The following is a 57,671-nucleotide window of genomic DNA, read 5'->3' on the forward strand; positions in this document are numbered from 1 at the left end:
GACCGACGAACAGATCCATGGGCATGGCTCCTTGACCAGTTAAGCTTGAGGAGCCTGCCCGCAGATTGAAATCCTGTCACCCCCGCAGCGGGAGCGCCACGGGAGCCCCAATCATCCGATCTTTTTTCATTCAGCCCTTGGCCTTCGCTACGACATGCGCCGTCTCGGCGACCGGCGTCAGAGCCTCGCCGTTCGAGAACCAGGAAATCAAATTGTCGACCACCAGGTCGGCCATGGCATTGCGCGTGTGCACGGAAGCCGAGCCGACATGCGGCAGGAGCACCGCATTGGGCAGGTCGATCAGCCCCTGCGGCACATGCGGCTCCTCGGCAAACACGTCGAGCCCCGCAGCGCGGATCGTGCCCTCGCGCAGCGCCTCGATCAGCGCTTCTTCGTCGACCGTGCTGCCGCGTCCGATATTGATGAACACGCCCTCCGGCCCCAACGCCTTGAAGATCTTTGCGTTGACGATCTTTTCTGTCGCCGCCCCGCCCGGCACCACCGAGATCAGCGTGTCGACCGATTCCGCCAGTTCCTCGAGGCTCGGATAGTAGGGATAGGCCAGTCCCTCGACCGGCCGGCGGTTGTGATAGGCGATCGTCAGCCCGAACGCCTCGAGCCGCTTGGCAATCGCCATGCCGATCCTGCCCATGCCGAAAATGCCGGCTCGGCGGCCGCGCAGCGTCATCGGCGTCAGAGGATAGTTGCCTTCCTTCTCCCAGCGGCCGGCGCGCAAATAGGCTTCGGCGCGCGGCAGTTCGCGCACGGTGTTGAGCAGCAGGCCAAGCGCGGTGTCAGCCACCTCCTCGGTCAGCACGTCGGGCGTATTGGTCACCATCACGCCCTTGCTGCCGGCATAGGCGGCATCGATCGCGTCGTAGCCGACGCCGAAGGACGCGATGATCTCCAGATTGGGCAGCGCGTCGATAAAGGCAGCGCCAAGCGGCTCCAAAAAACCCATGGCCGCCACGCCGCGCACGTCGCGCTTCATCTCGGGCGTCAGCAGGTCAGGCTGCACATGGTCGATACGCACCATGCGGAACGACTGGTCGATGCGCTGCACGGAGCGTTCGTGCAGACGACCCGGCACCAGGATCGTCACGGGAAGTTTTTCGGTCATGTCCTCTCCACAGGCTTGCCGGTCGATTGCCGGACATGCAGTTCCGGCCGGATCAGCTCCTGTGAAGGCCGGACCGGCTGGCCGTTCAGCTTGTCGAGCAGCGCGCTTGCAGCGCGGCGGCCCACCTCGCGCTGGCCGTTCCACACGGTCGTCAGCGCGGGCGTCGCGATAGCCGCCTCCTCGAGATCGTCATAGCCGGTCACCGAAATATCGACGCCGGGCACGAGCCCGGCGCGGGCAATGCCATTCATCAGGCCGATGGCGACCAGATCGTTCCAGCACACGGCGGCGGTCGGCTTGTCCTTCAGCGCCAGGAACTGGCTCGCAGCCTCGAACCCCGCCTGCTTGGTGCGCGGCCCGGGAATGCGCCACGTCGGGTTGACCTCCAGCCCCGCCGCCTCCATGGCCTTGCGATAACCGTGATAGCGGTCGCGGCCGGTCGACGTCTGGTCGGTGCCGCCGATCATGGCGATACGCTTGTGGCCGAGCGAGATCAGATGGTTGGTGGCAAGGCCGGTGCCATAGGCGTCGTCGCCGCGGAACACCGGCACATTCGCCCCCTCCACCGTACGCGCGATCAACACCGCCGGCAGGCCGTTATCCTCGGCCATGATGATGTCCTCGGCCGGCGTTCCGATGGCGGGCGACATGATCACCCCGTCGGCACCGAGCTGCAGCAGCGTGTCGATGAAGGTGCGCTGCTTTTCGAGGTCGTCATAGTGGTTGGAGAGGATGAAGGTCTGGCGGCTGCGGTCGAGCTCGCTTTCGATGGAGCGCAGGATCTCGGCAAAGAAGGGGTTCATGATGTCGTGGACGACGACCCCGACGATGCCCGACCGCGACGTACGCAGCGATGCCGCGCGGCGGTTGTAGATATAGCCTATGGCGCGCGCATGTTCCTTGATCTTGTCCCGCGTCGCGTCGGCGACCAGCGGACTGTCGCGCAGCGCAAGCGACACGGTTGCAGTGGAAACGCCGAGCGCATCGGCAATGGTCGAAAGCTTGATCTTCTGTGCCAGCACGTCCTCCCGGCCCACAGGGCGCATGGCATTGAGGTTTTTAAACTGTTTAAAAGCCTATATGCCACCGACCGCTGGCAAATCAAAGCTTTTTTGCCAGGTCCTCGTCCTCAGCCATTGGGAGGGTGCGGTTCTTCAGCCTAAGCCGGTGCTCGCGGTGCACGATATAGAGGCCGCTCGCCACGATGATGCCGGCGCCGGCAATCGTCCATTTGTCCGGCAGCTGCCCGAAGATCATGTAGCCGAAGCCGATCATCCAGACCATCTGCAGGTAGGGATAAGGTGCCAGCGCCGTCGTGGTCGCCTGCTTGTAGGCCTTGATGAGCAGCCAGTGGCCGAAGCCGCCGAAGAAGCCGAGCAGAAGCAGGATCATCCAGTGGAACGCATCGGTCGGCAGCGCTGCGGTATAGACGCCCACCGGCAGCATCAGCACGGCGGGCGCCAGCGCCGAATAGAAGATGAGGCTTTCGGCCGTCTCGGTCGCGCTCATATGCCGGGTCATGATGACATAGAGGCAGTAGCTGATGGTCGAGCACACCGCATAGACATGGCCCATCTGGAAGGCGGCGACGCCCGGCCGGGTGATGACCAGCACGCCGACAAAGCCGGCTAGAATCGCCATCCAGCGCCGCCAGCCGGCCCATTCGCCCAGCAGCGGCCCGGCAAGGGCGGTTATCACCATTGGAGCGAAGAAATAGATCGAGGTGGTCTCGGCCAGTTGCAGCGTTTTCAGCGCCGCGAAATTGAAGATGGTCGAGCCGAACAGGAAGATGCCGCGCAACACCTGCATGGGCAGGTTCTTGACCCGGAACATGCTCGGATTGGCCCAGCTGCGGAACAGCAGCAGCGCCAGCACCACATGGACCGCAAAGCGCACCCAGGAAATGAACGGCGCCGGCAGTCCCGACAGCACCAGATATTTGGCGCTGGAATCGAGGCAGGAGAACATGAATCCGGCGCTGAAGACGAGCAGGATCGCCGCGGTCGGGGTCGCCTGCTCGTGGGTGGCTGTAGTGGTACTCACAGAAGTGGGATCGCTCGCTTGGGTTGCTCGCCCGCTTGTGAGCGAGGCCGCTGGCGGGCGCAAGCCCAATTGGCTGGTCCAATAGCAATGCGGCGCGCATGTTGCGTTCGCGCCGCACGGTCAGCCATGCATGCGCGCGCCCTTGACGATCTTGTCGACGACTTTCTTGTCGGCGCGAAGCGCGATGCCGACGACCTTGGCCTCCGGCGGCGCGAACTCCGCGAAGACGGCCCGGTTGGCCGCATCGTGGCCGGTCGAGAACATTTCTTCGATGTAGAGCGAGGTCCTGACGCCGCGATCGAGCGAGCGCCGGTGAATGGCGGCCATCGTCTCGCCATCCGCGGCCAGCACGATGACCGGCTGGACGGACAACGGGTTGTAGGCATTGCCGGCAGCATCCACATAGGGTTCGCCGATGACATCCGGACACTGGGCGACGATGCCGCTTGCGAGGAATGCTGTTACGTTGAGTTTCTGCCAGACGGCGAGGTCTTCGCGCAGGACGATGGCAAGCTTGGTATCGAACATGGAAATCCCTGGTTGATGGCAATGAGCGGACTGAGCCGATGCAGAGCCATCTAGACACCGCCGCCGCAGAGCGTCTTGGACGTTTGTGCGCGGATGACCGCGAAAACCGCATCGTGCCTGCCCCGGCGCTGACCGGCATGGAACGCATCGAGGCAAGGTTCCATGGCGAAGCCTATGCCCTGCACCGCCACGACACCTACGCGATCGGCGTGACGCTGAACGGCGTGCAGGCCTTCCGCTACCGCGGACGCATGCGCTACAGCCGGCCCGGCCAGGTGATCGTGATCCATCCCGACGAACTGCATGACGGCGGCGCCGGAACCGAGGAAGGCCTGCGCTACCGGATGCTCTACCTCGAGCCGTCCCTGCTGCTCGATTGCCTCGGCGCCGGGGGAAGCTCGCTGCCCTTCGTGCGCAACCCGGTCCTCACCGACGAAGCGCTTTGCGCCACACTGCTTTCGGCGCTGGGCCCGCTCGACCAGACGCTGGACGAATTGTTTCTCGACGATTTTGTCACGCAACTGGCGCGCAGCCTCGCCGGGCACGCCGGCCAGCCACCAAAACCGCTCGGCAGGCCTGCCTTGAGGGCCGCGCACCTTGCCCGCGACTATCTTGAAGTCAATGCCGAGCGCCTGGTGCGCTCAGGCGAGCTGGAAGCGGTCACCGGTCTCGACCGCTATGCGCTGTCGCGCCATTTCCACGCCGTGTTCTCGACCAGCCCGCATCGTTTTCTGGTGATGCGCCGCCTGCAGCGAGCCCGCCGCCTGATCGAGACCGGCGAGCCACTGGCCGAAATTGCGGTGGCCACCGGCTTTACCGACCAGAGCCACCTCAACCGGCAGTTCAAGAAAGCCTATGGCATGACGCCCGGTCGCTGGGCCGCGCTCGTGCGGCCAAGCTCGCTTGCTGTCGCGCCAGGCTGAGCTGAATGCGAAGCCCTATTCGGCCGCTTCGGCGTGCGGCTCGATCTCGTGCTCTTCCTCGGCCTCGATTTCGTGGGCGTGAGAAAGATTGGCCTCGATACGCGACAGAAGCTTGCCAAGCAGCTTCTGTTCCTTCTTGTCGAAGCCGCGGAAGGCCTGCTTCTCGGTCTTGCGCACCGACTTCTCGATCGAGCGGATAGTCTCGCGACCGGTCTCGGTCAGGAACACATGGGCCTGGCGGGCATCGGCCTCCGAGGCGCGCTTCTCGAGGAAACCCTGCACCTGAAGGCGGTTGATGGTCTTGGTGACCGTGGGCGGCCGCACGCCGAGGCGAGCAGCGAGTTGGCCGGGCGTCTGCCCGTCCTCGGTGTTCAGCGCCAGCATGATCTGGTCCTGCCCGGCATAGAATCCGTATTCCAGCAACCGAGCGGCTAGTGCCGTCCGCGACAGCCTCGCCGCTGAATGCAGCCGGCTCATGGTCGCGCTTTTGTCTGCCTTGGCCATCCATCACCTCTTAAGGCCGCGCCGACCCCCTCGGCACAGAATAGTGCAGCCGGCCCAATTGGCAATAATAACAAGGGTGCCAGTCGTCGCGCGGCCTTTGCCGGCAATCACGGTTCCGCGCAATGGCGCTAATGCCAGAGAGACGTAACGGTTAGATGACAAAGTAATTTGCTTCGCTAGCGCTGCCGCTTGCTAGCCGGCGTCAATCGCAACGATCAGCAGCGCCTCGTAGGCACCCACCGCCTCGCGCAGCGCCGCCTGCGACAGCGGGCCAGCGCGCCGGGCGATTCCATCGTCCCCGTTGAACACGTCGCGTCTGTGCGGCCGATGGTTATAGGGCGCAACGCTGGCGAAGAGATGCTCGCTGAGGTCGTCGGGAAAGAACAGCTGCCCGGTCATCACCGATTTGTCGTCCGGAAACACCTTGAAGTGGATATGCGTCGTGCGGCCGCTGTACCAGCCGGGGTAGATCGTCCTGAACGTGACGATGCCGCGCCCGTCCGTGTGCTGGATGCCGCGCAGGAATTTCTGGCCGGACGTGTCGATGTTGCCGCCGTCGCCCTGCCCCGGATAGCCGGAATAGATGCCCTTGGCGTCGCAGTGCCAGATATCGACCCGCGCCCTGGCGAGCGGCCGACATTGCGCGTCAACCGCCTGCAGGCGCACCACCAGCGGCACGCCCTTGCGTCCCTCGGTGATGTCCTGACGCTCCAGTTCCGGATCGAAATAGAACGGGCCCTCGGTCACTTCGGGCGTGATCGAACAGACCCCGGCATCCGGCATCAGCAGCGATGTATCGGCAAGCGACTTGTCCTGCGCCAGCGCTTCCCGCGGCACGAATGCGCCGCCGACGGCGGTCACGGCAAGCAGGCCAAGCGCCTGGCGGCGGTTGATTTGCGGTCCGGATGGTCTTTTCACCGTCATGGCATTTCCCTGCAGAGCAAGCCACGCACCTTCTATTTAGGTGAGCGGGCGCTGCCGTCACAGTCAATTTTCGGTAATGCAGGCCCTATCGGCCGCGCCGATTGGCAGGTGCAAAAGCGGAAACGCCGTCCTATATGGAGCCCAACCATCCATTCGAGGACCACCATGAGCGAAGCACAGACGCAGATTCCCGTAACGGTGCTCACCGGCTATCTCGGCTCGGGCAAGACCACGCTGCTTAACCGCATCCTATCCGAAAACCACGGCAAGCGCTACGCCGTCATCGTCAACGAATTCGGCGAGATCGGCATCGACAATGATCTGATCGTGGAATCCGACGAGGAAATCTACGAGATGAACAATGGCTGCGTGTGCTGCACCGTGCGCGGCGACCTGATCCGCGTCGTGGAAGGCCTGATGCGCCGTCCCGGCCGCTTCGACGCCATCGTGGTGGAAACCACCGGCCTTGCCGACCCGGTGCCGGTGGCGCAGACCTTCTTCATGGACGACGACGTCCGCTCCAAGACCAAGCTCGACGCCGTCGTGGCGCTGGTCGACGCAAAGCACCTGCCGCTGCGCCTGAAGGACAGCCGTGAAGCCGAGGACCAGATCGCCTTCGCCGACGTGGTGCTGCTCAACAAGACCGACCTGGTGACGCCCGAGGAACTGCGCGACGTCGAAGCCACCATCCGCGCCATCAACCCCGCCGCCACCATCCACCGCACCACCCGTGCCGGCGTGCCGCTCGAAACCGTTCTCGACCGCGGCGCCTTCGACCTCAAGCGCGTGCTGGAGAACGACCCGGATTTCCTGGAAGCGCATGACCATGACCACGATCATGAGTGCGGCCCGGATTGCGGCCACGACCACCATCACCACGATCATGACCATGATCACCACCATCATCACGACCATGCCTCGCCGATCCATGACGTGACGGTGCAGTCGGTGTCGCTGCGCGGCGGCGTGATGGACCAGAAAAAGTTTTTCCCCTGGATCGAGAAGGTCACCCAGCTCGAGGGGCCGAATATCCTGCGCCTCAAGGGCATCATCGCCTTCAAGGACGATCCGGATCGCTACGTCATCCAGGGCGTGCACATGATCGTCGAGGGCGACCACCAACGCGCCTGGAAGGACGACGAGAAGCACGAGAGCCGTCTCGTCTTCATCGGCCGCAAGCTCGACGAAGAGCGTCTCCGCAGGAGCTTCGAGGCCTGCCAGGCGGCGTGATTGGTATCTGATCACATATCTTGGTGCCCCACGTTGCCCCCCTCTGCCCTGCCGGGCATCTCCCCCGCAAGGGGGGGGAGATTAGCCGGCCGCTTGCTCACCGTGCTTCTTGTGCGATGGAGATTAGCGAAAGCGGGGACGACATCTGATCTCCTCCCTTGCGGGGGAGATGCCCGGCAGGGCAGAGGGGGGCGCGAAAAAATGCTAAGTTTCACTTCAAGATTACTACGAGCCAGCCCATGCCCACCGTCGCCCCGCTTGACCTCGAAGGCCACTGCATCGCCACCGCCTTCCTCGGCGGGGTGCCGCATTTCGCGCTGGCCGACGGTGTAGTCCATCGGCTCGACCATGGCCATAAATGGACCGAGCTGCACGACGGTCTCTTGTCCACCGCCTACGACGCCGCCCGCTCGCGGCTGATAACCGGCGGCGAGGACGGCAAGGTCTGTGCGCTGGGCGCAGGCGATGCGGTCGAGGTCCTGGCCGAGATCGGCAAGAAGTGGGTCACCAGCGTTGCCGCCGGTCCGCAGGGCGCCATCGCTTACGCCACCGGCAAGACGGCCAGCGTCCGTTTCTCCGACGGCAAGGTGAAGGATTTCGTCCATCCCCGCTCGGTTGAGGGCATCGCGTTCGCGCCCAAGGGCATGCGCATCGGCGTCGCCCGCTACAATGGCGCGACGCTGCATTTTCCGGCCACCGAGGGCAAGCCGGTGGAGCTGGAATGGGCAGGCGCCCACACCGGCATCACCTTCTCGCCGGACGGCAACTATCTCGTCACCACCATGCAGGAAAACGCCCTGCACGGCTGGCGCCTCGCCGATGGCAAGCACATGCGCATGAGCGGCTACCCGCTCAAGGTCAAAAGCCTGTCGTGGAGCGTCAAGGGCAAGTGGCTGGCCAGTTCCGGCGCGCCGGCGGCCATCGTCTGGCCCTTCGTCGGCAAGGACGGCCCGATGGGCAAGGCGCCGCTGGAGCTCGGCACGCGCGGCAACGCCGCCGTCACCTGCGTGGCCTGCCACCCCAGCGAGGAGATCGTCGCCATCGGCTACAATGACGGCATGATCATCGCCGCCCGTTTCGCCGACCAGAAGGAAGTTCTGCTGCGCCGCCCCGGCAAGGGCGCCATCACCGCCATGGCCTGGGACGACGAGGAACGGCGCATCGCCTTCGGCTCCGAGACCGGCGACTGCGGCGTGATCGACATCGCTGGCTGAGCGGCCCGCGCCAGGAAATCTGCCCCAAACGCCCGCCATTGCCTGAATGCAGGCGGGACGCTACAAATCCTGCTCCACAAAATGGGTAGGAAATAATTGCAGACATCAGGGAACGCAGCCGCCACGCAGGGCGGCATAAGTCTTGCGCGCATCGCGACCATCCGCGCTACCGAGGCAACACATTTCCGCGAGGCACGACCGAAATCCGAGGCCGCCTTCGGCAACGGCGTCAAAGGCTTTCTCGACGGCGTGCCGATGCACTGGATGAACGACTGGCCCACCCCGTTCCCGATCATCGTCGAAAAAGCCAAGGGCACCACAATCACCGACATCGACGGCAACAAGCTTGCCGATTTCTGCCTCGGTGACACCGGCTCCATGTTCGGCCACTCCCCCGCGCCGGTGGCTAAGGCCATCCGCCGCCAGGCCAAGCGCGGCCTGACCTACATGCTGCCGAGCGAGGACGCGCTGCCGCTGGGCGAATTGCTCGCCTCGCGCTTCGGCCTACCGCACTGGCAGATCGCCACCACCGCCACCGACGCCAACCGCTTTGCGCTGCGCGTAGCGCGTGCAATCACCAAGCGGGCAAAAATCCTCGTCTTCAACGGCTGCTACCATGGGGCCGTGGACGAGACCATGGTGCGCCTGAGGGACGGTCAGCCGATCAATCGCCCGGGCCTCGCGGGCGAGTTCCGCGACCTCACCCAAAACACAAAGATCGTCGAGTTCAACGACCTGCCCGCACTCGAGGCAGCGCTTGCCGACGGCGATGTCGCCTGCGTCATCACCGAGCCGGTGCTGACCAACTGCTGCATGGTGCTGCCCGAGCCCGGCTTCCACGAAGCCCTGCGCACTATTACCCGCCGGCACGGCACGCTGCTTTTGATCGACGAGACGCACACCATCTCCACCGGCCCCGGGGGCTACACCCGCAAATACGATCTCGAGCCCGATCTCTTCGTGCTCGGCAAGCCGGTGGCCGGCGGCGTGCCAACCAGCGTCTGGGGCATGAGCGCCGAGGTGGGCGAACGCTACGACGCCTATAACCGCACCCGCGAGCCAGGCTATTCCGGCATGGGCACCACGCTCTCGGCTAATCCGCTGCAGTTCGCCGCCATGCGCGCCAACCTCGAAGAGGTGATGACCGAGGAGAACTACGCGCATATGGAAAAGCTCGCCGGCCGGCTGGCCGCCGGGCTGGAAGAGTCGATCGCGCGCCATAACTTGCCCTGGCATGTCCAGCGCGTCGGCGCCCGCGTCGAGTTCATCTGCGCCCCCGGCCCGCTGAAGAATGGCGGCGAGGCCGAAGCCGCGCATGCGTCCGAGCTGGAAGCGGCGGTCCATGTCGCGCTGGTCAATCGCGGCGTGCTGATCGCGCCCTTCCACAACATGATGCTGATCTCGCCGGAAACGACGAAGAAACAGGTCGACAAGCTGATCGCCGCCTTCGACGACATCGCAGCCGACCTGATGGCCTGACGGACAAGGCATCCCTGCGGCCCGGCTGCCAGTAGGGATGCGTTCGTGCATTCGCCGCATCCGATTTCAAATTCACCTAAGAGTACATCCCATGACCTCGCCCACCGGTTCCACCATCGAAGAAGCCAAGGCTTTCCTCGATGCCCATCCTGAAATCGAAGCCTTCGACATCGTTCTCACCGACCCCAACGGCGTCGGCCGCGGCAAGATCATCCGCCGCCACGAACTGATGGGCGTCTTCGAGAACGGCCGCCATCTGCCAATCTCCATCCTCGGCCTCGACATCACCGGCGAGGACGTGCACGAGACCGGCCTGATCTGGGATTCCGGCGACGGCGACCTGCGCGCCTGGCCCATTCCCGGCACGCTGAAGCCGCTCTACGGCACCAGCCCGGCGCGCGGGCAGCTGCTGATGTCGATGTTCCACCTCGACGGCGCGCCGATGACGTCCGACCCGCGCCTTGCGCTGGTTCGCCAGGTCGAGGCGCTCGCCGCCAAGGGCCTGCACCCGGCCGGCGCCTTCGAGCTGGAATTCTTCCTGCTCTCCAATGAGCGCGACGCCGAGGGCCGCGTGCAGCCGGCCAACGCCGTGCTGGACGGCCGCAAGAGCGGCAAGACCGAGGTCTATTCGGTCGACCATCTGCACGGCATGGAGCCGCTGTTCTCGGACATCTACGCCGCTGCCAAGGCGCAAGGGATTCCGGCCGAGACGGTCATCTCCGAATATGCGCCCGGCCAGTACGAGCTGACGCTGCACTACCGCAAGGACGTGCTGCAAGCTGCCGACGATCTCGTCATGCTGAAGCGCATCGTGCGCGCGCAGGCGCGCCGCCACGGCGTCACCGCCTGCTTCATGGCCAAGCCCATCGAGAAATACGCCGGCTCGGGCATGCATTTCCACGTCTCGCTGCAGGACGACGCCGGCAAAAACGTCTTCACCGAAACGACCGAAGGCCAGTGGTCGCCGACGCTGCTGCATGCGCTGGGCGGGCTCGCCGCCACCATGGCCGAATCCATGCTGGTGTTTGCGCCGCACGCCAATTCCTGGCGACGTTTCGTCTCGCAGTCCTACGCGCCGGTGGCGCCGACCTGGGGCGTCAACAACCGCTCGGTGGCGCTACGCGTTCCGGCGGGCGAAGCCAAGAACCGCCGCATCGAGCACCGCCCCTCGGGCGTCGACGCCAACCCCTATCTGGTGGCCGCGACCGTGCTGGCCGGCATCGCCAAGGGCCTCGACGAGAAGCTCGATCCGGGCCCGGAGACGACCGGCAATGGTTACGAGTCGGGTTCGGATGCTCGCGGAAAGATGCCGTCCGACTGGCGTAGCGCCATCGAGGCGGCCAAGGGCTCGGCTTTCCTCAAGCAGGCGCTGGGCGAGGACCTGCACCGCACCTTCACGGCGATCAAGGAATCCGAATATTTCCGTGTCGCCCGCACGGTGAGCGAACTCGACTACCACCTGTATCTCCACGAAGTATAAGCACGCGCCCGCCGGAACCTGCACGCCCCTCGCTCATTTTTCGAATGAGGGGCTAGCAGGAGGCGGCCATGCCGACTCAGCTGTCGTTTGACGAGCAGCCGGATTTCCCGACGATCGAAGCCGCGCGCGAAGCGGCCCGCACATGCCGGCGCTGCCAGCTCTGGCGCGACGCTACGCAAACCGTCTTCGGCGAAGGGCCGGAACATGCGGCCGTGGTCTTCGTCGGCGAGCAGCCGGGCGACCAGGAAGACCTTGCCGGCCGGCCTTTCGTCGGGCCGGCGGGTCATGTCTTCGACGATGTGCTCGAAGAGGCCGACATCGACCGCGCCAAAACCTATGTCACCAATGCCGTAAAGCACTTCAAGTTCGAACCGCGCGGCAAGCGGCGGCTGCACATGAAGCCCAATGCCGGCGAGATCCAGGCCTGCCGCTGGTGGCTGGATGCTGAGCTATCGCTGACCCGGCCGAAGCTCGTGGTGGCGCTGGGCGCCACGGCCGCGCAGGCACTGCTGGGCAAAGCGGTTGCGGTGACGAAGCTGCGCGGCAGCGTGGTCGAGCGGGATGACGGCCTGCGCGTCTTCGTGACCATCCACCCCTCCTTTATCCTTCGCATTCCGGAAGAGATCGACAAGCAGGCCGAGCGCAGGCGATTTCTGGCGGATATGCGCGCAGTTGGAAAACTGATGGCCGCCTGACGCGGTCAGGTCACCAAAATCGCCCTCAGATCATTCACATTCGTGCCCGTCGGACCCGGCACGAAAAGATCGCCGACGGAATGGAACGCCGTCCAGGCGTTATTGCCGGCCAGCATGGCGCGCGCATCGACGCCCGCCACACGCATGCGCGCCACGCTTTCGCCATCGGCAAAGGCGCCGGCATTGTCCTCCGAGCCGTCAATGCCGTCGGTGTCGGCCGCCAGCGCGTGGATGCCTTCAAATCCCTGAATGCCGAGCGCGAAGGCCAGCAGGAATTCGCTGTTGCGCCCGCCCTTGCCCTTCGCGCGCAGCGTCACCGTCGTCTCGCCGCCCGACAGGATCAGCACCGGCTTGCGGAACGGCCGGTCGCGCATCGCCACCTCGCGCGCGATCGCCGCATGCACCGCGCCCACCTCGCGCGCCTCGCCCTCGATGGAATCGGACAGGATGACCGCCTCGATACCTTGCCGTTTCGCCTCGGCCGCAGCAGCTTCGAGCGACACCGCAGCCGAAGCGATCAGCCGCACCTCGTTGCGGGCAAAGCGCGTATCGTTCGGAAGGGGCGCATCGGCTTCCGGCGAATTGAGATGCGCCATCACTGCCTCGGGCAGCTTCATGCCATAGGTCTCGATCGCCGCCAGCGCCTCGGCGCGGTCGCCCGCGTCGGGCACGGTCGGGCCGGAAGCAACGAGCGCGGGGTTGTCGCCGGGAATGTCAGAGACGATCAGCGAAACCACTCTGGCCGGATGGGCTGCCGCCGCCAGCCGCCCGCCCTTGATGGTCGAAACATGCTTGCGGATCAGGTTCATCACCGAGATCGGCGCGCCGGAGGCGAGCAACGCCTCGTTGACGGCAATCTCATCGGCCAGCGTCAGCTTACCGGCCGGCGACGGCAGCAGCGCCGAGCCGCCACCGGAGACGAGCGCCACCACCAGATCGTCGCTCGACAGGCCGTTGACCGTCTCAAGCAGCCGGCGCGCGGCGTCCAGCCCGGCGGCATCCGGCACGGGATGCGCCGCCTCGATCACCTCGATGCGCTCGGTCGGCGCGCCATAGCCGTAGCGTGTCACCACCAGCCCTTCCAGCGGCCCGTCCCATACCTTCTCGAGCGCCGCCGCCATCTGCGCCGAGCCCTTGCCGGCGCCGATCACGATGGTCCGCCCCTTGGGCTTCTCCGGCAGCTGCGCGCGGATGGTCAGTTCCGGGTCGGCGGCGGCAACGGCGGCGTCGAAGATGGAGGTGAGGAAGGATTTTGCATCGAAGGAGGTCACGAGCGGTTTCCCTTCGCAGCCGGATCAGGCCGCAGCCTCCAGCGGCGGCAGCGCCAGGGCCTCGGCAGAATGCCCGAGATAGGCAGCAAGCGCGGCCACGACCACATTGTGATCCTCCCGCTCCGGCAGGCCCGAAACGGCGATCACGCCGATGACGCCGGCCCCCTTGACCCTGACCGGAAAGCCGCCGCCGGCCAGCACATAGTCGGCTATGTCGAGCCCCTCGCCCACCTTGAAGGTGCGGTCGGGACGGTTCTGCTCGAGCACCAGCCGATAGGTGCTCTTGAGGTAGCGCTTGACCACATTGATCTTGCGCCGCGCCCAGTCCGGATTGGAGGCGTTCGAGCCGGGCATGGCGGCATAAAAGAGCGGCCGGTCGAAGGTGCGGATATCGACGATTATCGGCAGGTCTTCCCGAAGCGCCCGCTCGCGGATGGCCGAGCCGATCTCGAAGGCGACGGCCTCGTCGAAGCGGTCGAAAACGAGCTCCGCTTCCTGCGTCTTGATACGTTCGATGTCCCCGGCCATTTCGTCCTCTCTCCCGATGTCGCAGCTGGCTTTGTCCGGATCAGGTCAGCACATCGGCCAACGCCATGTCCAGCGCTGCTTCGACATGCAGCTGGGTCACGTCGAAGGCCGGGAGCGGATATTCTCCCGTGCCCACCAGCAGGGGCAGTTCCGTGCAGCCCAGGATGAACCCTTGCGCGCCGCGCGCCTCAAGGTCCGCGGTCGTCTCGAGCAGCGCGGCCCGCGACGCCTCCTCAACTTTGCCGAGCGTCAGTTCATCGATGATGATGCGATGCAGCCTCTCGCGCTGTTCGGCATTCGGCGTAAGGACTTCGAGGCCGTGATCCCTCAGCCGTCCGGAAAGGAAATCCTGTTCCATCGTATAGCGTGTGCCAAGCAGGCCGACGCGCGAAAGGCCCCTGGCCTTGATGCTTTGCGCTGTCGGGTCCGCAACATGCAGCAAGGGCACGGAGATGGCCGCTTTCACCTCGTCGGCGACACGGTGCGCCGACACGGCGGTCAGCATCACGAAGTCGGCGCCGCCCTTTTCCAGGCAGCGCGCCGCCTCGCCCACCCTTTCGGCGACGACGTCCCAACGGCCGAGAGCAGCCATGCGGTTTATCTCATCGAAGTCGAGAGTATACAGAAGCGACCGGGCATTGTGGTGCCCGCCGAGCCGTGCACCCGCCCCCTGGTTGAGCAGCCGATAGTATATGGCGCTCGATTCCCAGCTCATGCCGCCCACCATCCCGATAAGCTTGGATTGTCCGGTCATGGTTGGTTCCCTCTGGGCTTACGCTACTGCTGCTATGCCATATCGCCTTTCGCGGGTCGCCCCGCAATATAGACTTCGCGCACGGCGCGGTCGTCGCCCACGGTCTGCAGCAGGAACAGCTCTTCGGCCAGCGTCCCGATCGCTTCCATGCGGAGCTTCATGATCGGCGTGGCGCGGGAATCCAGCACAACGATGTCGGCATCGGTGCCGGCATCCAGCGTGCCGATCCGGTCTTCCAGCGACAGCGCCCGCGCATTGCCGAGCGTCATTTGCCAGAAGGAGGCGAAGGGGTTCAGCTTCTCGCCGTTCAGCGCGATCACCTTGTAGCCCTCGTCCATGGTGCGCAGCATGGAATAGTTGGTGCCGCCACCCACATCGGTCGCGGTCGCGATGCGCAGCGGTTTTTCCCGCGTGCGGTAGCGCTGGTAGTCGAACAGGCCAGAGCCTAGGAAGAGGTTGGAGGTAGGACAAAAAACCGCCACCGAGCCGGAGTCCGACAGGGCATCCGCCTCGCGCTCCGACAGATGGATGCAGTGGCCGAGCAGGGTCTTGGGACCCAGCAGGCCGTAATGCTCATAGACGTCGGTATAGTCGCGCGACCACGGATAGAGTTCCTGCGTGAACGCGATCTCGGCGTGGTTCTCCGAAAGATGCGTCTGGATGTGCAGGTCGGGGAACTCGGCCGCCAGGGCCTTGGCCGTCTCCATCTGCTCGGGCGAGGAGGTGATGGCGAAGCGCGGCGTGATCGCATAGTGCTGGCGACCCTTGCCGTGCCACTCGCGGATCAGCGCCTTGGTGTCGTCATAGCCCGATTGCGGCGTGTCGAGCACGCCTTCCGGCGCGTTGCGATCCATCATCACCTTGCCGGCGATGTTGAGCATGTTGCGCGCGTGGCTCTCCTCGAAGAAGGCCTCGGCCGACTGCTTGTGCACCGAGCAATAGGCGGCGACGGTGGTGGTGCCGTGGCGCACCATCTCGTCGAGGAACTGACGCGCCACGCGGCGGCCATATTGCGCGTCGCGGAACTTGGTCTCTTCCGGGAAGGTGTAAGTGTTCAGCCAGCCGAGAAGCTCGGCACCGTAGGAAGCGAGAACCTGCAGCTGCGGATAATGCACATGGGCGTCGACGAAGCCGGGTATGATGAGATGCGGCCGGTGGTCGATCTTTTGCGCCCCCTCGCCGGCCTGGCGTGCCACGTCCTCATAGGCGCCGGTGGCGACGATCCTGCCTTCGCGGATGAGCACGCCGCCGTCTTCCTGATAGGAATAGGCGCCGTGATCGTCGATAGCGTCGGGCCAGCGCCAAAAGCTCAGCGTGCGGCCGCGAAGGAGGGTTTCGGTCATTGCTGCGTCTTCTTTCCTGCCTCTTCGAACCAGGTCACCAGCAGCTGCCGCTCCTGCGGCGTGATCTCGGTGACGTTGCCGGGCGGCATGGCATGGCTGCGCCCGGCCTGGAGATATATCTCGCGGGCGTGAGCGGCAATCGCCTCGTCGGTATCGAGCTTCACGCCCTTGGGTGCCTGGTGGATACCTTCATAGACGGGCTCTGCCGCATGGCACATCGAGCAGCGGCTGAGCACGGTGTCGCGCGCGGCCGGAAAATGCGTCGAGGCGACCAGCGCCTGATCGGCGGCAGTAATCTTTGGCTCGTCGGTCAGCACCTTCGGCACCGTCGAAAGCCAGATGATGATGACGAAGAGGATGGCGGTGACCAGCCAGGTCCAGGTCGGGTTGCCCTTGTTGGCATGCCGGGTGTTGAAATAGTGCCGGATCAGCACGCCCATCATGAACACCAGCGAGGCGATGATCCAGTTGAACTCAGTGCCGAACGCCAGCGGATAGTGGTTCGACAGCATCAGGAACAGAACCGGCAGCGTCAGGTAGTTGTTGTGCAGCGAGCGCTGCTTGGCGATCTTGCCATATTTCGGGTCGGGCTTGCGGCCGGCGATGAGGTCGGCAACGACGATCTTCTGGTTCGGAATGATGACCATGAAGACGTTGGCCGACATGATCGTGGCGGTGATGGCGCCCAGATGCAGGAAGGCGGCGCGGCCGGTGAACAGATGCGTCAGCCCCCAGGCCATGAACACCAGGATGATGTAGAGCAGGATCATCAGGCCGGTATCGGCCTTACCGATCAGCCAGCGGCAGAGAAGATCGTAGACTATCCAGCCGCCGGCCAGGCAGGCGAGCGAGATCAGGATGGCGACCGGGGCCGAGACATCGAGCACGTTGCGGTCGACCAGGAACAGGTCCGCGCCCGCATAGTAGACGATGGCGAGCATGGCAAAGCCCGTCATCCAGGTGAAGTAGGACTCCCATTTGAACCAGGTCAGATGCTCGGGCATCTGCTCGGGCGCCACCAGATATTTCTGGATGTGGTAGAAGCCGCCGCCATGCACCTGCCATTCCTCGCCGAAGGCGCCCTTGGGCAGGCCTGGCCGCTGGCGCAGGCCAAGGTCCAGCGCGACGAAATAGAAGGACGAGCCGATCCAGGCGATCGCCGTGATGACATGCGTCCAGCGCATGCCGAAGCTCAACCAGTCCCACAAAACCGCGTAGTCGTTCATCGATAGTCCTCTCAACCGGCGCTCGACTTTACGTGCTCGCCAGCAAACGGAAAGAGCCCAGCCATACGATGACTTTCAAAAAAAAATAAAAAATACTAGGGTCACTCTATCGGTTTCAGCTTACGGACCACGGAAATCAGCCACGAATGGCCTATCTCGACAATCTTGCCGTCTTCGTCCGGGTCGTCGAACTCGGCAACCTGTCGGCGGCCGGGCGCGACATGCGCATCTCGCCGGCGGTCGCCTCCAACCGCATCAAGGAGTTGGAAAAGCATCTCGGCGTCAGGCTTTTCAACCGCACCACGCGCCAGTTGATGCCGACCGAACATGGCGGCGTGTTCTATAACGGCGCCAAGCAGGTGCTGGCGGCGATCACCGAGGCGGAAGCGGCAGTCAGCGCCCTTTCCGGCCAGCCGCGCGGCACGATCAAGGTCACCGCGCCGCTCGGCCTCGGCCGCCGGCTCATCGCCTCGGGCATCCCCGAATTCCACGACAAATATCCCGACATCGAGGTGCGACTTCGGCTTTCGGACCACAATGTCGATATCATGAAGGAAGGCATCGACGTTGCCTTCCGGCTGGGGCTACTGGAGGATTCGAGCCTCAGGATGCGCGGCATCATGGAGTGCGAGCGCGTCCTGGTCGCCGCCCCCGAATATCTCGAGCGGCGCGGCGAGCCCACGACGGCCCAGGAGCTGGTCGACAGGCGGCACGACTGCCTGCTGCTTCGCTTTCCCGGCATGCGCGAGTTCTTCTGGACGCTCTCGTCGCCCACGGGCCCGGCCAAGTTCGAAGTGCGCGGCCCGTTCGATTCCGACGACGGCGACGTCCTGACCAGCTGGGCGCTGGCCGGGCGCGGCGTCGTCAACAAGCCGCGCTTCGACGTCGAGCATTTCATCCGCGAGGGGCGGCTGAAGATCATCCTGCCCGAGACGCCGCCGATGCCGGTCCAGCTCGCCGCCGTCTACCCGCACAAGAACCTGCAGGACCCCAAGGTGCGCCTGCTGCTCGACTTCATGGCCGACCGCTGCCAGCGCCTGATCCGCGAGGCGCTGGCGGGGAAGTAGCTCCGCCCGGCAGCGTCACTTCACGATCGGACCGGGGTCTTCCGGACCGTTGACGGCATTGAGCCTCAACACGTTGTCGTTCAGGCATGCCTCGATGCGATGGTCCGACGGAATCCTTTTGAGCCACGGGTTGAGATCCGCCACCGGCTGCTGGATACCGCCGAAGTTGAACTGGCGATCCTGGGTCAGCTGCTGCGTCAGGTCTATGCCGGTGAAGTACTGATGAACCTTCTGCACCGCCAATAAGAGGCTGCCGCTGACGTTGTGCGAATTCAGCCGGATGTTCGAAGCCGTGATCGTGGTTTTGCCGATACCCATCGGGCTCGTGACCCTGTTGGGAATGGAGATCTCCGTCCGCGCTAAGAGATCGAAGTCGACCGAGAATTCAGGGTCCGCCCACCCGCCGATCACCGAAGGCGTCGTGACATGGAACTGGAAACGGTTGCCGGGCAGCGCGATGCGCACCGTGACCTTGTTGTCGCAGGCCGTCAGGACCTCGGCGCGGGCGCCGCAGTTTTGCGTCAGCCGCGACCGCGCGTCGGAGCGGATGGTGAAGCCGCCCATTCTCGGATTGACCGTCGACCGGATCATATCCTTGAAGGCGCCGTTGAGCCGATCGAGATTGGACGTCCACTGCTGGCAGATGCTGCTGCCGCTAAGGAAGTTGCCATTGCCTGCCAGCGGCACATTGTTCCTGGCGATCTCCAGCCCATTCACCTGCAGGCCGCCGAAAGTGTTCGGCCTGATGATCATCAACTGGCCGGCCTTGCCGATCCTGAAATCCTTGAAACTACTATTGTCCGCCAGGAGGGTGTAGCCCTGCGGATCGGCTGTGTTGACGGCCGCCTCGGGTTTCTGGCTGCCCTGAGCGCCATGTTCCTCAGCGCCGAAAGCCGCGAAGCTGAACGCGGTCGAAGCCGCGCAGAACAAGGCAGCAAGAATGTAACGGTGGGTACCCCGCATGGTGTCCTCCAACTCTGGGCCGGGGTCAATTCGAGCCAGGTGCCACGGTCTCCGGCGCAGGCCGCACCCCGGCACGACCTGTGCCGCTCCTCGACCTTGGCTCGAATTGCCGCCGGCAGAACGATCCTACCTCGCCGTGAAACGTTCTGGTTATGAGGCGTATCAGGATTGCGCGGCCAGCGTATCCTCTAAACAGAGGAGAAAAGATTCGGTCAGCCCATCGCTGGGCTCTGGCCTTCACTGAGGGGCGAACCATGCTCGACCAGCGCGGTCATGATCTCGGCCGCCGCAAGTGCAGCAATCACGGCCGGGCGCTTGTCCTTCACCGCATCACCGCCGATGGGCGAGACGAGCCGAGCAAAAACCTCTTCGGTGCCGCCGGCCGTCTTGAGGAACCAGCTCTTGAAGGTGGCCTTCTTGGTCTTCGAGCCGATCATGCCGACATAGGCTGCGTCGTCGCGCTTCAATGCCTCGGCGACGATCAGGAAGTCGAGCGCATGGTCGTGCGTCAGCACCACGAAGGCGGAGCCGGCGGGCGCCTCGCGCACCATCTCCTCCGGCACTGGCGTCAGGCGCGTCTCGACCGTGTCCGGCATACCGTCGAGCGCATCGGCGCGGGTGTCCACCACCGTCGCGTGCACCGGCAAAAGCGAAAACGCCGATGCAAGGGCATGGCCGACATGGCCGCCGCCGAAGACATAGATATGCGGGCTCGCCGCGTCCTCGACGCGTGCCTGCGCGATCATTTCCTCGCGCAGCGCCGCGTCCACGGGCCTGATCGACAGGCCGACGCGGCCGCCGCAGCACTGGCCGATTTCGGGTCCGAGCGGAATGTCGAGCTCGATGTGCTCGGCTCCAACATCACGGGGCGCCGCCAGCATCTGGCGTGCCCGGTCGATTGCCATGAATTCGAGGTGACCGCCGCCGATCGTGCCGAAGATGGCCTGCGGCGAAACCAGCATATGTGCCCCGGTCTCGCGGGGCGTCGAGCCTTTTGCCTCCGTCACCTCGACGAGTGCCGCTTGCGGCGCGTGATCGAGGAAAGAGCGGAGACGCTCAATGTTGCGTGTCACTTGTCCGCCGTTTCAGCCCTTAATCTTTCGATTGCCATCAGCACGCGCTCGGGCGTCGCGGGCGCGTCGAGTCGCGGGCAAACCTTGTGGTCGGCGACGCTCGCCACCGCATCAGACAAGGCTTGGAGCACCGAGATGCCAAGCGGCAGCGGCGGTTCGCCCACAGCCTTTGAGCGATGGATCGTCGGCTCATAGGCCTCCGACCAATCGGTCAATGCCACATTGAAGACCTTCGGCCGGTCGGAAGCGAGCGGAATCTTGTAGGTCGAGGGCGCATGGGTGCGCAGCCGGCCCTTCTCGTCCCATACCAGCTCCTCGGTGGTCAGCCAGCCCATGCCCTGGACGAAACCGCCCTCCACCTGGCCGATGTCGATGGCCCGGTTCAGCGAGCGGCCGACGTCGTGCAAAATGTCGGTGCGTTCGACCACATATTCGCCGGTCAGCGTGTCGACCGACACCTCCGAGCAGGCCGCGCCATAGGCGTAGTAGTAGAAGGCGTGGCCCCGGCCCTTGGCTCGGTCCCAATGGATCTTCGGCGTCTTGTAGTGACCGGCCGCCGAAAGCTGGACGCGGGCGATGTAGGCCTGCTTGACCAGATCGTTGAAGCTGATCTCCTGGTTGCCGACGCGCACCCGGTTGGGCAGGAACACAACCTGATCGGCTGGAATCTGATAGCGGTCGGCCGCGAAATCGGTGAGCCGCTTGCGGATCTGCCGCGCCGCATTCTGCGCGGCCATGCCGTTGAGATCGGCGCCGGAAGAGGCTGCCGTAGGTGATGTGTTCGGCACCTTGGCCGTGGTCGTCGCGGTAATCTTCACCCGGTCGAGATCGATCTGGAACTCTTCCGCCACCACCTGCGCCACCTTGAGATGCAGGCCCTGCCCCATCTCGGTGCCGCCGTGGTTCATGTGCACCGAGCCGTCGGAATAGACATGCACCAGAGCGCCGGCCTGGTTGGACTCGGTCTTGGTGAAGGAAATGCCGAACTTGACCGGCGTCAGCGCGATGCCACGTTTGATGAAGCGGTTCTTGGCGTTGAACTCGGCAATCGCGCGGCGGCGACCGGCATAGTCGGCGCTCTCTTCCAGCTCCGCCACGATGCGCTGGATGATGCAGTCCTCGACCTTCTGGTGATAGGGCGTGACGTTGCGCTCGCCGGCAACGCCCATCGCGTCGTAGAAATTCAGCTTGCGGATTTCGAGCGGGTCCTTGCCCACGGCAAAGGCCACCTCCTCGATGACGCGCTCGCAACCGACCATGCCCTGCGGGCCGCCGAAGCCGCGGAAGGCGGTGTTCGAGACGGTGTTGGTGTAGAGCGGCGCCGACTTGGCATGCACGGCCGGATAGAAATAGGCGTTGTCGCAGTGGAACAGCGCGCGGTCGCCCACCGGACCCGACAGGTCGGCCGAGAAACCGGCATTGAGCGCGAACATGTAGTCGACGCCGAGGATGTGGCCCTCTTCGTCGAAGCCGACCTCGTAGTCGATGACGAAGTCGTGCCGTTTGCCGGTGGCGGTCATGTCCTCGTCGCGGTCGAGCCGGATCTTCACCGCCCGCTTGAACTTCTTGGCCGCAATTGCCGCAATGGCCGCGCACTGGTTGGCCTGGGTTTCCTTGCCGCCGAAGCCGCCGCCCATGCGGCGCACTTCGATTGTCACCGCGTGGCTCGGCACGCCCAGCGCATGCGCCACCATATGCTGCGTTTCGCTCGGACCCTGGGTAGAGCTGTAGACGAGGATCTCGTCGTCCTCGCCCGGCACCGCCAGCGCAACCTGGCCTTCGAGATAGAAATGGTCCTGGCCGCCGAGCTTCATGCTGCCCTTGACGCGGCGCGGCGAAGCCGCGATCGCGGCAGCCGCATCGCCTCGCTTCAGCGTCAGCGGCGTGGTGACCTGCTTGTCCTTCTCGGGATCGAGGCCCCAGATGTGGACGATTGGGTCGAGCTCTTCATATTCGATCTTCGCCAGACGCGCGGCGCGGCGAGCCTGCTCGCGCGTTTCGGCAATCACGCAGAAGATCGGCTGGCCGTGGAACTGCACCTTGCCTTCGGCCAGCACCGGGTCGTCATGCATGCCGCTCGGCGAAATGTCGTTCTCGCCCGGCACGTCTTCATAGGTCAGCACGTCGACCACGCCGGGCGCGGCGCGCACCGACGACAGGTCGACGCTCTTCAGGATGCCATGCGCAACGGTCGACAGGCCGAGGCCGGCATGCAGCGTGCCGGCCGGCTCGGGCATGTCGTCGATATAGACGGCAGTGCCGGCCACATGCTTGTGCGCGGAGTCATGGCGCTGGTCGGAATGTACGCCACCGACGATCCGGGCGGCCTTGAGGTCGGAATGCTTGTTCATTGCCGTCTCCTCACGCTGCCTGGTGGCGCGAAACCTGGATCGGCTCGCTGCCGCCCTGGGTTTCGGCGAAGAAGCGGCGCAGCAGGTTGCGCGCCGCCAGCATGCGATATTCCGCGCTGGCGCGCATGTCCGTCAGCGGGGTGAAGTCCTGCGCATAGGCCTCCAGCGCCGCTTCCACGGTGACTTCCGTCCAAGGCTTGCCGGTCAGTACGGCCTCCACGGCTGCGGCGCGCTTGGGTGTCGCCGCCATGCCGCCATAGGCGATGCGGATCTGGGCAACCGTGCCGTCGGCGGCAAGCGTCAGATGGAAGGCGCCAAGTGCTGCGGTGATGTCCTCGTCGCGGCGCTTGGAAATCTTATAGACGGCAAAGCGGCTGTCCTTTGCCGGCACCGGCACATGCACCGCCTCGACGAACTCGCCCGGCTGGCGATCCTGCTTGCCATAGGCGATGAAGAACTCTTCCAGCGGAATGGTGCGGCGCTCAGCACCCTTGCGCAGGGTCAGCGTAGCGCCCAGGGCGATGAAGGGCGGCGGGGTATCGCCGATGGGCGAGCCGTTGGCGATGTTGCCGCCGATGGTGCCCATGTTGCGCACCTGCTCACCGCCAATGCGATTGATCAGTTCGCCCAGCGCCGGGATGCGTTGGCTGAGCAGGTCGAACGCCTCGGTGTAGGTGACGCCCGCACCAATGGTGATGACGCCGTCCTTCTCCGAAATGCGGCGCAGCCCTTCCAGATGGCCGATGAAGACCACCGGCGAGATGTCGCGCATATGCTTCGTCACCCACAGGCCGACGTCGGTCGAGCCGGCGACGATGGTCGCCTTGGGCTCGGCTTCGAGCACGGCGGCAAAATCGTCGACATCGGCCGGCACGACCAGCCGCGCCTTGCCCGACCCGACCTCGACACGCGCGCCGTCGCGCAGCTTGGTGAGCTTTTCGATCACAGCCGCGCGTTCCACCGCCAGCGGGTCGCTCGCCCCCTTGCCATAGTCCGAGATCGCGCGCGCCGCTCGCATGATCGCCTCATAGCCGGTGCAGCGGCAGAGATTGCCCTGCAGCGCCTTCTCGATCGTGGCGTCGGACGGGTTGGCGTCCTTCATCCAGAGGCCGTAGAGCGACATCACGAAGCCCGGCGTGCAGAAGCCGCATTGCGAGCCGTGGAAGTCGATCATCGCCTTCTGCACCGGGTGCAGATCGCCGCCCACCGGCTGCACATGTTCGATGGTCACCACATGGCAGCCGTCGAGCGAGCCGAGGAAGCGGATGCAGGCATTGACGCTCTCATAGACGAGCCCGCCCGCCGTCAGCTTGCCCACCAGCACCGTGCAGGCGCCGCAGTCGCCCTCCGCGCAGCCTTCCTTGGTGCCGCGCATGGAGCGGTCGAGCCGCAGCCAGTCGAGCAGCGTCGCGTCGGGCGCCACGTCGCGCACGGTCACCTCCCGGCCGTTGAGCAGGAAGCGGATTTCGTTGCGGATCGGGGCGGACGACATGCTGTTATCTTTCCATACGGACGGCGCTGGTTCGATGCTGTGCGGCGGCGTGCCGGGCCATCAACTGCCCCGATAGGTCGAATAACCGTAGGGCGAAAGTAAGAGCGGCACGTGATAGTGCTTGTGCTCGGCGATACCGAAACGCACCGGCACCTTGTCCAGGAAGGCAGGATCGGTCAGGCTGGCGCCATGCGTGCGCATGTAGTCGCCGGCTTCGAACACGATCTCGAATTCGCCGAGACGGAAACTGTCGCCTTCCATCAGCGGCGCGTCGCAGCGGCCGTCTATGTTGGTGTTCACCGTCTTGATCAGTATCCTGGTCTCGCCGTCGAGGCGATAGAGCGACAGCCTGAGGCCGTCTGCAGGACGGCCCGTGGCCGTATCGAGAACATGGGTTGTAAGGCGCCCGCCTTGAGCTGTCGACATATGGCCTCCCTACCTTCGATACATACGAACGCGCATGATCTGTTGTGTGTCAATTAAAGGCGATGCAAAACTCGGCGTGAAGTGGAACGCCACAAAAAGACTTTCAATTTTTTTAGGGGGAATATCCATGCACCCCTTTGATATTGTGAGAATATAAGGTCACCGCGACCAGGGGTAAAGGAACATGCGTTACGTAAGAGACATGCGTGGCTATGGCGCCAATCCGCCGGACCCGAAATGGCCGGGCGGAGCCCATGTCGCGGTGCAATTCGTGGTCAATTACGAGGAAGGCGGCGAAAACTGCATCCTGCACGGCGATGCGGCCTCCGAAGCCTTCCTGTCCGAGGTCGTGGGCGCAGCACCCTGGCCGGGAAAACGCCACTGGAACATGGAGTCGATCTACGAATACGGCGCCCGCGCCGGCTTCTGGCGGCTGCACCGCATGTTCACCGAAGCCGATGTGCCCGTCACCGTCTATGGCGTCGCTTCCGCGCTCGCCCGCTCGCCCGACCAGGTCGCGGCCATGCAGGAAGCGAACTGGGAAATCGCCTCGCACGGCCTGCGCTGGATCGACTATCGCGACCATGAGGAAGAGGTCGAACGCGGCGACCTCATCGAGGCGATCCGCCTGCACAAGGAAGTCGTGGGCGAACGGCCGGCCGGGCTCTATCTCGGTCGCACCTCTGTCTATTCGGTGCGCATCGCCGCTGCCGAAGGCGGGTTCGCCTGGATTTCCGACACCTATGACGACGATCTGCCCTACTGGCTCGACCATGACGGCCATGGCAATGCCATTCCGCCGCAGCTCGTCATCCCCTACACGCTCGACGCCAACGACATGCGCTTTGCCACCGCGCAGGGTTTTAATTCGGGCGACCAGTTCTTCGCCTATCTGAAGGACGCCTTCGACACGCTCTATGCCGAGGGCAAGGCCGGACGCGGCGGCATGATGAGCATCGGCCTGCACTGCCGCCTGATCGGCCGGCCGGGCCGCGCCGCCGCTCTGCAGCGCTTCATCGACTATGTGAAGAGCCACGACAAGGTGTGGCTGCCGCGCCGCATCGACATCGCCAATCACTGGCGCGAGCATCACCCCTACAAGCCGGCGGCACTGCGCCCCTCGCGCATGAGCGAGAAGGAATTCGTCGAAAAGTTCGGCGGCATCTTCGAACATTCGCCGTGGATCGCCGAGCGCGCCTACAGGCTGGAGCTGGGTGCCGCCCATGACAGCGCCGGCGGCCTGCACAACGCGCTCAGCCGTGCCTTCCGTTCGGCCACCGAGGCCGAGCGCCTCGGCGTTCTGACGGCCCACCCCGACCTTGCCGGCAAGCTGGCGCAGGCCAAGCGCCTGACGGCGGAGTCGACCAAGGAGCAGGCCTCGGCCGGTCTCGACGCGCTGACCGACGCCGAGCGCGAGACGTTCACGCAGTTGAACAGCGCCTATGTCGAAAAGTTCGGCTTCCCCTTCATCATCGCCGTCAAGGGTCGCACCAAGGACGAGATCCTTGCCGCCTTCCAGACGCGCATCGACAACGACCGCGAAACCGAGTTCGACACCGCCTGCGCCCAGGTTGAGCGCATCGCGCTGTTGAGGCTCAGGGACATCCTGCCGCTCTAAAGGAAATCAGAAATGGCCGGCCGCACCTATTACGCCCCCACCGGAGGTCTGCCGCCGCAGACGGACCTCATCACCGACCGCGCCGTCTTTACGGAAGCCTATGCGGTTATCCCGCGGCGCGAGTTCAGCGACATCGTCGCCAGCTACCTGCCCTTCTGGGACAAGACCCGGTGCTGGGTCATCGCACGCCCGCTCTCGGGCTTTGCCGAGACTTTTTCGCAATATGTCATGGAAGTGCAGCCGGGCGGCGGCAGCAACCAGCCCGAGCCCGATGCGGACGCCGAGGGCGTGCTGTTCGTGGTGGAAGGCGAGATCACGGTGACGGTGGATGGCGCAACACACCGCCTGACGCCGGGCGGCTATGCCTTCCTGCCGCCTGCCAGCGGCTGGACCCTGCGCAACGACGGCGCCGCCGCCGCGCGCTTCCACTGGATCCGCAAGGCCTATGAATATGTCGAGGGCATCGACGTTCCGGACCCGATTTTCGCCAACGAGAACGACATCGCCCCGACCGCGATGCCCGACACGGACGGCAAATGGGCGACGACCCGTTTCGTCGATCCGACCGACCTGCGCCACGACATGCATGTGACCATCGTCACCTTCAAGCCGGGCGGCATCATCCCCTTCCCTGAAACGCATGTGATGGAGCATGGGCTCTACGTGCTGGAAGGCCAGGCCGTGTACCGGCTCAACCAGGACTGGGTTGAGGTGCAGGCAGGCGACTATATGTGGCTGCGCGCCTTCTGCCCGCAGGCCTGCTATTCCGGCGGCCCGGGCGACTTCCGCTACCTGCTCTACAAGGACGTCAACCGGCACGCCAAGCTCGACCGGTTCTGACCGGTCGGTTGTCGAGGAAGGACGAGGCGCCATGACCCGGATCGTCGCCCAATCGCTCACCCGCGAAAACTTCGCCGAATTCGGCGAGGTCATCGAGGCCGAAGGCGCGCATCACTATCCGATCAACGCTGGAAAATGCGAGCGCTACCACGCGCTCGCCACCGCCGAGGCCGCGGGGCCGAACTGCCGCGTCATCCTCAACATCTTCAAGGGAACGCCCTATGCCTTCCCGCTGAAACTGACGATGGTCGAGCGCCATCCCTTCGGCAGCCAGGCCTTTGTCCCGCTCTCGCCGCGCCCGTTCCTGGTCGTCGTCTGCCACGACACTGCGGAAGGCCCGGGCACCCCGCACGCCTTCATCACCCGGCCCGGCCAGGGCGTGAACTATCCGCGCAACCTCTGGCACGGCGTGCTGACACCGATCGGCGAGCCGCAGGATTTTCTCGTGGTCGACCGCGCCGGCGACGGGGTCAATCTGGAAGAGTTCTTCTTCCCCGAGCCCTATGAGATCGTGCTTCCGGAAGGATCTCAGCCATGAGCAATGCCGCGCTGATCAACCGCCTCTTCGACGTCATCGAAGACGACATCGTGCCGAAGACGGCCGAGGGCGTGGCCCATGGCAACAAGCTGTTCGGCGCGGCGATCCTGCGCAAATCCGACCAGTCGCTGGTACTGGCCGAAACCAACAACGAGCTGGAAAACCCGCTCTGGCACGGCGAAGTCCACTGCCTGAAGCGCTTTTACGAGATGCCGAAGGCCGACCGGCCGGATACCAAGGACTGCATCTTCCTCTCCACCCACGAGCCTTGCTCGCTGTGCCTGTCGGCCATCACCTGGGCCGGCTTCGACAATTTCTACTACCTGTTCAGCCACGAGGATTCGCGCGACAGCTTTGCCATCCCGCACGACCTGAAGATCCTGAAAGAGGTCTTCACCCTCGATCCGGGCGGCTACAACGCCGAAAACGCCTACTGGAAAAGCTATTCGCTCCGCCGTCTCGTGCGCGAGTTGCCGCAAGCCGAGCGCGAGAAGCTGGACGCGCGCATCGACAGGATCGCGAAGCGCTACGACGAACTGTCCGGCGCCTACCAATCCGGCAAGGCCGACAACGACATTCCGTTGAATTGAGCGTCAGCGCTTGCTGGCGATCTCATAGATCGCGGAGCGGTCCCGCCTGCCGACCGCGATCACCAGCACGACAAGCTCACCGTCGATCACCTCATAGACGAGCCTATAACCGGAACTGCGCAGCTTGATCTTGTAGCGGTCCTTGGCGCCGCGCAGCTTGGCCGAGGGCACATGCGGGTTCTCGCATCGCTCTTCTAGCTTCTTGCGGAATTGCTCACGCGTGTTGGCGTCGAGCTTTTTCCACTCTTTCAGCGCCGATTCTAGGAACTCGAGCTCATAGCTCATCGAGCTTCACGCGGACGCGCTTTTCGCCCTTGCGTGCATCGGCGATCGCGTTGAGCTCTATATCCTCCAGCCGGTCCATCATCGCTTCGAAGGCCTTGGCCGGGACACAGTAGAAAGCCGGTTCGTTACGGTTGAGGATCGCCACCGGAAACCCTTCGCCGGCCGCGACGGTGCCCATTGGGTTTTTCTTCAGCTCCGAGACGCTTGCGGTCACTTCCGCGAGGATGGTGTGGGGCATGGCATGATCCTTTACAGGCACCATAATTAATACCTTTAACAGGTCTTTTCAATCAGCGCCAAGGTAACGGCAAATTCCGCCGATCAAGCCGCAAACAGCAATGCGAGCGACGTTCCTTCGCCTTGCCTAGCGGCAACCGGATGTGCCTCTATGCGTGCAATCTAGGAGAGAGGCATTCATGAAAACCGTCACCGAATTTCCGCGCAAGGTCGTCGAACATCCCGACATGGGGCTCGTCATGCCCGACGGCTGCCGGCTGTCGGCGCGCGTCTGGATGCCGGAGGATGCCGAGCGGAACCCGGTGCCGGTGATTCTCGAGCACCTGCCCTACCGCAAGCGCGACGGCACCACGGCGCGCGATTCGCTCACCCATCCCTACCTCGCCGGCCATGGCTATGCCTGCATCCGTGTCGACATGCGCGGCAATGGCGATTCCGAAGGGCTGATGGAGGACGAATATTCCGAGCAGGAATGGCAGGATGCCTGCGACGTCATCGCATGGGCGGCGGCGCAGCCCTGGTGCAACGGCAATGTCGGCATGATGGGCATTTCCTGGGGTGGCTTCAATTCGCTGCAGGTGGCGGCCAAGCAGCCGCCGGCGCTGAAGGCCATCATCACGCTCTGCTCCACGACCGACCGCTACGCCGACGACATCCACTACAAGGGCGGCTGCCTGCTGAACGAGAATTTCGGCTGGGCCTCGACCATGCTGTCCTACTCCTCGCGCTCGCCCGATCCGGCGCTGGTCGGCGACAAATGGCGCGAGATGTGGCTGCACCGGCTCGAAAGCCAGCCCTTCCTGGCCCGGACGTGGTTCGGCCACCAGCGCCGCGACGCCTATTGGAAGCGCGGCTCGGTCTGCGAGGACTATTCCGCCATCCAGGCGGCCGTGCTCTCCATCGGCGGCTGGCACGACGGCTACCGCAACACCATCTCGCACCTCGTCTCCAACATCTCCGCGCCGGTGAAGGGCATCGTCGGTCCGTGGATCCACAAATACCCGCATTTCGCGGCCCCCAAGCCGGCGATCGGCTTCCTGCAGGTGGCGCTGCGCTGGTGGGATCGCTGGCTGAAGGGCGTCGAGAACGGCGCCGAGAACGATCCGGCCTACCGCGCCTGGGTGATGGACAGCGTGCGCCCGAGCCGCTGGCATGACGAGCGGCCGGGCCGCTGGATCTCCGAATCTCAATGGCCCTCGCCTCGCATCGAAACCCGCGAGATCGAGCTCCTGGCGATCACCGCAGCGCCCGCGCTCGTCGCCTCGCCGCAGGATTGCGGCCTCACCGGTGGCGAATACTTCCCCTTCACCTATGGCCCCGAACTCCCCGGCGACCAGCGCGGCGACGACGCCCGCTCGGTCTGTTTCGACCAGCCGGTGCAGGCCGAAGCCATCGACATCGTCGGCGCGCCGGAAGTGCTGGTGCGCTTTGCGTCGGACAAGCCGCAAGCCAATATCGCTGTGCGCCTGTGCGACGTGCATCCCGACGGCGCATCCGAGCTGATCTCCTACGGCGTGCTCAACCTCACCCACCGCAACAGCCACGAATTCCCGGAGAAGCTGACGCCCGGCGAGGTCGTCGCGGCGCGCGTCGTGCTCGACCAGTGCGCCTACCGCCTGCCGGCCGGCCACCGCCTGCGCGTTGCCGTGTCCACCGCCTACTGGCCGGCCATCTGGCCCTCGCCCGAGCCGGTGCGGCTCGAACTCTCCGAGGCAAAGCTGTCCCTGCCGGTGCGGCCGCTCGCCAAGGGCGACGAGGCCAGCTTCCCGGAACCGGAAGCGGCAGCGCCCTGGGCGATCGAGACGCTGCGTGACTCCAGCTCGGAACGCCATATCGATCGCGACGAGAAAACCGGCACGGTCACGCTCTCCATCACCGACGATTTCGGCGAGGTTCGCGACCTCGACCACGGCCTCGTCAGCGGCAGCATCGTGCGCGAAAAATGGACCATCCATCCCGACGATCCGCTGTCGGCGCGCGGCGAGACCCACTGGACCGACGTCATGTCGCGAAATGAATTTTCGCTGCGTACCGAGACCCGCTCGCGCATGCATTCCGACGCCAAAAACTTCTACTTCGAGGCCAGGATCGAGGCTTACGAGGGAAGCAAATTGGTGTTCGAGCGCGATTACCGGGAGGAAATTCCACGCGACCACATTTGACCTACCGGCTTCGATATCCTAAAAGCGACACATCATCATTTGCGTCGCGACATGTCGCAATCTGCCTTACGTGAGGGCAAGCGGACCTCCACTATCCCCTCCGGGACGGTGGAGGAGCATCGCCCGTCTGGACGACATGCAAGGAGGAGAAGTCTTGTCGGCTGAACTCGAATATCTGGGCCGGCGCGTCGCCGCCGGCAAGCTCAACCGCCGTGATTTTCTCGGCCGTGCCGCGGCACTTGGTATCGGTGCCGCATTTGCCAATACGCTTCTGACGAGCGCCGTGCGCGCTGCCGGCCCGGTCAAGGGCGGCGCGCTCAAGGCCGGCCTGCAGGGCGGCGAATCGACCGACGGCCTCGACCCGGCCGCCATCAACAACCAGGTCACCGGCGCGTTTGCGCGCTGCTGGGGCGAAAAGCTCATCGACATCGATGAGAACGGCAAGATCGTCCACCGGCTGGCCGAAGAATATGGTTCTTCGCCGGACGCCAAGACCTGGACCTTCAAGATCCGCAAGGGCGTGACCTTCCACAACGGCAAGGAGCTCGACGCCAGCGACGTGATGGCCACCCTCGAGCGCCATGCCGGCCCCGAGACCAAGTCGGGCGCGCTCGGCGTGCTGCGCGGCATCGACCAGATGAAGGTCGACGGCAACGACTTCGTCATCACGCTGAAGGAGGCCAATGCCGACCTGCCCTTCCTGATGTCGGACTACCACCTCATCATCCAGCCCAATGGCGGCAAGGACAATCCGCAGGCCGGCATCGGCACCGGGCCCTACAAGATCGCCTCGCACGAGCCGGGCGTCCGCGAACTCGGCACCCGCCACGAAGGCTACTGGGATGCCGACAATGGCGGCTTCGCCGATCAGGTCGAGATCGTGGTCATCAACGATTCGACAGCCCGCATGGCGGCACTTCGCGGCGGCCAGGTGCACATGATGAACCGCGTCGAGCCCAAGATCGTCGGCTTGGTCAAGCGCATCCCCGGCATCACCATCCAGAACGTGGCCGGCGGCGCGCACTACGTGTTCGCCATGCAGTGCAACACCGCGCCCTTCGATAACAACGATCTCCGGCTGGCGCTGAAATATGCGGTCGACCGCCAGGAGATGGTCGACAAGATCGTCGGCGGCTACGGCACGGTCGGCAACGACATCCCGGTCAACAAGTCCTACCCGCTGTTCTCGGACGATATCGAGCAGCGCGTGTTCGATCCGGAAAAAGCCGCCTTCCACTACAAGAAGTCGGGTCACAGCGGCCCCATCCAGCTCATCACCTCCGAGGTCGCCTTCCCGGGTGCCGTCGACGCCGCCCAGCTGTTCCAGCAGAGCTGCGCCAAGGCCGGCATCCAGCTCGACGTGCAGCGCGCACCGGGCGACGGCTACTGGGCCGAGGTGTGGAACAAGAAGCCGTTCTCAGCTTCCTACTGGGTCGGCCGCCCGACGCAGGACCAGCAATATTCCACCGCCTATCTGTCGACCGCTGACTGGAACGAGACCCGCTTCAAGCGCGAGGATTTCGACAAGCTGGTGGCGGCGGCCCGCGCCGAGCTCGACGAGCCCAAGCGCAAGGCCATGTATCGCGACATCGCGCTCATGGTGCGCGACGAAGGCGGCGCCATCATCCCGATGTACAACGACTGGATCGACGCGGTCTCCGAAAAGGTCGGCGGCTACGTGCCTTATCCGTCGGGTGAGCTCATGGGCGGCCTTGCGCTGGCCAAGTGCTGGCTCACCGCCTGAGACACGCCAAATACCGGCTTTTCAAAGGGTGCCGGCGTGCCGGCATCCTTTAGTCCACAGCCGCGCTGCATTTACGCCACGTAATGTCGCAATTCGCCTTGCCGAAGACGAAATCTTCCGCGCAATATCCGCCTAACAAGCAAAACAAGACTGTTTAAAGTCATCTAACCAGAGTGAGGAACAATATATGTCCAATGAATTGGAATTCCTGAGCCATCGTGTCGCCACCGGAAAGCTCAGCCGCCGCGATTTTCTGGGTCGCGCGGCCGCCCTCGGCGTCACCGCGGCCTTCGCCAACACGCTTCTGGGCAGTGCCGCTCGCGCGGCCGGCCCGCAGAAGGGCGGCACGCTGAAGGCCGGCATGCAGGGCGGTGAATCCACCAACAGCCTCGATCCGGCTTCCTGGCAGAGCCAGGTGCCCTACAAGTTCGGCCGCCAGTGGGGCGAGCAGCTGGTGCAGATGTCGCCCGACGGCGAAGTGAAGCCCTGCCTCGCCGAAGAATGGCACGCTTCCGACGACGCCAAGGTGTGGACCTTCAAGATCCGCAAGGGCGTGCAGTTCCACAACGGCAAGGAGATGACCCCCGACGACGTTCTCGCCACCATGGAGCGCCACTCCGACGAGAACTCGAAGTCGGGCGCGCTCGGCATCATGGGCGGCATCGACAAGATCAAGGTCGACGGCCAGAACGTGGTCTTCACGCTCAAGGACCCCAATGCCGACCTGCCCTACCTGCTGGACGACTACCACCTGATGATCCAGCCGAACGGCGGCAAGGACAATCCGGTGGCCGGCATCGGCACCGGCCCCTACAAGGTGGCGGTCAACGAGCCGGGCGTGCGCCATGTCGGCGAAAAGTTTGCCAACTACTGGCGCGATGACCGCGGCTTTGCCGACAGCATCGAGATCATCGTCATCAACGACGCCACGGCGCGCACCTCCGCGCTGCAGGGCGGCCAGGTCGACATGATCAACCGCGTCGAGCCGAAGATCGTCGATCTCATCAAGCGCGTGCCGGGCGTCACCATCCAGAACGTCGCGGGCAAGGGCCACTACGTCTTCATCGCCCATTGCAACACCGCGCCGTTCGACAACAACGATCTGCGCCTCGCGCTGAAATACGCGCTCGACCGCGACGAGATGGTGCAGAAGATCCTGCACGGCTACGGCTCGGTCGGCAACGACACGCCGATCAACAAGGCCTATCCGCTCTTCGCGGAGATCGAACAGCGCAAGTTCGATCCGGAAAAGGCCGCCTTCCACTACAAGAAGTCCGGTCACAGCGGCTCGGTCCTGCTGCGCACCTCCGACGTCGCCTTCCCGGGCGCCATCGATGCCGCCCAGCTCTATCAGCAGAGCGCTGCCAAGGCCGGCATCACCATCGAGGTCAAGCGCGAGCCAGGCGACGGCTACTGGTCGGAAGTCTGGAACAAGCAGCCCTTCTCGGCTTCCTACTGGGGCGGTCGCCCGACGCAGGACCAGATGTACTCCACCGCCTACTATTCGAAGGCCGACTGGAACGACACCCGCTTCTTCCGCGAAGACTTCGACAAGATGCTGTTCCAGGCCCGCGCCGAACTCGACAAGGACAAGCGCGTCGCGCTCTACAAGTCGATGGGCGAGATGGTTCGCGACGAGGGCGGCGTCATCACGCCGATGTTCAACGACTTCATCGACGCGACCGGCCCCAAGGTCGGCGGCTGGTTCGCCGACGGCAACCAGGAAATGATGGGCGGCTACGCCCTGTCGAAGTGCTGGGTCCAGGCGTGAGTCCGGCCCTGCACAGATGGCTTCGCTCTTGAAACTGGTGGCCCAGCGCATTGCGCTGGGCCTGCTCCTGCTGCTCGCCGTCTCGGTTCTGATCTTCGTTGGCACGCAGATCCTGCCGGGCGACGTGGCGCAGTCCATCCTTGGTCAATCCGCAACGCCCCAGGCGCTTGCCAACCTGCGCGAACAGCTGGGGCTGAACGACCCCGCCTATGTGCGCTACTTCCATTGGCTCTGGGGCATGCTGCATGGCGACATGGGCACCGCCCTGTCGAACGGCCAGGACATTGCCACCTCGCTCAGCGGACGGCTCAAGAACACGCTGTTCCTCGCCTTCTGGGCGGCAATCGTCTCGGTGCCGCTGGCGATCATCCTCGGCCTCATCGCCGTGCGCCACAAGAACGGCTTCGTCGACAAGCTCATCTCCGGCCTCACGCTGGCCTCCATCTCGCTGCCCGAATTCTTCATCGGCTACCTGCTGATCTATTTCGTGGCGGTGCAGATGCAGTGGTTCCCCAGCGTGTCGACCGTCTATGACAGCATGTCGTTTCTGGAGCGCATGAAGGCGATCGCGCTGCCGGCCGCCACGCTGACGCTTGTGGTGCTGGCGCATATGATGCGCATGACGCGTGCGGCCATCCTCAACGTCATGCAGTCGGCCTATATCGAGACGGCCGAGCTCAAGGGCCTGACGCCCTTCGAGATCATCCGCCGTCACGCCTTCCCAAATGCGATCGCGCCGATCGTCAATGTCGTGATGCTGAACCTCGCCTATCTCGTGGTCGGCGTGGTCGTGGTCGAGGTCATCTTCGTCTACCCCGGCATGGGGCAGTATCTGGTGGACCATGTCGCCAAGCGCGACGTGCCGGTGGTGCAGGCCTGCGGCCTGATCTTTGCCGCCGTCTATATCGGCCTCAACATCATCGCCGACATCACGGCCATCGTGTCCAATCCGCGCCTCAGGCATCCGAAGTAAGGGGGACGGGTACATGCTGACCTTGAAAAACATCCCGTTGAGCGCCTGGCTCGGCCTCATCGTCACCGGCCTGTTCGTCTTCGCCGCGGTCTTCGCGCCGTTGGTGGCGCCGTTCCCGAATGCCGAGATCGTCGGCGACGTGTGGGAGCCGATGTCGGCCGCGCACTGGCTGGGCACCGACAATCTCGGCCGTGACCTCCTCTCGCGCATGATCTTCGGCGCCCGCACGACGATCCTGATCGCAGCGCTCGCCACGGCCCTGTCGTTCACGCTGGGCTCGATCCTCGGCTTCACCGCCGCGGTCATCGGCGGCTGGTTCGACCAGACCATGTCGCGCGGCGTCGATCTCCTGATGGCAATCCCCACGCTCATCTTCGCGCTGGTGGTGCTGTCGGTGCTTCCCGGCAACATCGTGACGCTCATCCTTGTGATGGGCATCCTCGATTCCACCCGCGTCTACCGCCTCGCCCGCGCCGTGGCGGTCGACATCAACGTCATGGACTATGTCGAGGCCGCCAAGCTGCGCGGCGAAGGCCGCGGCTGGATCATCTTCCGCGAGATCCTGCCCAACGCGCTGTCGCCGCTGGTGGCGGAGCTTGGCCTGCGCTTCATCTTCGCCGTGCTTTTCCTTTCGGCTCTGTCCTTCCTCGGCCTCGGCGTCCAGCCGCCGGAAGCCGACTGGGGCGGCATGGTCAAGGAAAACAAGGAAGGCATCGTGTTCGGCATCCCGGCGGCGCTCATCCCTGCTGCAGCAATCGCGGTCCTGGCCATCTCGGTCAACCTCGTGGCCGACTGGATCCTCAACCGCACCACCGATCTGAAGGGAGGCCGCGGCAATGGATAGGCTCGCATCGCAATCCACCGGCGCATCCGAAAAGCTGCTCGACATCCGCAACCTCAAGATCGAGGCCACCGTCTATCCGCCGGGCGAAGCGCCGCGCAACATCGTCATCGTCGACGGCGTTTCGGTGTCGCTCGAGCGCGGCAAGGTCCTCGGCCTCATCGGCGAATCCGGCGCCGGCAAGTCGACGATCGGGCTGTCTTCCATGGGCTATGGCCGCGGCGGCGTGCGGATCACCGGCGGCGAGGTCATCCTCAATGGCCGCGACATCCTGAAAGGCGGCAAGGGCGGCCTCAGGGCACTGCGCGGCCGCGAGGTCTGCTATGTCGCCCAGTCGGCGGCGGCCGCCTTCAATCCGGCCCACCGGCTGATGAAGCAGGTGGTGGAGGCCTCGCTCAAGCACGGCGTCTCCAGTCGCGCCGAGGCTGAGAAGCGCGCGGTGAACCTCTTCCGCAAGCTCAGCCTTCCGGACCCGGAAAACATCGGCAAGCGCTTCCCGCACCAGGTCTCCGGCGGCCAGCTGCAGCGCGTCATGACCGCCATGGCGCTCTGCTCCGAGCCCGACCTGATCGTCTTCGACGAGCCGACCACCGCGCTCGACGTCACCACCCAGATCGACGTTCTGGCGGCGATCAAGGAGGCGATCCGCGACACTGGCGTGGCAGCCCTCTACATCACCCACGACCTCGCCGTGGTGGCGCAGGTTGCCGACGAGATCGCCGTGCTGCGGCATGGCAAGCTGGTCGAATGGGGTGATACGCGCCAGATCATCACCCAGCCCACGCAGGAATACACCAGCCAGCTGGTCTCGGTGCATGAGATCGCGCATGAGGAGCATGCGCCGGGCAAGGCGGCGGCGTTGTCGGTGAAAAACGTCACCGCGGCCTATGGCGGCGGCACGATCAAGGTGCTGAAGAACGTCTCGGTCGAGATTCCCGCCGGGCAGACGCTTGCCGTGGTGGGCGAATCCGGCTCGGGCAAATCCACGCTCGGCCGCGCCATTACCGGCCTGCTGCCGCCGCTCGAAGGCAGCATCACCTTCGGCGGACGCACCCTGCCCGGACGGCTGGCCGACCGCAGCAAGGAAGACCTGCGCCAGTTGCAGATGATCTACCAGATGGCCGACGTGGCGATGAACCCGCGGCAGACGGTGGGCACCATCATCGGCCGACCGCTGGAGTTCTATTTCGGCCTGCGCGGGCGCGAGCGCGACAAGCGCGTGGCCGAACTGCTCGACAAGATCGAGATGGGCAAGGGCTTTGTCGACCGCTACCCGGCCGAGCTCTCGGGCGGCCAGAAGCAGCGCGTCTGCATCGCCCGGGCGCTGGCGGCCAAGCCTAGCCTCATCATCTGCGACGAGGTCACCTCGGCACTCGACCCGCTGGTGGCGCATGGCATCCTTCAGCTGCTGCTCGAGCTGCAGAAGGAAGAGCAGGTCGCCTATCTCTTCATCACCCACGACCTCGCCACGGTGAAGGCCATCGCCGATTCCATCGCGGTGATGTATCGCGGCGAGATCGTGCGCTACGGGCCGAAGAGCAAGGTTCTAACGCCGCCCTTCGACGCCTATACCGACCTGCTGCTCTCCTCCGTTCCGGAGATGGAAGTCGGCTGGCTGGAGAAGGCCATCGCCGGGCGCCGCATGGAAAGCGCGGGGAACTGACCCGGGCGGACACTTCGTCGCGCGTCGATCTCCAACGCGCGGCAGACTACCTAACCACTTGAATCTACGTATCATCCTTCCCGAGAATCGGTTCCGGTTCTCGGGATTTCTTTTAAGCCGGAGGGGCCCATGGCGCTGAAAAACAGATTGTTGCTCATCATTCTCGACGGCGTTCCCTATCGCAACTGGCGCCGGCTGTTCGGCAATCTCGAAGGCTGGGTGCAGTCGGGCGATGCGCGCGTGTGGAAGATGCGCTCGGTGCTGCCCTCCACCTCGGCCTGCTGCTATGCCTCCATCCACACCGGCGTGTCGCCGCAGGTGCACGGCATCCTTTCCAACGAGAACCGTTTCAGGGTCGAGCAGCCCGACCTGTTCTCGGAAATATCGAAGGCCGGCGGCAAGACCGGCGCGGTGACCCATTCCTACTGGTCGGAATTCTTCAACCGCTATCCCTTCGACCTCGTCGAAGACATGGAATATGACGAGCCCCGCGGTCCGATCACCCACGGCCGCTTCCACACCATGACCGGCTACAACCACAAGAACCAGATGACGCCGAGCGATGTCGACCTCTTCGCCACGCTCACCATGCTGACCAAGCGCCACGGCATCGACTACGGCATCCTGCACACCTGCACGCTGGATTCCATGGGCCATCGCTACGGCCACGACTGCATCGAGATGGACCATGCCTGCTACGCCATGGACGGTATGCTGGCGGCCTTCCTGCCGAAATGGCTGGAGGCCGGCTACGAAGTGATCGTCACCGCCGACCACGGCCAGACCGACCGCGGTCACCATGGCGGCCACGAAGACGACCAGCAGGATTTTGCGCTCTATTATTTCGGCCGTGGCGAAGGCCCCGAGAGTGGGGCTTTACTCGACCAGTTGCAGCTCGCACCGACGGTGCTTAGCCGGCTCGGCGTGGAAATTCCGGTGTCGATGAAGGCCAGGCCGTTCTTGGGATAGGCTGCACGGCGCACGGCCGGCCCTTTTCGTCATCCTCGGGCAGGTTTCTACCGAGATCGACATCTGTTGACTGTGGACATTTGACAGGGTGAAGTTCGCACCCTCACAGCGCGCCGCGCCGGGCGCAGATGATATCTACGTTTACGCTGTAGCCCTCTAGAATGAGGACCGGAACGATATCGGTCGCGATTGAGTTGAGACCTTTTGCTATGCAGTTGACACGCCTTGAGCTTTATAAACGGGTCTGCGACAGACCGCTCAGCAAAGTTGCACCGGAGCTTGGAATTTCCGGCACTGTGCTGGCCGCCATCTGCAAACGATACCAAATTCCTTATCCCGGATCGGGGTACTGGACTCGCAAGTCCCTCGGGCTTCCGGCAGAGCTGCCTACGTTGCCAGAGGCGTCCGATGAGACCATCGAGATCATGCCGTCAGTCGCTAAGCCGCGAAAAAAGCGAACGCTGGAAGAAGGCTCCGTGCGCAAGCCAAAGCCCGATGCGAAACTCCGCCGTCCGGCACGTCACCCGCTGCTTTTTGGTGTCGAAGAACATTTGCGAAAAACGCGAGACGTCAAAAACGGCGAATTCCTCAGACCCTACAAGAGGATCCTGCCAGACCTGGTATCATCAGAAACAGCGTTGCTGCGCGCACTCTCAACCGCTAACGACCTATACTTGGCGCTCGACGAACAAGGGTATCGGGTTCACATCGCTCAGGCTGCCGATAATCTGCATCGCATCCATGTCAGGGAACAAGAGGTGGAGCGAAAGGATCGCAGATACGGCCGCGACCACTCAGGAAGCATCTGGGCTCCGGACCGACCGACTGTCTTTTATATCGACAAGGTGCCAATAGGCCTCGCTCTCACGGAAATGACCGAGAGAGTGACGATGCGATACCTCAATGGTGATTACCATCGTGAGGACAGCAGCCTAATACGATCAGCCAAATCTTGGCAGCTGACGCACTCCTGGACAACAGAGCAGGACATGCCCTGCGGGCGTTTTCGAATCGTTGCCTACTCACCCAAAAAAGGCGTCGATTGGTCTGTCAGCTGGCAGGAAACGGAGCAGCAGTTGCTTGGCACACTGATCCCAAGAATCGTCGAGACGTTAAGGGCGTCCAAGAACAATCTGCGACGCCTCATGGACGCCGAGGATGCGGCGGAGGCGAAGAGAAAAAGGGAGCGGGAGGAAGAGTGGGCGCGCTATGAAAGGCGGGAGGATGCCCGAAAGACGGCTCAGGCTCTCACCGATAGCCGTCAACAACTTGCGGAAATTATCGAGAGGTGGGGAAGAGCGATGACCGTAGAGCGCTTCTTTGCGGATGCGGAAGAGCGCCTGAAGAATACGAATGACGAGCGTCGGCAGCGCCTAGAGGAGCGTCTAACACTTGCCAGGGCAATGATGGAAAGCGTAGATCCGCTGGACTTCATAGAAGGCTGGGTAGCCCCGGAGGAGAGACACCGTCCAAAGTTCCTCTAGGCAGTTTCGGTTGCCGGAATTGCGCGCGTGCTAACCCAGAGACATAAAAATGAAGAGCACCAGAAAAATCAACATCACGCCACCAGGAAAGGCAGACCGACCGGCTCGCACAGAACATTCGGTACGTGCTCGGAGGAAGTGTTTCGATTGTTCTGGCAGGTGGCCCAAGTGGGCTAGACGATTTCGTCTTACGCACCACCGGCATTTAGGCGTGCTCGCCCCGCTCAGGGCGCGCTACAGGCATCCCAAGCTCACATGAACAATCGCAGCGCACGCCGTCGCGGGTTCGGAACATTCTGAGGCAGCAACGGGCCGTTAGCTGCCTGTCCGGTCCCGGGTGACGATAAGCGACTTGCCGTCATTCTTTCGACTGGGCTAGCTTTACGGCCGCCAGTGCGGCGACGAAGGTTGCGGAACAGCTATCGAATTCCGAATACCGGCTTAGGCGACAATCGCTGGATAATCTTCTGGTGGTGCTATCAAGCCTGCCAGACCTTTCTCAATCAGCTTTGCTCTTGCCGCCCTTGCGAATGCACTGTTCGGCATGGTCAGGGCCGTGATGGCTTTCCGCTGATCTTCGACCGGAATCGCATCGGCTGCTTCTTCAAAACTGTTCGCTGCTTCGATCGACTTCAATAGCGTTTCCACGCGATCGTTCACGTCCCGCATGACGTCCTGCCGAGCTTCCAGGATATCAGGCAGATTTAGGGCATAGTGCCGGATGCTTGCTTTGACGCGCTTCTTCCCCGTTCCGACACATGTGATGGACGGCCTCATTCGTCCATCGGACCCGACGTCGATCAAAGATACGTCTTTCCGACATACCGGATCCAGCAAGAGCGGCACCTCATTCTTTGTGCAGCGATCATCCCAGATAGCGATCGGGCTGCCATCCACGAGAGGAAACCAACTGGATTTTCCGACAACTTCGCCTGTTTCCTCATCCGTGCTCGGGCGATTGGATCGCTCTGCCGAGTAGCGAAAATTGTCCCAGTCGAACGCTAGCCAGGGGTAACCTTCGTCTTTGACGGTCTCGGACCGCTGAGCTTCCGACTTGGGTCGAAAGTGATCGACATCATAAGGAGACTGAGGCCCCTTTGCTTCTGAATACCAGCATTTGCCGTATGACATAGCTCTCAGATGGCGCTTAAAAGCGCGCCAGATGTGCGACTTCTTCTTGATGAAGGCTACACGTTGATCTGCAGGCAGCATTTCCAGTTGAACTTGCGCTCGCTCTGCAACCTTCAGTAATTTTTTGGGGATCAGATTCGGATCTCGCTTCACGAATATCAATGCGGGCGCTCCGGTTGCTCCGAGAGCGACTGGACTAGTGCTTGCATTGCACGGCGGCGTTTTTCGATCTGCTCTTGAGTCATTGGAGGACGATCCGCATATTTGTAGTCGTGCACGGCCTTGAGGAAATCATCGTAAAGTGGGTCCCGGCTCTCGTGCAGAAATCCCAGCCGGTCGAGTTTGTCGTTCAGTTCGATCAGCATACGCTCCTGCTTCTCGGAACGTTCTTCGATCCTCGCCAGCGTGTTCCGTTCATCGATCTGTTTCTGCGTTTCCGGGTCCAAGGTTGTTGGGAGGCCGAATATCTCTGTCAGTGTAGATGTGAAGCCCAAGCCCCGTGGATCGGCGTAGGGCTCCGCGACTTTGATCTGCCCATCGTCCGCCGTCTGCATGACACGCACTTCTTTCTTCGTGAGCGCCGCAATCGTTAGGGGGTTGTGAGTCGTCATGATGATCTGGCACTTGTCCTCATCCGCCGCGACTTCAGTCCATTCTTGGATCAGGTCGAGATAGGAGAGCTGCCAGGCGGGGTTGAGGTGAGTGTCAGGCTCGTCGAGTAGGAATAGCGCTTCCTTGCCTCGCGAGACACGGATCAGGCCGAGAACCATAAGTAGCTGCCGCTCACCATCTGACAGGTCTGAGAAGCCGATGTCCCCGCTCTCATCGTCCTTGCGAGTGACCCAGACCAGAATCTCCCGGAAAAGGTCGGAAATATCGGCAGCTTCCAGCGCCGCGAACAAATCTTGATCGTCACCAAACGGTTGAGCAAACCGCGCCAAAGCTTTCTGATCGCGTAAGAAACAGGCCAATTGCGCTTCGGTTTTGGCCTTGCTGCGATAGTCGTCGACAACCTTGCCAGTCACGGCAAGCGGATAGAACGCCAGCGACTGAAGGGCCCTTGCACAATCCCCGGCGGGTCCTTTTGCCCCCCAGAGGTCCCGCGCCTGCTCTTCCAGTTCCTCGTATGGACGCCGCCCTCTCGAGCTGGGAACTGTCGAAGACAGCTGCCTTTTCCAGTTGGAATGATTGAACCAAGAAGGTTCTTTGAAATGAGCCAGTGCCGAATGAAATCCGGTAATGCCAAGCTTCTCGCTTAGTAGCTCCGAAACGTCTTTCTTTCTGCCCGGCTTGGCGAAGTGGGCGAGAAGGGCAAAGACACCGTGAATAGGGCGGCAGTAGAACAGCCGCCGCGCGGATCGCGCCCTCTCATATGCGCTAACATCCCGGTCCTGATTGATCACCCCGTAGTATCTTGCCTGATGATCATCGAAGAGCTTTTCCAGTCGACGGCTGGTCCCCGAATAATAGCCAAAAACCAGGTCGGGAAAGAGAGATTCCTTATTGAGGTTGAACTGCCGGGAGCTCATTGGCTCCCCATCCACCACAAAAAGTGTGGTTCCTTCCCTGTTGTGGATTCGGACCTTGTGGTACCTGATCACATAGTCAATTTCGAACGTGAATTTGACGCTCCCGGATGGCACGTCAACCTGCCTGAAAATCTGGACAATGGCTTCGATCAGGTTCGACTTGCCGGAACCATTTTCGCCAATGACAACCGAGGTCAGGCAGCCTTCGTGAAAGTCCACCTCGACAGCGCGCAAATTGCGGAAACCATCGATGAAAACACGATCTATTCGCATCAGGCAGCCTTCAGCCGTTTGGTGTCGTCAACGATGTGGCCGTTGTCGATTTCCCAAGCGAGCTGCTTATAGAAATCGGCAACCGGCAGATCCGCGAACTTGAACAACGCCTGCGGATCACCGATCTTCTTCGCCTTGAGCAAATTTGCCAGGTACGGCTTTTTCCAAACATCATCATCGCGTCGGCTTTTGCTCATGACCGATTTCCTTGCCCATGCAGACTCTTGTATTTTAACTGTTACAGGGGAGACTTCGTTTCCGGAGTCCACGAATACAGGTCTGACTACCTGCTTGCGCGGGCGGCCACGCTTGCCTATCGGCAAACTGCTCTCGGCTTCTTTCCCTGCCGCGATCCGCGTTAGGAGCTTGGCCGCAGGTTCGTCGTTTGGGTCTTGTGGGACGAGGTTACCTCGGAAGGCTTTGGCGAGGATGCCAGCGTCAAGTTTGGGAAGCAGGCGTGCGGCAGTTGCGTGATCGGCTGCCATGCGGTCAAGCCAGCCAAAGGCGGACTCAATGCGGTGAACGACTTCGGCCTGCTCTTCGATGGTGGGCAGGAAGAAACTGAAGGACTTCAGCTGCTTCAGTGATATCCTTGGTCGGGTAGCGCCGTGTACGGAATCTTTCAAAATCTCATACGTCTGCGGCGCAGCTAAACGGTACATCAAATACGAGGGCAAGCACCGATCCACTTTCGGGCGAACACAGAAGCAGTCTGCCTTGTTTATGGCGGCAGTGGGAAGGTCGCCTGGGAACCTGCACACTCGGATTTCTTCGGCGATGAAAGACGAAAAGAGTACGTCATCCGCCTGCAGGGTATGCCGCTTCAAACCTTCGTACTTCTTCCCTGAAATGTAAGTTTCCTTGTCCCGGATGAAGGTGAGGCTATCAATGTTTTCCAGCCTGACAACGCGTACACCCTTATCGACGTAGTCTGCGGATTTCAGGTTCGAACCGAAGGGACCGTCAAAGGTTGCGTCGGCGACCTCTTCAACAGTGACTTCTTTCCATTCGCCATTTTTGCGATCGGCCCGCCAATCTTTCGTCAATTCACGGTCCGCTGCCAGCGCCAAAAGGCGCTTCTTGTAGCGGGCGATGAGGTTAGGGATGCGGTCGAGTTCTTTGCGGGCGCGGGCGGTGCGTGTGGTCAGGCTGTCCACCTTCATCACAATCCGCCGCTGTTCAGCCAGCGGAGCGAGCGGGATATGGTGTTCTTTCAACCAGTCTGCTGGAACCCTTTGCTGGCCAACGGCACCCGACATGACGGTCTGGGCGTCGTCCCGAAATGACTGCTGGCGGACGTACCGCCACAGGTACTCGGGCTCAATCGCACCGTAGCTGCGGAAGACATGGAATTCGGTCGAACCAATGCCGGTGGCGTTAGTAAGATAACGAGCGACTGCCGACTTGCCGTTCTCCATAGACGGCGTGATCTTTGCGAAGATAACGTCCCCGTCACGGAAATGCGTGAAGCCCTTCGAGACTTCGCTATAAGGCCGGTCAACTGGAGCGGCGATTGTGCCGGATACCTCGTCGACAGCGGCCATTGGGACGAACGATACCAGATCATCGCCATTTAGATCGACGCTCTTGCGCGGGTTTACCTCAGCCAGATCGCTGATCGGCACTTGGACCCAGGTTTCGGGAAGCTCACTCATTCCGAGGATACCTCGCTGGCAACGCGCGCCTGTTTCATATCGTTGTATGTCCGCTTGTCACCCTTCAATTTCCACTCGAACAGGCCGTTGCTGTTGCGATCGAGTACGATCGCGGCAGCGGCACTGGGGCTGGAGAAGGCGTAGGGCTGGGTAAAGACGTAGCGCCCTTTGCTGGCAACCTGAAGTATGCCATTATTGATCAGATTCTCCTTAAGCGCGAGATAGCTTTGCTGGACGTAGCCAGTGTCCTTCAGCGCCTCTGACCCTTCGAGCACAACGAATTCGCCATCCTCTTCCACCGCTTGCGCGCTCACGCCGGATCGGTGGCGGATCTCAAATGTCACCTCACCTGCCGTGCGCTGAGCCACTGGGGTGGCAGTTTGCGTCACTGCGCGCGGTTGTGGCTTGAGGAGGTCCAGCCCGACCACCGGCAGGATGATTTTCAGGTTGGCCAGGAACTGTTCCATGTTCGCTTGGTCTGCTTCCGGCAGGCGGCGGCGATTGCCGGCGGGCGCGGTGCCGTTGTCTAGTGTGACGCGGTTTGCCGCGTGAGCCAGCTCGATCAGCCGCGCTTCCAGATATTCGACATGACCCTTGGATAGATCATCGTCGCTGGTTGTGACCGCAATCGCAGTCTCCCAGAAATCACGCTGTTGGGCGCTCTGCTTGATCCGCTCGCGCACGCTGTTGGCCGAGCCGATGTAGGCGCGAATGCCGCCAACCGCTTCCGCGTCAGGGCCAGCAAGAATATAGACGCCAGTGCGATCCAGCTCATTGCGCGCCGTGAGCGCGGCGAATGTGCTGGCTGTGGCGACGAAAGTCAGCCCGGTCCAACCGTGGATTGTGGCCTTACGCAGGCCATTGGGAGTCCCATCGACAAGAAACAGCTGGATCGTGCGACCGAAGGCTTCGGCTGTCATGTCTTCGGCTTCCTGCGGATCAGTAAGGGCCTTCCACGTTCGTTCAACTCAGAAACTTTAGGGAGTCCGGCGGGATCAGTCCAATCCGATCCCTCATAGGTCGGCGCTTCGCCGCAGAAAGGGACGCCCTTGGCTTCCTGAAGCTTGGTCTTTCGCATCCAAAGAAATATCCCTGCCACAAGTGCGGCTAAAAGAATTGCTCCGGCTTGCGTGTTGTCCGACAGCAGGATTTCGGGAAGCCAACCGAACCGGTTCGGGACTGCGGCAAAAGTGGCAGTCCCTAGTACGGCAAGCCAGAAGACGGAAAGTGATTGAGCCGGCCAGTCGTTCACGCCCGAGACGGACCAGGCGATTCCGTCGCGACCGACGGACGCCGTCTTGTGCAGTCGACGTTCGAACTCATCCTCCAACATGTCGATGTGATGCTCCCAATTCTCCTGCCAGAATTTCGAGCCCTTCGCTGAGAGCCTCCCAGCCAATGTGGTTACACATCCAAGTGCCGCCAGTGGCATTGGAACGAGAGGGGAAAGGCCGTCACACGCCGATCGCCGTGAAGACAGCGCCGTGGAGAATCCAGAAGTAGGTTGCCCGCTTCCAATATAGTTCAATCTCAAACTTCCGAATTTCATGCGCACGTTCGAGAGCGGCTATTCTCACAGACGTCTTCCCCTGTCTCGCCTGCCTTTCCGGTAGCGTCGTCCTCGACCCGAAACTCAATGGGCGCCAGTTCAGTCGTAAGCCAATAGGCCCCAGATCGGGACCCTCATGCTTCGACCTCGTCGATCGTAGCGAGCTCCTCTTCGACCGCCTCGATCTCCTGTAGCGCCGCTCGCAGGTGGCCAAGTATGGCCGCTGCGATATCCTCTGGTTCAGTCAGCCCTTCTTCGACTTCTTCCTCATTGTCACGCAGCCAAGAGATGTCAAGGTTGTCGTTGCGCCTGGCGATGTCTTCGCGGGTGAACTTGCGGAACCGTTCTGTCTCGCCCCGATCCTTGCGCTCTGCACCGCCCAGCGGATCATCACCAAAGGCTTCGATGAAGTCAGCGAAATCGTCCGCAGTCAGCGTGCGCGTCTTGCCGAAGCTCGGCATCTGCGCGCGCATGTCGTAAAACCAGACCTCGGTCGTGGCATTCTCGGCCGTTTCGGAAATCTTCGTGAAGAACATCACATTCGTTTTCACGCCCTGGGCGTAGAAAATACCTGTGGGCAGGCGCAGGATCGTGTGCAGCTTACACTGGTTCATGAGCCAGGTGCGCAGCTCACGGCCCATATTGTCTTCGAACAGCACGTTGTCCGGCACAACGACCGCTGCGCGACCACCATCTTCGAGCGCCCGAACGATGTGCTCCATGAAGGGAAGAGGACCCTTTGCCGCCCCCGCAGTGACCGAGAAGTCGCCGCGCGCAACCCGCTCGGGAAACTTGTTGAACGGCGGATTGGTAAGAATGAGATTGGCCTTACCGAGGTCCTCGCCCTCATTCGTCAGCGCGTCCGCCAGTTCGATCGGCTGCTCTATGCCGTGCAGCAGCAGATTCATTGTATTGAGCCTGTGAGTGCCGATTATGAGTTCTGCCCCCTTGTACGCGTTGTTGCGCTGGAAGAAGGCCGCACTGGACGAAAGCTCCATTAGGTCGTCCGTCTGGCGACAGATTTCGCGATGGGCTGCAATCAGGAATCCGCCGGTTCCGGCGGCGGGGTCCTGAACCGTCTCGCCTGGTTCAGGTTTAACGAGCTTTATGATCGTCTCGATTAGCGGCCTGGGTGTGAAATACTGGCCTGCCTTCGACTTGCGTTCAGATGTCGTGCGCTCCAGCAAGCCTTCGTAAAGATCGCCGAGGCCGTCCTCTTCAGCCTCGTACCAATTGACCGCATCAATGGCCGTAATAAGCGAGGTGAGAGCCGTTGCTTTGGTCAGCGAAGTCTTCGCATCGGTGAAGACCTGATTGACCAGCTCGAACTTGACCTTCGAGCGATCTCCAAGGGAGACAAGCAGCTGGCGGTAGTAAATGAGCCGGGGCTCACCTTCCTTCTTTTTCAGCGCACTCCAACGATAGTCGGGGGGTATGCGCTCTTCGAGGAGCTTGCCGTCTCGCTTCACCTCGGAGAGCATTTTTAGAAGGAGCAGATAGGTGAGCTCCGTCACATATTCATAGTAGCTGACGCCGCCGCCTTGCAGGCTCTTGCTGGCGTTCCATAGCTTTTGAACGGTTTCCCGCGCCCTTGGTCCGTTCACTACCCGGCCTCTTTCCATATTTGTTCGTTGATGTCGCGAACGACCTGTTCGAGCTTACCATTAAAGGCACGGTCGATTCGTGACCAGCCGCCCTGCGCGGCGAACGGCTCGGCATCGAACGCAGCCCTATCGACGACAATCTCGAGCTCCAGCTGCGATCCAATCCGGTTAATCCACTTGTGCTGGACTTCGGTCCAATCACGCTGATGGAGGATGGTTTGAACTGCGTGGCGGACCCTGTCTCTATAAGGCACGAGCGGATCGCCGATCGCTGCCTGCCGGATAAATCCTATGATGGAGGCGGCAATCTCCTCATTCTTGGCATCAGCCCAGGCGCGGCGGATCTTACTGTCGGTGAAGCCTGCCGCATCCAGTTCCAGGCGCAGTTTCCGAAGCTCCGAACGGGTGAGCTCTTGCGGACGTTGGACGACGAGCTTCAAGGCCGCGATCTTGTTCACATTCTCACGTACGAAGCGGGAAAATGCATTCAGGAAATCTTCCGGCTTTTCGGCGCTACCATACCCGTGTGTGACACTGACGACCTCATCGGCGTGCTCTGAAATCGGGACGTATCGAGGCGTTCCATCATCATTAGCCCAGTCGAGGATCGGACCCAAATTCGGATGTTTCGCGGCCCACGATGCCAGATCGATCGCTTCGCCATTGATGAAGCGCTCTAGGCAGCTTTCGGGCGTTTCTCCGGCCTCCTTCTCGAAATTCGCGCGCGCCTCTATGGTAAGCTTCTTCAGTCTTCGGCGGAGACGGACGACGATTTGCTCGCGAATACGGTTCTTGTGGTCAGCGCCGCCAGGACCGACCAGCTCTCCGAAGAGCCTCGTCAAAGTGAACTTGGGGTCGGCAACGACCGGCCTCATGTCGGTCAGATCGGCCAGATGGGGATAGAGATCGACCGCGTCGAAAATCCGGAAGTTCTCTTTACCGATTTCGGGGCAAAGGCGCGTCGCGCGTCCAAGCATTTGCTCATAGAGGATGCGACTGTTCACGCGCCGCATGAAAACGAGATTGGTGATTTTCGGAACGTCGATGCCAGTAGTGAGGAGGTCGACTGTCACCGCTACCTTGGGCATAGGGTCATTGCGGAACGAGAGGATTAGGCGGTCGATCTTGTCCACATCGCCCGTAAGCCGCTGAATGGTCTCGTCCTTCATGGGACCATAGGTGTGACGGAAAGCCTCCCTCAGCTCTTTCACGAAAATGTCCGCGTGCGCCTTCGACACTGCAAAGATCAGCGTCTTGTCTGGGGCGGATGGGTCTATGTATTTGACGAGCTCTTCCGCAACCGCCTTGTTGAAAGGCACTGTCACCACACTCTTGTTGAATTGCTCAACTTCGAAATCAATCTCGTCCGGCAGGGTTACCGTTTCAACTTGGCCGCTGGTCGGGTGGATGAAATCGACCGAGTCTTCGCGACCAAAATGGATGCCCTCTTGCGAGAGCTTGGTCGCGATCCGAATGGGCGGTTCATGGTCATTAAGGAAACCGTCGACCACCGCTTCCCGATAGGAGTAGGTGAAGATCGGCGGTCCGAATATTTCGGTGGTGTGGAGCGCCGGCGTCGCCGTAAGTCCGATTTTCATCGCGTCGAAATGCTCCAGTACTCGGCGATACTTCGAGACATAATCGTCCTGGTCGCGGAAGCTCAAGTCGCTCTCCGACAATTCGCGATCCAGCAGGTAGCCTCTGTGACATTCGTCGACGACCATCAGATCATATTGGTCAATTGGCGGTTCCTCGGCTGCGCTTTCCGCATACAGGACCCGGCGGACCAGACCTTGGATTGTGCAAATATGTATGCGAGTGTCATCGTCCGGGTTCACATCTTCCAAGCCCTTGAGGCCGAAGATGTCAGTGAAGGCTTTACCGCTTACGACTTTCGTCGTCGTGAACTCATCCTTTGTCTGCCGGCCTAGTGCGCTGCGATCCACCACAAAACATACGCGCCGGAAGCGCTTGGCCGAGACCAACCTGTAGAGCATGGCAATTGCGAGCTTGGTTTTGCCTGTGCCGGTGGCCATGGCGACGAGCATCGCTCGCTTGTTTTCTGCAAGCCCACGCTCAACCGCCTCGATTGCGGCTTTCTGATAATTGCGGAGGGCAAATCCAAAATCGAATGGCTGGGTCGCCAACTCACGCGCAGCGGCGGCTTTATCAACAGCCAGCCGTTGGAGAATGCCCTGCGGGGAGGGCCATCCGGTCAGGACTTCTGCCATGTTTTTCGGGTCGCGCAAGTCGCGCCGCCAGATTCCCGATAGTGCCTCGACTTGTTTTAGGTAGGGCCGACCATTGGTCGAGAACGCAAACGGGGCCTTGTATTCCAGCCAGGGACCACCTTCAGCGAGCTCTGCTTCCTGCATGTGAATGTCGGATGCATAGCGCTCTGCTTGCCTCAGGACCGCCATCACATTACGGTTTCGGCGCTTCGCTTCGATCGTGCCTATAAGCGTCAGTCCGCAGAACAGCGCATAATCGGCAGGACCCGTCTTGGTAGGCCATTCGGCAATTGCCCGGTTGCGACCTTTGAGCGGCCTGCCTCCCTTGGCGTATCGTAGGTCCCCGCTGTCCGCCTCCCACCCGGCATTGCGAAGCTGTTGATCGATCAGTATCCGTGTATCTGCCTCATCGAGATCGATCAGCTCCGCTGCGTGTAGCGCGTTCGCGGTGACGATTTCGGTATGGGGCGCATTGTCCGATTTGGCGAAATGGGCCGCCGCATCGAGTTGCTTCTGCAATTCCTGCGGGGCGAGATTAGCTTCTTCCGCTAGCTGTTCCAGGACAGCACGCTCGTGCTTTGACTCTTCGGTAATCTCGGCAGCTGTTCGCCGAGCAAGCTCCGCCTGATCCGGTGCGCCGAGAAGCCTCTCTGTTTCGGTCTGCGATACTTCAAGCTGGCGCCTCCGATGCTCGAGTTTGTCCAGAACGTCTCGCGAGATATCGTCAGGCGATTGAGGTGGCGAGAAGGGGGCAGACTTCAGATTGGGCTCGTAGAAGGTCCGCACGAACCAAATTGACAACTGACGCGCGATCTTCAGCCCTGCCAGTGCAGATGCGTGATCGCCTCTGATCTCATGCACTGCCTGATTGCCGCCAAGCCGGAGGGTGTGGAAAAGGTCCGAGACCTCTCGCGGGATGCCGCATTCAAGCTTCAGTCGCCTAAGGACTTCGACCTGTGCATCTTGCGCGGAAACTTCGATGCCAAAGTGCGCCGCTGTCAATTGCGCCAGATGTTCAGAAAATTGGCGAAGCTCAATTTGAGCGGTGTTGGGGTCTTCAGTGAAGTATGCTTCGCATAGTACCCCTAGCCGAAATAGCAGAGGCTCTCTCTCTTCCAGAAAATGAAAATTTGAAGCCCCGCCCGACATTTTGGAAGAGTAGCCTGTGCCGCTTACTTACGCTAGCCAATTTGGTTCAGCCACGTCGGCCTACCGTAGACCGCGGCGGAGGATTCGGGCATTCGCTCGGCTTGTTGCCGAGCGAATGGTAGACAACCAAATCCGGACGTTACCGGATATTGCTCAGCTAGTTACAGACCACTCTAATCCCAAATTCCATCATGTGAACCTACGGCCGGGCTTCTCGATCAGCGAAAGCAGGGCTGAATGGCTTAGATTGGGCGCAAAGCCGTCTCGCCGGCCTGCTGTTTAAGCCGGACCTCTGGAAAGCCGATCAAGGTCGCAGCGCCACTCCGCCTTGACCTCGATCGGCTCTCGCCGACGGCTCCCCTGCAACGAAGCCATCCGACGAAACTGCTCGATGCTGCAGTGTCTCTGTCGTCGCACAGTGTAGGGGCGGCAAAACTGCACCGCCTAATCGCCTGGGAAAGCCGCGCCCGGCGTCAGCTGGCGGCCGATCCGAAACAGGTCGTCGCGCGCCGCGCGGATCTGCGGCCAAGGAAAGGCCGCGCAGTCTTCCCACGCCTCGCCCTCGCACAGCACCGCATCGAGCTTGCCGGCGACACCAGCGAGCGAGACGGCCGGCGTCGTCGCCAGCGCCTCGAGCAGCGCCTCGACCTGCGCGAACGCCGCACGCTCGGCCCGCAGCCCTTCGAAGTAACCGATCTCGGTCGCGGCGGCCTCGAAAGAGGCTTGCCGCGCCGCAAGCTCGGCCGCCGCCCGCGCGCGGACCGCCACCATGTCCGTCCGCGTCCCGATGAGGCGGTCGAGCGCTTCGACCGAACAGATCACCGTCTCTGCGCCGCCGGGCACCCTGACCACCGTGTCGACAAAGTCGACGCGCTCGGCAAGCGCGCACTCTAGCGCCTGTTGCCGCCTGCAAACCTGCTGTGTCCGCGCATGCGCCGCCGCCCAGTCCCGCCACAGCCTCAGCGCCGGGTCGGGGGTCGCATCCGACGCACCTGCGCGTGCCGACACCGCGCCGCCGAACGCCCACCCACCCGCGCCAACAACCCAGCCCGCAAGCGCCATCCGCCGCGTGACGCAGAACAAACTCGTGCTACGGTCGGAATCAGCCATGATCCAATCTCCTAAACAGCGCAGGTTGTGGTTAGTGAGTGCCGCCAAACGATTAATGGCGTCAGCCGAATATCTGAATTTAAGATAACTGAAAATCAGATATAAGGGAAGCCCCCATCTACAATCAGGTGGGGTAAGAAGTGGTCGAAACACTTGGGACGGATCGGCATAAAGCTCTGATCGCACTACTTATCAAAAAACGTGAAGCGGCGGGCCTTACTCAAAATGAGTTAGCAACGAGGCTCGGACAGTATCAATCGTTCGTGGCTCGCCTCGAAAGCGGGCAGCGGCGTGTCGATGTTGTGGAGTTCATGAAACTCGCTGAAATTCTCGGCTTTGATGCTTCATCAGCGATTAAGAAGCTGTCAGAGGTAACGGATTGAATATCGGCGGCGAGTGGCTTCTGAGTTAAGTAGATGACCGTATCCGTGCGCCAAGCCGCGCGATGGCGCGGCAGCGCTGCGATATTTGAGGTCTGCGCGCCGCCTGCGATCGGTCATGTTCCGGCGTGCTGCCGCAGCGACTTGTTGTGCGCGTCTGCTGGACTATCTGCCTCAAATGCCATCTTCCCCAGCTTTGTCCAGACGCCGCGCGCATGTCCGCCGTCCTCGGTCTGGAGCTTTTCGGCGATCCAGATGAACGCGCCAAGGATGGTGGCGCGGTCGTCTCCGGTGAGTTCCACGATCCCCGCTTTGACGACCAGACCACCCAACTCGATCAGATGTCGCGTGCGTTTGCGGCGCTCGACCTGCCACATACGCATGTCATGTCGTGCCCGCGCCGCCAGATAGCGGTTGAGGGCCGCCGGGTTGCGTTTGAGCGCTGTCGTTGTTGCGGTCAGTTGTCGATGCAGATCGCCGCGACCGTCCTTGAAAGAATGCGGCGCCGCGCTTGGCCCAAGCCTCACTCTTTCCGGCGTCTTGCGTCTCGGCCAGTACGAGCAGCGCGCCAGCCAGTTCGTCGGCGCTGAGGCTGTCGGCTCCGGTAGCGATCACCAGTTCGCCCAACTGCTGCACCTTGCGGGTTTTCAGGTCCCGCGCCTTGTCTTCCAGCGCCTTCAGTTCCGCATCATAGTCGCGTGGCTTGCGCATGGCCGTCTCCAATCGATCTCAAGTTCTCGATCCAGCGATGATAATTGAGCGCCTTGCGGAAGGCTGTAATGTCACCGGTACGGTATGGGACGCCCCGGTCCATCCCGAGAATTTTTCGAGGGAGGGCGCGCTTATACGTCGTTCCGACGTGCGCTTTGCCGTGTAGATGATCCGGTCGCGATGGCGATCTATCATCTTCACGTCAAGGTCATTGGCCGCACGGCTGGCTCCAGCGCAGTGGCGTCCGCCGCCTACCGCTCGGCCTCGCGGCTGCGCGACGAGCGGCTCGACCGCAGCCACGACTTCTCCGCCAAGCGCGGCGTCGTCCATTCCGAGGTGCTGCTGCCAGAGCACGCGCCAGAGGCATGGCGCGACCGTGAACGGCTCTGGAACGATGTCGAGGCATTCGAGCTAAGGAAGGACGCGCAACTCGCCCGCGAGGTCGAATTCGCCCTGCCGCGCGAGATGAGTGAGGCGCAAGGCATCGCGCTGGCCTGCGACTTCGTGCAGGCCGAGTTCGTCGACCAGGGCATGGTCGCCGATCTCAATGTGCATTGGGACGTGGGCGAAGACGGCAGTCCGAAACCCCATGCGCATGTCATGCTCACGCTACGCGCCGTGGACGAGACCGGGTTCGGCCCGAAGGTGCGGGACTGGAACCGCACCGAAATGGTCGAGCGCTGGCGCGAACGCTGGGCCGGGCTCGCCAATGAGCGGCTGGCCGAACTCGACATCGACGCGCGCATCGACCATCGCAGCCTTGAAGCGCAGGGTATCGCGCTGGAGCCGCAAAGCCAGATCGGCGCGCCCGCTCAGCGCATCGAGGGCGAAGGCATCGACGACGCTGCCAATGTCGCCGACCGCGCCGAACTGCACCGCGAAATCGCGCGCAACAATGGCGAACGGATCATCGCCGATCCCAATCTTGCACTGGACGCGATCACGCAGCAGCAATCGACCTTCACGCGCCGCGACATGGCGAAGTTCGCTCACCGGCACAGCGACGGGCTGGACCAGTTCAACGACGTCATGGGCGCGATGCGCGGCTCGCCCGATCTGGTCGAACTCGGCAAGGATGGACGTGGCGAGCATCGCTTCACGACCCGCGCCATGATCGAGGCCGAACAGCGCCTGTACCGCGCGGCCGAACTGATGGCGGGACGGAAACGCCATGAGGTCAACGACACGCACCGCGACGCGGCTTGGTCGCGCGCCGAGACGCGCGGCCTTGTCCTCTCCGGCGAGCAGGCCGATGCGCTGGCGCATGTCACGGACGGCCGCGATCTGTCGCTCGTCGTTGGCTATGCCGGAACGGGCAAGAGCGCGATGCTGGGCGTGGCGCGGGAGGCGTGGCAGGCGGCGGGCTACGAGGTCCGGGGCGTGGCGCTGTCCGGCATTGCCGCGGAGAATCTCGAAGGCGGATCGGGCATTGCGTCACGCACCATCGCCAGCCTGGAGCATGGCTGGCAGCAGGGTCGTGACAGGCTCACCAGGCGCGATGTACTGGTCATCGACGAGGCGGGCATGGTCGGCACGCGGCAGTTGGAACGCGTGTTGTCCCATGCCGCTGAGGCTGGCGCAAAAGTGGTGCTGGTCGGCGATCCGCAGCAGCTGCAGTCGATCGAGGCGGGCGCGGCCTTCCGCTCGCTCCATGACCACCACGGCGGCGCGGAAATCGGCGCGGTCCGCCGCCAGCGCGTGGACTGGCAGCGCGACGCCACCCGCGATCTGGCGACCGGCAGAACCGGCGCTGCAATCCATGCCTATGACGGCCACGGCATGATGCATGTCGCCGCAACGCGCGACCAGGCACGCGGCAATCTGATCGAGCGCTGGGACCGCGAGCGACAGGCCTCACCGGACAAGAGCCGCATCATCCTCACCCACACCAATGACGAGGTGCGCGCCCTCAACGAGAGCGCACGCGAGCGGATGCGGACAGCGGGCGATCTGGGGGACGAGGTGCGCGTCGCCGTCGAGCGCGGCGCGAGAACCTTCGCCAGCGGCGATCGCGTCATGTTCCTGCAAAACGAGCGCGGCCTTGGCGTCAAGAACGGCACGCTCGGCACCATCGAACGCGTCAGCGTGCAATCCATCTCGGTGCGCACCGACGATGGCCGATCCGTCGCTTTCGACCTCAAGAACTACGATCGCATCGACCACGGCTATGCCGCCACAATTCACAAGGCGCAGGGGATGACGGTGGACCGCACCCATGTGCTGGCGACGCCGGGCATGGACGCGCACGGCAGCTACGTCGCCCTATCGCGCCACCGCGACGGCACGGACCTGCATTATGGCCGCGACGATTTTGCCAATCAGGACCGGTTTGTCCGCACCCTGTCGCGCGACCGGGCCAAGGACATGGCGACGGACTACGAACAGCGAGATCCGGCGCAGAACTACGCCGAGCGGCGCGGCATCAGCTTCCGCGAGCGTGTCGCCGAGATCGTCAAAAAGATCGTGCCGGAAAAGGTACGCGGCATGTTCGAGGGCCTGCGTCTGCCCGCAGAGGCCGCGCCGGCCGATAGTTCCATGCCGCAGCCCGCGCGAGCCGCCACGCAGCGCAATGCGTATGCGCCGGAAAGGAAGGTGGCGGAAGACCCGGAAGTCGCATTGCGTCAGGCCCGCACGCAGGCGCTTGTACGCCATGCCCGCGCGGTGGATGCGATCCTCAGCGGCGGTCATCCCGACGGCAAGGGCAGCCCCGAACAGATGCGCGAACTGAACGACGCCCGCAAAGCCTTCGAGGAGGTGCGGCCCTATGGCTGGCGCGATGCGGAAGCCGCCTATGTCAAGAACCCGGAGCTTGTTCACGAGACGGCGGGCGGCCGAGTCGCCAGTGCTGTGCGCGCGCTCCAACTCGAAACCGAAATCCGCACCGGGCGGAATGCCGATCCGGCCAATAATCCCAGCCGCCGCGCCGACCGCTTCGTGGAACGCTGGCAGAAACTCGACCAGACCAGCCAGCGCCAGTACAGGGACGGCGACATGTCCGGTTACAAGGCCACGCGGGCGCAGATGGGCGATATGGCAAAGAGCCTCGAACGCGATCCGCAGCTTGAATCCCTGCTTGCGAACCGCAAGCAGCAACTTGGCATCACGTTCGAAACGGGCCGCCGCCTCGGCGCGGAACTCGCCTTCACGCACGGCATCGACCTTGGCAGGGGCCGGGGCATCGGAATCTGACTCCGTCCGATGTGCCGCCGTCTCTGCGCTATGGCCGCGTGGCGAGACTTTGCGTCTTGCGCGTCCGCAACCGCCTGTCCTGTCTGGTCTCAGCAACTGTCAGAACCAGCCAGCAGGAGGCAAGCCGGCCATGCGCGAATCAGAGCGTATCATCCGTCTCAAAACCGTGCTTGCTCGCACCGGGCTGTCCCGGTCCACCATCTATCGCAAGATCGCCGAGGGCAGCTTTCCGGCCCAGCTCAAGATCAGCACCAACGGCGCCGGCTGGCATGAATCCGACATCAACCGCTGGATCGCCAATCCTATAGGATGGCGACCACGATCTTGACCGCGTCCGCGCATTGAAAACTCCCTCGGGAATCTTCATTACGGTATGACGCAGGGTCCGGCTCAAGAGAAAAATGCATCACTAAATTCACCAAACGCGTTGTCGTAGGTTTGGGGAATTTAGTGACAACCAGCACAGAGGATTTCTTGAATTCTTATCAGTGCTATTGGCACCCTCAAACGTCTGCGATGGGCCTTTCCGCTTTCGGTGACCAAGTGATGTAAGCGGATGTTCAGTCCGCCGACGCGCTTGCCAGCTTGCACCCGATCTCGGTCGTTCGCGAAAGGCTGCGGTCTTCCCAAAAACGGCGGGTTGATCCTATGTTTAGTAGCCCCCTAACCAGAATGTGGGACGGCGGACATGATCCGCCGTCCACTCTATTGCTCAGCTATTTCGCGTATACCCTCGGGAACGCAACCATCCCAGCGCGATCAGGACGACGATGGCTATGATCGAAGAGAAGGCCACAAGCGGCCACGCCGT

Annotated in this window: 51 protein-coding genes (1 of these 51 running past the window's edge); 22 read left to right on the forward strand and 29 right to left on the reverse strand. The window is 62.7% G+C overall.

The annotated features are described in order from the left end of the window. Positions 1–130: 130 nt before the first annotated feature. The 4 genes from C7I85_RS25685 to C7I85_RS25700 all read right to left on the reverse strand — a co-directional run bounded on the left by C7I85_RS25685 (position 131) and on the right by C7I85_RS25700 (position 3,691). Positions 131–1,120: a 2-hydroxyacid dehydrogenase gene (locus C7I85_RS25685; protein ID WP_106726850.1), complete on the reverse strand. Its 990-nt coding sequence runs from the start codon at positions 1,118–1,120 to the stop codon at positions 131–133. Next, the gene (locus tag C7I85_RS25690; protein WP_106726905.1) at positions 1,117–2,139 is read right to left on the reverse strand and encodes a LacI family DNA-binding transcriptional regulator; all 1,023 of its coding nucleotides are present in this window, start codon (positions 2,137–2,139) and stop codon (positions 1,117–1,119) included. The genes C7I85_RS25685 and C7I85_RS25690 overlap by 4 nt, the downstream gene beginning before the upstream one ends. Before the next feature lie 82 nt (positions 2,140–2,221). Beyond that, on the reverse strand, positions 2,222–3,163 hold the full coding sequence (locus C7I85_RS25695; RefSeq protein ID WP_106726851.1) for a DMT family transporter: 942 nt from the start codon (positions 3,161–3,163) through the stop codon (positions 2,222–2,224). A 120-nt stretch (positions 3,164–3,283) separates the two neighbouring features. After that, positions 3,284–3,691, reverse strand: coding sequence for a DUF2000 family protein (locus C7I85_RS25700; RefSeq protein ID WP_106726852.1), 408 nt, complete (start codon positions 3,689–3,691; stop codon positions 3,284–3,286). A gap of 38 nt (positions 3,692–3,729) precedes the next feature. Here C7I85_RS25700 and C7I85_RS25705 point away from each other — a divergent pair, with 38 nt between their 5' ends. Then, positions 3,730–4,614: an AraC family transcriptional regulator gene (locus C7I85_RS25705; RefSeq protein ID WP_106726853.1), complete on the forward strand. Its 885-nt coding sequence runs from the start codon at positions 3,730–3,732 to the stop codon at positions 4,612–4,614. A gap of 15 nt (positions 4,615–4,629) precedes the next feature. Here the strand turns inward: C7I85_RS25705 and C7I85_RS25710 are convergent, their stop codons facing one another. After that, positions 4,630–5,118: a MarR family winged helix-turn-helix transcriptional regulator gene (locus C7I85_RS25710; protein WP_106726854.1), complete on the reverse strand. Its 489-nt coding sequence runs from the start codon at positions 5,116–5,118 to the stop codon at positions 4,630–4,632. Between the two features lie 192 nt (positions 5,119–5,310). After that, on the reverse strand, positions 5,311–6,042 hold the full coding sequence (locus C7I85_RS25715) for an intradiol ring-cleavage dioxygenase (protein ID WP_106726855.1): 732 nt from the start codon (positions 6,040–6,042) through the stop codon (positions 5,311–5,313). Between the two features lie 165 nt (positions 6,043–6,207). On the opposite strand from C7I85_RS25715, the gene C7I85_RS25720 reads away from it, so the two are divergent. The 5 genes from C7I85_RS25720 (at position 6,208) to C7I85_RS25745 (ending at position 12,140) form a co-directional block, all read left to right on the forward strand. Further along, a complete protein-coding gene (locus tag C7I85_RS25720; protein ID WP_106726856.1) occupies positions 6,208–7,272 on the forward strand; it encodes a CobW family GTP-binding protein in 1,065 nt (354 codons plus the stop codon). 239 nt (positions 7,273–7,511) lie between these two features. Then, a complete protein-coding gene (locus tag C7I85_RS25730) occupies positions 7,512–8,486 on the forward strand; it encodes a WD40 repeat domain-containing protein (RefSeq protein ID WP_106726858.1) in 975 nt (324 codons plus the stop codon). Between the two features lie 96 nt (positions 8,487–8,582). Further along, on the forward strand, positions 8,583–9,965 hold the full coding sequence (locus tag C7I85_RS25735) for an aspartate aminotransferase family protein (RefSeq protein WP_106726859.1): 1,383 nt from the start codon (positions 8,583–8,585) through the stop codon (positions 9,963–9,965). Between the two features lie 91 nt (positions 9,966–10,056). Further along, positions 10,057–11,445: a glutamine synthetase family protein gene (locus C7I85_RS25740; RefSeq protein ID WP_106726860.1), complete on the forward strand. Its 1,389-nt coding sequence runs from the start codon at positions 10,057–10,059 to the stop codon at positions 11,443–11,445. 68 nt (positions 11,446–11,513) lie between these two features. Next, a complete protein-coding gene (locus C7I85_RS25745; protein ID WP_106726861.1) occupies positions 11,514–12,140 on the forward strand; it encodes a UdgX family uracil-DNA binding protein in 627 nt (208 codons plus the stop codon). 5 nt (positions 12,141–12,145) lie between these two features. Here C7I85_RS25745 and C7I85_RS25750 read toward each other — a convergent pair whose 3' ends face one another. From C7I85_RS25750 to C7I85_RS25770, 5 genes are read right to left on the reverse strand one after another with little or no spacing between them, the layout of a single operon-like run. Continuing rightward, positions 12,146–13,411 carry a glycerate kinase type-2 family protein gene (locus C7I85_RS25750; protein WP_106726862.1) on the reverse strand — a complete coding sequence of 422 codons (1,266 nt, stop codon included), beginning with the start codon at positions 13,409–13,411 and terminating at the stop codon, positions 12,146–12,148. A gap of 24 nt (positions 13,412–13,435) precedes the next feature. Continuing rightward, positions 13,436–13,939 carry a heme-degrading domain-containing protein gene (locus tag C7I85_RS25755; protein ID WP_106726863.1) on the reverse strand — a complete coding sequence of 168 codons (504 nt, stop codon included), beginning with the start codon at positions 13,937–13,939 and terminating at the stop codon, positions 13,436–13,438. A 40-nt stretch (positions 13,940–13,979) separates the two neighbouring features. Further along, positions 13,980–14,693: an aspartate/glutamate racemase family protein gene (locus C7I85_RS25760; protein ID WP_106726864.1), complete on the reverse strand. Its 714-nt coding sequence runs from the start codon at positions 14,691–14,693 to the stop codon at positions 13,980–13,982. Between the two features lie 32 nt (positions 14,694–14,725). Further along, positions 14,726–16,036, reverse strand: a complete 1,311-nt coding sequence (gene guaD / locus C7I85_RS25765; protein WP_106726865.1) for a guanine deaminase — start codon at positions 16,034–16,036, stop codon at positions 14,726–14,728. Further along, on the reverse strand, positions 16,033–17,262 hold the full coding sequence (locus tag C7I85_RS25770) for a urate hydroxylase PuuD (protein ID WP_106726866.1): 1,230 nt from the start codon (positions 17,260–17,262) through the stop codon (positions 16,033–16,035). The genes guaD and C7I85_RS25770 overlap by 4 nt, the downstream gene beginning before the upstream one ends. 146 nt (positions 17,263–17,408) lie before the next feature. Between C7I85_RS25770 and C7I85_RS25775 the strand changes: the two genes are divergently transcribed. After that, on the forward strand, positions 17,409–18,329 hold the full coding sequence (locus C7I85_RS25775) for a LysR family transcriptional regulator (RefSeq protein ID WP_106726867.1): 921 nt from the start codon (positions 17,409–17,411) through the stop codon (positions 18,327–18,329). Positions 18,330–18,344: 15 nt separating this feature from the next. Here the strand turns inward: C7I85_RS25775 and C7I85_RS25780 are convergent, their stop codons facing one another. The 5 genes from C7I85_RS25780 to uraH all read right to left on the reverse strand — a co-directional run bounded on the left by C7I85_RS25780 (position 18,345) and on the right by uraH (position 24,634). Beyond that, positions 18,345–19,292 (reverse strand): hypothetical protein, encoded by a 948-nt coding sequence (locus C7I85_RS25780; RefSeq protein WP_106726868.1) that lies wholly within the window; start codon positions 19,290–19,292, stop codon positions 18,345–18,347. 212 nt (positions 19,293–19,504) lie between these two features. Continuing rightward, entirely contained in the window at positions 19,505–20,365 is an 861-nt protein-coding gene (gene xdhC, locus C7I85_RS25785) for a xanthine dehydrogenase accessory protein XdhC (RefSeq protein WP_106726869.1), read from the reverse strand. Next, complete coding sequence (xdhB, locus tag C7I85_RS25790) at positions 20,362–22,716, reverse strand: xanthine dehydrogenase molybdopterin binding subunit (protein ID WP_106726870.1); 2,355 nt, start codon at positions 22,714–22,716, stop codon at positions 20,362–20,364. Before xdhB ends, xdhC begins: the two co-directional genes overlap by 4 nt. 10 nt (positions 22,717–22,726) lie before the next feature. Further along, positions 22,727–24,208, reverse strand: coding sequence for a xanthine dehydrogenase small subunit (xdhA, locus tag C7I85_RS25795; RefSeq protein ID WP_106726871.1), 1,482 nt, complete (start codon positions 24,206–24,208; stop codon positions 22,727–22,729). Positions 24,209–24,268: 60 nt separating this feature from the next. Beyond that, positions 24,269–24,634, reverse strand: a complete 366-nt coding sequence (gene uraH / locus C7I85_RS25800) for a hydroxyisourate hydrolase (protein ID WP_106726872.1) — start codon at positions 24,632–24,634, stop codon at positions 24,269–24,271. A gap of 184 nt (positions 24,635–24,818) precedes the next feature. On the opposite strand from uraH, the gene puuE reads away from it, so the two are divergent. Genes puuE through C7I85_RS25820 form a run of 4 tightly spaced genes read left to right on the forward strand, consistent with a single transcriptional unit; the run spans position 24,819 to position 28,220 of the window. Further along, on the forward strand, positions 24,819–26,252 hold the full coding sequence (gene puuE / locus C7I85_RS25805; RefSeq protein ID WP_106726873.1) for an allantoinase PuuE: 1,434 nt from the start codon (positions 24,819–24,821) through the stop codon (positions 26,250–26,252). Positions 26,253–26,264: 12 nt separating this feature from the next. Next, positions 26,265–27,092, forward strand: a complete 828-nt coding sequence (locus tag C7I85_RS25810) for a bifunctional allantoicase/(S)-ureidoglycine aminohydrolase (RefSeq protein WP_106726874.1) — start codon at positions 26,265–26,267, stop codon at positions 27,090–27,092. Positions 27,093–27,123: 31 nt separating this feature from the next. Beyond that, positions 27,124–27,630, forward strand: coding sequence for an ureidoglycolate lyase (locus C7I85_RS25815; RefSeq protein WP_106726875.1), 507 nt, complete (start codon positions 27,124–27,126; stop codon positions 27,628–27,630). After that, a complete protein-coding gene (locus tag C7I85_RS25820) occupies positions 27,627–28,220 on the forward strand; it encodes a nucleoside deaminase (protein ID WP_106726876.1) in 594 nt (197 codons plus the stop codon). Before C7I85_RS25815 ends, C7I85_RS25820 begins: the two co-directional genes overlap by 4 nt. A gap of 3 nt (positions 28,221–28,223) precedes the next feature. Here the strand turns inward: C7I85_RS25820 and C7I85_RS25825 are convergent, their stop codons facing one another. Beyond that, complete coding sequence (locus tag C7I85_RS25825) at positions 28,224–28,505, reverse strand: type II toxin-antitoxin system RelE family toxin (protein ID WP_106726877.1); 282 nt, start codon at positions 28,503–28,505, stop codon at positions 28,224–28,226. Beyond that, a complete protein-coding gene (locus tag C7I85_RS25830) occupies positions 28,495–28,743 on the reverse strand; it encodes a type II toxin-antitoxin system Phd/YefM family antitoxin (RefSeq protein WP_106726906.1) in 249 nt (82 codons plus the stop codon). Before C7I85_RS25830 ends, C7I85_RS25825 begins: the two co-directional genes overlap by 11 nt. Positions 28,744–28,921: 178 nt before the next feature. Here C7I85_RS25830 and C7I85_RS25835 point away from each other — a divergent pair, with 178 nt between their 5' ends. From C7I85_RS25835 to C7I85_RS25870, 8 genes are all read left to right on the forward strand, one after another. Beyond that, positions 28,922–30,904, forward strand: a complete 1,983-nt coding sequence (locus tag C7I85_RS25835; RefSeq protein WP_106726878.1) for a CocE/NonD family hydrolase — start codon at positions 28,922–28,924, stop codon at positions 30,902–30,904. Between the two features lie 154 nt (positions 30,905–31,058). Beyond that, entirely contained in the window at positions 31,059–32,648 is a 1,590-nt protein-coding gene (locus tag C7I85_RS25840; RefSeq protein ID WP_106726879.1) for an ABC transporter substrate-binding protein, read from the forward strand. Between the two features lie 187 nt (positions 32,649–32,835). Next, positions 32,836–34,419, forward strand: coding sequence for an ABC transporter substrate-binding protein (locus C7I85_RS25845; protein WP_106726880.1), 1,584 nt, complete (start codon positions 32,836–32,838; stop codon positions 34,417–34,419). A 16-nt stretch (positions 34,420–34,435) separates the two neighbouring features. Beyond that, positions 34,436–35,392, forward strand: coding sequence for an ABC transporter permease (locus C7I85_RS25850; protein WP_106726881.1), 957 nt, complete (start codon positions 34,436–34,438; stop codon positions 35,390–35,392). 16 nt (positions 35,393–35,408) lie between these two features. Continuing rightward, complete coding sequence (locus C7I85_RS25855) at positions 35,409–36,236, forward strand: ABC transporter permease (RefSeq protein ID WP_428832903.1); 828 nt, start codon at positions 35,409–35,411, stop codon at positions 36,234–36,236. Beyond that, on the forward strand, positions 36,229–37,896 hold the full coding sequence (locus tag C7I85_RS25860) for an ABC transporter ATP-binding protein (RefSeq protein WP_106726883.1): 1,668 nt from the start codon (positions 36,229–36,231) through the stop codon (positions 37,894–37,896). The genes C7I85_RS25855 and C7I85_RS25860 overlap by 8 nt, the downstream gene beginning before the upstream one ends. Positions 37,897–38,025: 129 nt before the next feature. Further along, positions 38,026–38,865, forward strand: a complete 840-nt coding sequence (locus tag C7I85_RS25865; protein ID WP_106726884.1) for an alkaline phosphatase family protein — start codon at positions 38,026–38,028, stop codon at positions 38,863–38,865. Between the two features lie 209 nt (positions 38,866–39,074). Continuing rightward, complete coding sequence (locus C7I85_RS25870) at positions 39,075–40,349, forward strand: hypothetical protein (RefSeq protein ID WP_106726885.1); 1,275 nt, start codon at positions 39,075–39,077, stop codon at positions 40,347–40,349. Positions 40,350–40,790: 441 nt separating this feature from the next. Here C7I85_RS25870 and C7I85_RS25875 read toward each other — a convergent pair whose 3' ends face one another. From C7I85_RS25875 to C7I85_RS25910, 8 genes are all read right to left on the reverse strand, one after another. After that, on the reverse strand, positions 40,791–41,633 hold the full coding sequence (locus C7I85_RS25875; protein ID WP_245445114.1) for a hypothetical protein: 843 nt from the start codon (positions 41,631–41,633) through the stop codon (positions 40,791–40,793). Positions 41,634–41,638: 5 nt separating this feature from the next. Beyond that, on the reverse strand, positions 41,639–43,282 hold the full coding sequence (locus C7I85_RS25880) for an AAA family ATPase (protein WP_106726887.1): 1,644 nt from the start codon (positions 43,280–43,282) through the stop codon (positions 41,639–41,641). After that, positions 43,282–44,937 carry a restriction endonuclease subunit S gene (locus C7I85_RS25885; RefSeq protein WP_106726888.1) on the reverse strand — a complete coding sequence of 552 codons (1,656 nt, stop codon included), beginning with the start codon at positions 44,935–44,937 and terminating at the stop codon, positions 43,282–43,284. The genes C7I85_RS25880 and C7I85_RS25885 overlap by 1 nt, the downstream gene beginning before the upstream one ends. After that, positions 44,934–45,857, reverse strand: a complete 924-nt coding sequence (locus C7I85_RS25890) for a GIY-YIG nuclease family protein (protein ID WP_106726889.1) — start codon at positions 45,855–45,857, stop codon at positions 44,934–44,936. Before C7I85_RS25890 ends, C7I85_RS25885 begins: the two co-directional genes overlap by 4 nt. Beyond that, the gene (locus C7I85_RS25895; RefSeq protein WP_106726890.1) at positions 45,854–46,270 is read right to left on the reverse strand and encodes a hypothetical protein; all 417 of its coding nucleotides are present in this window, start codon (positions 46,268–46,270) and stop codon (positions 45,854–45,856) included. The genes C7I85_RS25890 and C7I85_RS25895 overlap by 4 nt, the downstream gene beginning before the upstream one ends. A gap of 350 nt (positions 46,271–46,620) precedes the next feature. Next, entirely contained in the window at positions 46,621–48,090 is a 1,470-nt protein-coding gene (locus C7I85_RS25900; protein ID WP_106726891.1) for an HsdM family class I SAM-dependent methyltransferase, read from the reverse strand. Next, positions 48,090–51,470, reverse strand: a complete 3,381-nt coding sequence (gene hsdR / locus C7I85_RS25905) for a type I restriction-modification system endonuclease (RefSeq protein WP_106726892.1) — start codon at positions 51,468–51,470, stop codon at positions 48,090–48,092. The genes C7I85_RS25900 and hsdR overlap by 1 nt, the downstream gene beginning before the upstream one ends. A 444-nt stretch (positions 51,471–51,914) precedes the next feature. Beyond that, on the reverse strand, positions 51,915–52,580 hold the full coding sequence (locus C7I85_RS25910; protein ID WP_106726893.1) for a hypothetical protein: 666 nt from the start codon (positions 52,578–52,580) through the stop codon (positions 51,915–51,917). 140 nt (positions 52,581–52,720) lie between these two features. On the opposite strand from C7I85_RS25910, the gene C7I85_RS25915 reads away from it, so the two are divergent. Beyond that, a complete protein-coding gene (locus C7I85_RS25915) occupies positions 52,721–52,963 on the forward strand; it encodes a helix-turn-helix domain-containing protein (RefSeq protein ID WP_106726894.1) in 243 nt (80 codons plus the stop codon). 113 nt (positions 52,964–53,076) lie between these two features. Here C7I85_RS25915 and C7I85_RS25920 read toward each other — a convergent pair whose 3' ends face one another. Together C7I85_RS25920 and C7I85_RS25925 are read right to left on the reverse strand one after the other, a co-directional pair. Continuing rightward, entirely contained in the window at positions 53,077–53,343 is a 267-nt protein-coding gene (locus C7I85_RS25920) for a conjugal transfer protein TraD (RefSeq protein ID WP_106726895.1), read from the reverse strand. 1 nt (position 53,344) lies between these two features. Beyond that, entirely contained in the window at positions 53,345–53,671 is a 327-nt protein-coding gene (locus tag C7I85_RS25925; RefSeq protein ID WP_181257397.1) for a conjugal transfer protein TraD, read from the reverse strand. 180 nt (positions 53,672–53,851) lie between these two features. Between C7I85_RS25925 and traA the strand changes: the two genes are divergently transcribed. Together traA and C7I85_RS25935 are read left to right on the forward strand one after the other, a co-directional pair. Then, a complete protein-coding gene (traA, locus tag C7I85_RS25930; protein WP_106726897.1) occupies positions 53,852–56,860 on the forward strand; it encodes a Ti-type conjugative transfer relaxase TraA in 3,009 nt (1,002 codons plus the stop codon). 130 nt (positions 56,861–56,990) lie between these two features. Further along, on the forward strand, positions 56,991–57,188 hold the full coding sequence (locus C7I85_RS25935) for a helix-turn-helix transcriptional regulator (protein WP_106726898.1): 198 nt from the start codon (positions 56,991–56,993) through the stop codon (positions 57,186–57,188). Between the two features lie 384 nt (positions 57,189–57,572). Here the strand turns inward: C7I85_RS25935 and cml are convergent, their stop codons facing one another. Continuing rightward, positions 57,573–57,671: the 3' portion of a CmlA/FloR family chloramphenicol efflux MFS transporter gene (cml, locus tag C7I85_RS25940; RefSeq protein ID WP_106726899.1), read on the reverse strand. It continues 1,104 nt past the right edge of the window; 99 of the gene's 1,203 nt are visible here — the last part of the coding sequence; the start codon falls outside the window, past its right edge; the stop codon is at positions 57,573–57,575.

This window comes from Pseudaminobacter soli (ex Li et al. 2025) (genome assembly GCF_003012705.1).
GTDB classification, from domain to species: Bacteria; Pseudomonadota; Alphaproteobacteria; order Rhizobiales; family Rhizobiaceae; genus Pseudaminobacter; species Pseudaminobacter soli.

What these genes read in the sequence shown, in the direction of transcription:
- xdhB (WP_106726870.1), bottom strand. Translation starts at nt 22,716, where the DNA reads ATGAACAAGCATTCCGACCTCAAGGCCGCCCGGATCGTCGGTGGCGTA.
- C7I85_RS25710 (WP_106726854.1), bottom strand. Translation starts at nt 5,118, where the DNA reads ATGGCCAAGGCAGACAAAAGCGCGACCATGAGCCGGCTGCATTCAGCG.
- C7I85_RS25920 (WP_106726895.1), bottom strand. Translation starts at nt 53,343, where the DNA reads ATGCGTATGTGGCAGGTCGAGCGCCGCAAACGCACGCGACATCTGATC.
- puuE (WP_106726873.1), top strand. Translation starts at nt 24,819, where the DNA reads ATGCGTTACGTAAGAGACATGCGTGGCTATGGCGCCAATCCGCCGGAC.
- C7I85_RS25820 (WP_106726876.1), top strand. Translation starts at nt 27,627, where the DNA reads ATGAGCAATGCCGCGCTGATCAACCGCCTCTTCGACGTCATCGAAGAC.
- C7I85_RS25815 (WP_106726875.1), top strand. Translation starts at nt 27,124, where the DNA reads ATGACCCGGATCGTCGCCCAATCGCTCACCCGCGAAAACTTCGCCGAA.
- C7I85_RS25700 (WP_106726852.1), bottom strand. Translation starts at nt 3,691, where the DNA reads ATGTTCGATACCAAGCTTGCCATCGTCCTGCGCGAAGACCTCGCCGTC.
- C7I85_RS25770 (WP_106726866.1), bottom strand. Translation starts at nt 17,262, where the DNA reads ATGAACGACTACGCGGTTTTGTGGGACTGGTTGAGCTTCGGCATGCGC.
- guaD (WP_106726865.1), bottom strand. Translation starts at nt 16,036, where the DNA reads ATGACCGAAACCCTCCTTCGCGGCCGCACGCTGAGCTTTTGGCGCTGG.
- C7I85_RS25730 (WP_106726858.1), top strand. Translation starts at nt 7,512, where the DNA reads ATGCCCACCGTCGCCCCGCTTGACCTCGAAGGCCACTGCATCGCCACC.
- C7I85_RS25720 (WP_106726856.1), top strand. Translation starts at nt 6,208, where the DNA reads ATGAGCGAAGCACAGACGCAGATTCCCGTAACGGTGCTCACCGGCTAT.
- C7I85_RS25910 (WP_106726893.1), bottom strand. Translation starts at nt 52,580, where the DNA reads ATGGCTGATTCCGACCGTAGCACGAGTTTGTTCTGCGTCACGCGGCGG.
- C7I85_RS25935 (WP_106726898.1), top strand. Translation starts at nt 56,991, where the DNA reads ATGCGCGAATCAGAGCGTATCATCCGTCTCAAAACCGTGCTTGCTCGC.
- C7I85_RS25895 (WP_106726890.1), bottom strand. Translation starts at nt 46,270, where the DNA reads ATGTTGGAGGATGAGTTCGAACGTCGACTGCACAAGACGGCGTCCGTC.
- C7I85_RS25810 (WP_106726874.1), top strand. Translation starts at nt 26,265, where the DNA reads ATGGCCGGCCGCACCTATTACGCCCCCACCGGAGGTCTGCCGCCGCAG.
- C7I85_RS25705 (WP_106726853.1), top strand. Translation starts at nt 3,730, where the DNA reads ATGCAGAGCCATCTAGACACCGCCGCCGCAGAGCGTCTTGGACGTTTG.
- xdhA (WP_106726871.1), bottom strand. Translation starts at nt 24,208, where the DNA reads ATGTCGTCCGCCCCGATCCGCAACGAAATCCGCTTCCTGCTCAACGGC.
- C7I85_RS25890 (WP_106726889.1), bottom strand. Translation starts at nt 45,857, where the DNA reads ATGACAGCCGAAGCCTTCGGTCGCACGATCCAGCTGTTTCTTGTCGAT.
- C7I85_RS25880 (WP_106726887.1), bottom strand. Translation starts at nt 43,282, where the DNA reads ATGCGAATAGATCGTGTTTTCATCGATGGTTTCCGCAATTTGCGCGCT.
- C7I85_RS25715 (WP_106726855.1), bottom strand. Translation starts at nt 6,042, where the DNA reads ATGACGGTGAAAAGACCATCCGGACCGCAAATCAACCGCCGCCAGGCG.
- C7I85_RS25780 (WP_106726868.1), bottom strand. Translation starts at nt 19,292, where the DNA reads ATGCGGGGTACCCACCGTTACATTCTTGCTGCCTTGTTCTGCGCGGCT.
- C7I85_RS25685 (WP_106726850.1), bottom strand. Translation starts at nt 1,120, where the DNA reads ATGACCGAAAAACTTCCCGTGACGATCCTGGTGCCGGGTCGTCTGCAC.
- hsdR (WP_106726892.1), bottom strand. Translation starts at nt 51,470, where the DNA reads ATGTCGGGCGGGGCTTCAAATTTTCATTTTCTGGAAGAGAGAGAGCCT.
- uraH (WP_106726872.1), bottom strand. Translation starts at nt 24,634, where the DNA reads ATGTCGACAGCTCAAGGCGGGCGCCTTACAACCCATGTTCTCGATACG.
- C7I85_RS25925 (WP_181257397.1), bottom strand. Translation starts at nt 53,671, where the DNA reads ATGCGCAAGCCACGCGACTATGATGCGGAACTGAAGGCGCTGGAAGAC.
- C7I85_RS25825 (WP_106726877.1), bottom strand. Translation starts at nt 28,505, where the DNA reads ATGAGCTATGAGCTCGAGTTCCTAGAATCGGCGCTGAAAGAGTGGAAA.
- C7I85_RS25865 (WP_106726884.1), top strand. Translation starts at nt 38,026, where the DNA reads ATGGCGCTGAAAAACAGATTGTTGCTCATCATTCTCGACGGCGTTCCC.
- C7I85_RS25830 (WP_106726906.1), bottom strand. Translation starts at nt 28,743, where the DNA reads ATGCCCCACACCATCCTCGCGGAAGTGACCGCAAGCGTCTCGGAGCTG.
- C7I85_RS25850 (WP_106726881.1), top strand. Translation starts at nt 34,436, where the DNA reads ATGGCTTCGCTCTTGAAACTGGTGGCCCAGCGCATTGCGCTGGGCCTG.
- C7I85_RS25885 (WP_106726888.1), bottom strand. Translation starts at nt 44,937, where the DNA reads ATGAGTGAGCTTCCCGAAACCTGGGTCCAAGTGCCGATCAGCGATCTG.
- traA (WP_106726897.1), top strand. Translation starts at nt 53,852, where the DNA reads ATGGCGATCTATCATCTTCACGTCAAGGTCATTGGCCGCACGGCTGGC.
- C7I85_RS25845 (WP_106726880.1), top strand. Translation starts at nt 32,836, where the DNA reads ATGTCCAATGAATTGGAATTCCTGAGCCATCGTGTCGCCACCGGAAAG.
- C7I85_RS25870 (WP_106726885.1), top strand. Translation starts at nt 39,075, where the DNA reads ATGCAGTTGACACGCCTTGAGCTTTATAAACGGGTCTGCGACAGACCG.
- C7I85_RS25745 (WP_106726861.1), top strand. Translation starts at nt 11,514, where the DNA reads ATGCCGACTCAGCTGTCGTTTGACGAGCAGCCGGATTTCCCGACGATC.
- C7I85_RS25740 (WP_106726860.1), top strand. Translation starts at nt 10,057, where the DNA reads ATGACCTCGCCCACCGGTTCCACCATCGAAGAAGCCAAGGCTTTCCTC.
- C7I85_RS25835 (WP_106726878.1), top strand. Translation starts at nt 28,922, where the DNA reads ATGAAAACCGTCACCGAATTTCCGCGCAAGGTCGTCGAACATCCCGAC.
- C7I85_RS25775 (WP_106726867.1), top strand. Translation starts at nt 17,409, where the DNA reads ATGGCCTATCTCGACAATCTTGCCGTCTTCGTCCGGGTCGTCGAACTC.
- C7I85_RS25860 (WP_106726883.1), top strand. Translation starts at nt 36,229, where the DNA reads ATGGATAGGCTCGCATCGCAATCCACCGGCGCATCCGAAAAGCTGCTC.
- C7I85_RS25760 (WP_106726864.1), bottom strand. Translation starts at nt 14,693, where the DNA reads ATGACCGGACAATCCAAGCTTATCGGGATGGTGGGCGGCATGAGCTGG.
- C7I85_RS25755 (WP_106726863.1), bottom strand. Translation starts at nt 13,939, where the DNA reads ATGGCCGGGGACATCGAACGTATCAAGACGCAGGAAGCGGAGCTCGTT.